This window comes from Halopenitus sp. POP-27 (genome assembly GCF_029889855.1).
Lineage (GTDB): Archaea > Halobacteriota > Halobacteria > Halobacteriales > Haloferacaceae > Halopenitus > Halopenitus malekzadehii.
On record NZ_JARANU010000009.1, the window covers coordinates 55,120 to 112,160 of the forward strand.

The 57,041-nt window shown below is 65.9% G+C and carries 53 protein-coding genes and 1 tRNA gene (2 of these 54 only partly in view); 26 read left to right on the forward strand and 28 right to left on the reverse strand.

The features are described from left to right. The 4 genes from OQF70_RS07230 to OQF70_RS07245 all read right to left on the reverse strand — a co-directional run. A protein-coding gene (locus tag OQF70_RS07230; protein WP_280536783.1) for an aldo/keto reductase crosses the window boundary here: on the reverse strand, positions 1–682 show its 5' portion. It extends 104 nt beyond the left edge of the window; the window shows 682 of its 786 coding nt (coding positions 1–682); the start codon lies at positions 680–682; the stop codon falls past the left edge of the window. Positions 683–867: 185 nt separating this feature from the next. Then, on the reverse strand, positions 868–2,127 hold the full coding sequence (locus OQF70_RS07235) for a digeranylgeranylglycerophospholipid reductase (protein WP_280536722.1): 1,260 nt from the start codon (positions 2,125–2,127) through the stop codon (positions 868–870). A gap of 155 nt (positions 2,128–2,282) precedes the next feature. Continuing rightward, a complete protein-coding gene (locus OQF70_RS07240) occupies positions 2,283–3,146 on the reverse strand; it encodes a 2-oxoacid:ferredoxin oxidoreductase subunit beta (protein ID WP_280536724.1) in 864 nt (287 codons plus the stop codon). Positions 3,147–3,149: 3 nt separating this feature from the next. Further along, positions 3,150–4,895, reverse strand: a complete 1,746-nt coding sequence (locus OQF70_RS07245) for a 2-oxoacid:acceptor oxidoreductase subunit alpha (RefSeq protein ID WP_280536725.1) — start codon at positions 4,893–4,895, stop codon at positions 3,150–3,152. A gap of 338 nt (positions 4,896–5,233) precedes the next feature. Between OQF70_RS07245 and OQF70_RS07250 the strand changes: the two genes are divergently transcribed. Then, complete coding sequence (locus tag OQF70_RS07250; RefSeq protein WP_280536726.1) at positions 5,234–5,881, forward strand: FAD-dependent oxidoreductase; 648 nt, start codon at positions 5,234–5,236, stop codon at positions 5,879–5,881. Positions 5,882–6,004: 123 nt separating this feature from the next. Continuing rightward, positions 6,005–8,005 (forward strand): acetate--CoA ligase, encoded by a 2,001-nt coding sequence (gene acs / locus OQF70_RS07255; RefSeq protein ID WP_280536728.1) that lies wholly within the window; start codon positions 6,005–6,007, stop codon positions 8,003–8,005. Between the two features lie 235 nt (positions 8,006–8,240). Here the strand turns inward: acs and OQF70_RS07260 are convergent. The 7 genes from OQF70_RS07260 to OQF70_RS07290 all read right to left on the reverse strand — a co-directional run bounded on the left by OQF70_RS07260 (position 8,241) and on the right by OQF70_RS07290 (position 18,588). Then, positions 8,241–8,314 (reverse strand) — tRNA-Gln (locus tag OQF70_RS07260). A 64-nt stretch (positions 8,315–8,378) separates the two neighbouring features. After that, entirely contained in the window at positions 8,379–8,810 is a 432-nt protein-coding gene (locus OQF70_RS07265; RefSeq protein ID WP_280536729.1) for a metal-dependent transcriptional regulator, read from the reverse strand. A 58-nt stretch (positions 8,811–8,868) separates the two neighbouring features. After that, on the reverse strand, positions 8,869–9,354 hold the full coding sequence (locus tag OQF70_RS07270; RefSeq protein ID WP_280536730.1) for a ferritin family protein: 486 nt from the start codon (positions 9,352–9,354) through the stop codon (positions 8,869–8,871). A gap of 125 nt (positions 9,355–9,479) precedes the next feature. Continuing rightward, positions 9,480–10,709, reverse strand: coding sequence for a Fe-S cluster assembly protein SufD (gene sufD / locus OQF70_RS07275; protein ID WP_280536731.1), 1,230 nt, complete (start codon positions 10,707–10,709; stop codon positions 9,480–9,482). Position 10,710: 1 nt separating this feature from the next. Further along, positions 10,711–12,135, reverse strand: a complete 1,425-nt coding sequence (gene sufB, locus OQF70_RS07280) for a Fe-S cluster assembly protein SufB (protein WP_280536732.1) — start codon at positions 12,133–12,135, stop codon at positions 10,711–10,713. A gap of 51 nt (positions 12,136–12,186) precedes the next feature. Then, entirely contained in the window at positions 12,187–13,110 is a 924-nt protein-coding gene (locus OQF70_RS07285; RefSeq protein WP_280536733.1) for an ABC transporter ATP-binding protein, read from the reverse strand. Between the two features lie 153 nt (positions 13,111–13,263). Then, complete coding sequence (locus tag OQF70_RS07290; RefSeq protein WP_280536734.1) at positions 13,264–18,588, reverse strand: DNA polymerase domain-containing protein; 5,325 nt, start codon at positions 18,586–18,588, stop codon at positions 13,264–13,266. Positions 18,589–18,725: 137 nt separating this feature from the next. Here OQF70_RS07290 and OQF70_RS07295 point away from each other — a divergent pair, with 137 nt between their 5' ends. The 3 genes from OQF70_RS07295 (at position 18,726) to OQF70_RS07305 (ending at position 19,978) form a co-directional block, all read left to right on the forward strand. Continuing rightward, positions 18,726–18,893 carry a hypothetical protein gene (locus tag OQF70_RS07295; RefSeq protein ID WP_280536735.1) on the forward strand — a complete coding sequence of 56 codons (168 nt, stop codon included), beginning with the start codon at positions 18,726–18,728 and terminating at the stop codon, positions 18,891–18,893. A 138-nt stretch (positions 18,894–19,031) separates the two neighbouring features. Continuing rightward, a complete protein-coding gene (locus tag OQF70_RS07300; protein WP_280536736.1) occupies positions 19,032–19,514 on the forward strand; it encodes a hypothetical protein in 483 nt (160 codons plus the stop codon). Between the two features lie 26 nt (positions 19,515–19,540). Further along, positions 19,541–19,978 carry a hypothetical protein gene (locus tag OQF70_RS07305; protein ID WP_280536737.1) on the forward strand — a complete coding sequence of 146 codons (438 nt, stop codon included), beginning with the start codon at positions 19,541–19,543 and terminating at the stop codon, positions 19,976–19,978. A 20-nt stretch (positions 19,979–19,998) separates the two neighbouring features. Here OQF70_RS07305 and rad50 read toward each other — a convergent pair whose 3' ends face one another. Genes rad50 through OQF70_RS07325 form a run of 4 tightly spaced genes read right to left on the reverse strand, consistent with a single transcriptional unit; the run spans position 19,999 to position 24,749 of the window. Next, the gene (rad50, locus tag OQF70_RS07310; protein WP_280536739.1) at positions 19,999–22,692 is read right to left on the reverse strand and encodes a DNA double-strand break repair ATPase Rad50; all 2,694 of its coding nucleotides are present in this window, start codon (positions 22,690–22,692) and stop codon (positions 19,999–20,001) included. Beyond that, positions 22,689–23,990 (reverse strand): DNA double-strand break repair protein Mre11, encoded by a 1,302-nt coding sequence (mre11, locus tag OQF70_RS07315; protein ID WP_280536740.1) that lies wholly within the window; start codon positions 23,988–23,990, stop codon positions 22,689–22,691. Before mre11 ends, rad50 begins: the two co-directional genes overlap by 4 nt. Positions 23,991–24,018: 28 nt before the next feature. Further along, positions 24,019–24,414 carry a hypothetical protein gene (locus OQF70_RS07320; RefSeq protein ID WP_280536741.1) on the reverse strand — a complete coding sequence of 132 codons (396 nt, stop codon included), beginning with the start codon at positions 24,412–24,414 and terminating at the stop codon, positions 24,019–24,021. 59 nt (positions 24,415–24,473) lie between these two features. Then, positions 24,474–24,749 carry a helix-turn-helix domain-containing protein gene (locus OQF70_RS07325; protein WP_280536742.1) on the reverse strand — a complete coding sequence of 92 codons (276 nt, stop codon included), beginning with the start codon at positions 24,747–24,749 and terminating at the stop codon, positions 24,474–24,476. Positions 24,750–24,952: 203 nt separating this feature from the next. Between OQF70_RS07325 and OQF70_RS07330 the strand changes: the two genes are divergently transcribed. After that, a complete protein-coding gene (locus OQF70_RS07330) occupies positions 24,953–26,170 on the forward strand; it encodes a proteasome-activating nucleotidase (protein WP_280536743.1) in 1,218 nt (405 codons plus the stop codon). Between the two features lie 60 nt (positions 26,171–26,230). On the opposite strand, the gene OQF70_RS07335 is transcribed toward OQF70_RS07330, so the two are convergent. Further along, positions 26,231–26,362 (reverse strand): hypothetical protein, encoded by a 132-nt coding sequence (locus tag OQF70_RS07335; protein ID WP_280536744.1) that lies wholly within the window; start codon positions 26,360–26,362, stop codon positions 26,231–26,233. A gap of 123 nt (positions 26,363–26,485) precedes the next feature. Beyond that, entirely contained in the window at positions 26,486–27,835 is a 1,350-nt protein-coding gene (locus tag OQF70_RS07340; protein ID WP_280536745.1) for an alkaline phosphatase family protein, read from the reverse strand. Positions 27,836–27,901: 66 nt separating this feature from the next. Here OQF70_RS07340 and OQF70_RS07345 point away from each other — a divergent pair, with 66 nt between their 5' ends. Continuing rightward, positions 27,902–28,834 (forward strand): PhzF family phenazine biosynthesis protein, encoded by a 933-nt coding sequence (locus OQF70_RS07345; protein WP_280536746.1) that lies wholly within the window; start codon positions 27,902–27,904, stop codon positions 28,832–28,834. 96 nt (positions 28,835–28,930) lie between these two features. Here the strand turns inward: OQF70_RS07345 and OQF70_RS07350 are convergent, their stop codons facing one another. From OQF70_RS07350 to OQF70_RS07360, 3 genes are all read right to left on the reverse strand, one after another. Further along, complete coding sequence (locus tag OQF70_RS07350; protein WP_280536747.1) at positions 28,931–30,070, reverse strand: DUF373 family protein; 1,140 nt, start codon at positions 30,068–30,070, stop codon at positions 28,931–28,933. A 78-nt stretch (positions 30,071–30,148) separates the two neighbouring features. Beyond that, entirely contained in the window at positions 30,149–31,171 is a 1,023-nt protein-coding gene (gene sppA / locus OQF70_RS07355; protein ID WP_280536748.1) for a signal peptide peptidase SppA, read from the reverse strand. A gap of 126 nt (positions 31,172–31,297) precedes the next feature. Then, the gene (locus OQF70_RS07360) at positions 31,298–32,221 is read right to left on the reverse strand and encodes a coiled-coil protein (protein WP_280536749.1); all 924 of its coding nucleotides are present in this window, start codon (positions 32,219–32,221) and stop codon (positions 31,298–31,300) included. A gap of 472 nt (positions 32,222–32,693) precedes the next feature. Here OQF70_RS07360 and OQF70_RS07365 point away from each other — a divergent pair, with 472 nt between their 5' ends. The 3 genes from OQF70_RS07365 (at position 32,694) to OQF70_RS07375 (ending at position 34,730) form a co-directional block, all read left to right on the forward strand. Further along, on the forward strand, positions 32,694–33,131 hold the full coding sequence (locus OQF70_RS07365) for a DUF371 domain-containing protein (RefSeq protein ID WP_280536750.1): 438 nt from the start codon (positions 32,694–32,696) through the stop codon (positions 33,129–33,131). 103 nt (positions 33,132–33,234) lie between these two features. Continuing rightward, the gene (nth, locus tag OQF70_RS07370) at positions 33,235–34,041 is read left to right on the forward strand and encodes an endonuclease III (protein ID WP_280536751.1); all 807 of its coding nucleotides are present in this window, start codon (positions 33,235–33,237) and stop codon (positions 34,039–34,041) included. A gap of 92 nt (positions 34,042–34,133) precedes the next feature. Then, entirely contained in the window at positions 34,134–34,730 is a 597-nt protein-coding gene (locus OQF70_RS07375) for a CoA pyrophosphatase (protein ID WP_280536752.1), read from the forward strand. Between the two features lie 63 nt (positions 34,731–34,793). On the opposite strand, the gene OQF70_RS07380 is transcribed toward OQF70_RS07375, so the two are convergent. Continuing rightward, positions 34,794–35,381 carry a hypothetical protein gene (locus tag OQF70_RS07380; protein WP_280536753.1) on the reverse strand — a complete coding sequence of 196 codons (588 nt, stop codon included), beginning with the start codon at positions 35,379–35,381 and terminating at the stop codon, positions 34,794–34,796. Further along, the gene (locus OQF70_RS07385) at positions 35,378–36,475 is read right to left on the reverse strand and encodes a glycosyl transferase family 2 (protein WP_280536754.1); all 1,098 of its coding nucleotides are present in this window, start codon (positions 36,473–36,475) and stop codon (positions 35,378–35,380) included. The genes OQF70_RS07380 and OQF70_RS07385 overlap by 4 nt, the downstream gene beginning before the upstream one ends. Before the next feature lie 186 nt (positions 36,476–36,661). On the opposite strand from OQF70_RS07385, the gene OQF70_RS07390 reads away from it, so the two are divergent. Next, the gene (locus OQF70_RS07390; protein ID WP_021074843.1) at positions 36,662–36,832 is read left to right on the forward strand and encodes an HVO_0758 family zinc finger protein; all 171 of its coding nucleotides are present in this window, start codon (positions 36,662–36,664) and stop codon (positions 36,830–36,832) included. Between the two features lie 30 nt (positions 36,833–36,862). Here the strand turns inward: OQF70_RS07390 and OQF70_RS07395 are convergent, their stop codons facing one another. Beyond that, positions 36,863–37,966 (reverse strand): aldo/keto reductase, encoded by a 1,104-nt coding sequence (locus tag OQF70_RS07395; protein WP_280536784.1) that lies wholly within the window; start codon positions 37,964–37,966, stop codon positions 36,863–36,865. Positions 37,967–38,192: 226 nt separating this feature from the next. On the opposite strand from OQF70_RS07395, the gene polX reads away from it, so the two are divergent. Both polX and OQF70_RS07405 read left to right on the forward strand, forming a co-directional pair. Continuing rightward, on the forward strand, positions 38,193–39,941 hold the full coding sequence (gene polX / locus OQF70_RS07400) for a DNA polymerase/3'-5' exonuclease PolX (protein WP_280536755.1): 1,749 nt from the start codon (positions 38,193–38,195) through the stop codon (positions 39,939–39,941). Further along, positions 39,938–40,534: a Mut7-C RNAse domain-containing protein gene (locus tag OQF70_RS07405; RefSeq protein WP_303651039.1), complete on the forward strand. Its 597-nt coding sequence runs from the start codon at positions 39,938–39,940 to the stop codon at positions 40,532–40,534. Before polX ends, OQF70_RS07405 begins: the two co-directional genes overlap by 4 nt. A gap of 58 nt (positions 40,535–40,592) precedes the next feature. On the opposite strand, the gene OQF70_RS07410 is transcribed toward OQF70_RS07405, so the two are convergent. Then, complete coding sequence (locus tag OQF70_RS07410; protein ID WP_280536757.1) at positions 40,593–41,759, reverse strand: hypothetical protein; 1,167 nt, start codon at positions 41,757–41,759, stop codon at positions 40,593–40,595. A gap of 180 nt (positions 41,760–41,939) precedes the next feature. On the opposite strand from OQF70_RS07410, the gene OQF70_RS07415 reads away from it, so the two are divergent. Then, positions 41,940–42,233 (forward strand): DUF5789 family protein, encoded by a 294-nt coding sequence (locus tag OQF70_RS07415; protein ID WP_280536758.1) that lies wholly within the window; start codon positions 41,940–41,942, stop codon positions 42,231–42,233. Between the two features lie 349 nt (positions 42,234–42,582). On the opposite strand, the gene nreA is transcribed toward OQF70_RS07415, so the two are convergent. Further along, entirely contained in the window at positions 42,583–43,866 is a 1,284-nt protein-coding gene (gene nreA / locus OQF70_RS07420) for a DNA repair protein NreA (RefSeq protein WP_280536759.1), read from the reverse strand. Between the two features lie 147 nt (positions 43,867–44,013). Next, the gene (locus OQF70_RS07425; RefSeq protein ID WP_280536760.1) at positions 44,014–45,042 is read right to left on the reverse strand and encodes a transcription initiation factor IIB; all 1,029 of its coding nucleotides are present in this window, start codon (positions 45,040–45,042) and stop codon (positions 44,014–44,016) included. A gap of 143 nt (positions 45,043–45,185) precedes the next feature. Here OQF70_RS07425 and rnhA point away from each other — a divergent pair, with 143 nt between their 5' ends. Both rnhA and OQF70_RS07435 read left to right on the forward strand, forming a co-directional pair. Further along, a complete protein-coding gene (gene rnhA / locus OQF70_RS07430; RefSeq protein ID WP_280536762.1) occupies positions 45,186–45,776 on the forward strand; it encodes a ribonuclease HI in 591 nt (196 codons plus the stop codon). A 141-nt stretch (positions 45,777–45,917) separates the two neighbouring features. Next, a complete protein-coding gene (locus OQF70_RS07435; RefSeq protein ID WP_280536763.1) occupies positions 45,918–46,532 on the forward strand; it encodes a rnhA operon protein in 615 nt (204 codons plus the stop codon). 166 nt (positions 46,533–46,698) lie between these two features. On the opposite strand, the gene OQF70_RS07440 is transcribed toward OQF70_RS07435, so the two are convergent. Next, positions 46,699–47,058, reverse strand: coding sequence for a PadR family transcriptional regulator (locus OQF70_RS07440; RefSeq protein ID WP_280536764.1), 360 nt, complete (start codon positions 47,056–47,058; stop codon positions 46,699–46,701). A 348-nt stretch (positions 47,059–47,406) separates the two neighbouring features. On the opposite strand from OQF70_RS07440, the gene OQF70_RS07445 reads away from it, so the two are divergent. From OQF70_RS07445 to OQF70_RS07480, 8 genes are all read left to right on the forward strand, one after another. Then, positions 47,407–47,940 (forward strand): inorganic diphosphatase, encoded by a 534-nt coding sequence (locus tag OQF70_RS07445; protein ID WP_280536765.1) that lies wholly within the window; start codon positions 47,407–47,409, stop codon positions 47,938–47,940. A 437-nt stretch (positions 47,941–48,377) separates the two neighbouring features. Next, the gene (ppsA, locus tag OQF70_RS07450; protein ID WP_280536766.1) at positions 48,378–50,708 is read left to right on the forward strand and encodes a phosphoenolpyruvate synthase; all 2,331 of its coding nucleotides are present in this window, start codon (positions 48,378–48,380) and stop codon (positions 50,706–50,708) included. Between the two features lie 93 nt (positions 50,709–50,801). Further along, entirely contained in the window at positions 50,802–51,902 is a 1,101-nt protein-coding gene (mfnA, locus tag OQF70_RS07455) for a tyrosine decarboxylase MfnA (RefSeq protein WP_280536768.1), read from the forward strand. A gap of 75 nt (positions 51,903–51,977) precedes the next feature. Next, positions 51,978–52,259 (forward strand): 50S ribosomal protein L44e, encoded by a 282-nt coding sequence (locus tag OQF70_RS07460; protein ID WP_092813620.1) that lies wholly within the window; start codon positions 51,978–51,980, stop codon positions 52,257–52,259. Positions 52,260–52,261: 2 nt separating this feature from the next. After that, positions 52,262–52,435: a 30S ribosomal protein S27e gene (locus tag OQF70_RS07465; protein WP_280536770.1), complete on the forward strand. Its 174-nt coding sequence runs from the start codon at positions 52,262–52,264 to the stop codon at positions 52,433–52,435. Between the two features lie 17 nt (positions 52,436–52,452). Next, positions 52,453–53,253: a translation initiation factor IF-2 subunit alpha gene (locus OQF70_RS07470; protein WP_280536771.1), complete on the forward strand. Its 801-nt coding sequence runs from the start codon at positions 52,453–52,455 to the stop codon at positions 53,251–53,253. Between the two features lie 73 nt (positions 53,254–53,326). Next, a complete protein-coding gene (locus OQF70_RS07475; RefSeq protein WP_280536772.1) occupies positions 53,327–53,542 on the forward strand; it encodes an RNA-protein complex protein Nop10 in 216 nt (71 codons plus the stop codon). Positions 53,543–53,578: 36 nt separating this feature from the next. Next, positions 53,579–54,331 (forward strand): proteasome assembly chaperone family protein, encoded by a 753-nt coding sequence (locus OQF70_RS07480; RefSeq protein ID WP_092813606.1) that lies wholly within the window; start codon positions 53,579–53,581, stop codon positions 54,329–54,331. An 11-nt stretch (positions 54,332–54,342) separates the two neighbouring features. Here OQF70_RS07480 and OQF70_RS07485 read toward each other — a convergent pair whose 3' ends face one another. Next, a complete protein-coding gene (locus OQF70_RS07485) occupies positions 54,343–55,272 on the reverse strand; it encodes an alpha/beta fold hydrolase (protein WP_280536773.1) in 930 nt (309 codons plus the stop codon). Positions 55,273–55,398: 126 nt separating this feature from the next. On the opposite strand from OQF70_RS07485, the gene OQF70_RS07490 reads away from it, so the two are divergent. Together OQF70_RS07490 and OQF70_RS07495 are read left to right on the forward strand one after the other, a co-directional pair. Beyond that, entirely contained in the window at positions 55,399–56,349 is a 951-nt protein-coding gene (locus OQF70_RS07490; RefSeq protein ID WP_280536775.1) for a hypothetical protein, read from the forward strand. 227 nt (positions 56,350–56,576) lie between these two features. After that, on the forward strand, positions 56,577–57,041 hold the beginning of the coding sequence (locus OQF70_RS07495) for a type II/IV secretion system ATPase subunit (protein WP_280536777.1). It continues 1,902 nt past the right edge of the window; only the first 465 of its 2,367 coding nucleotides appear in the window; the start codon lies at positions 56,577–56,579; its stop codon lies off the right edge, out of view.

The following is a 57,041-nucleotide window of genomic DNA, read 5'->3' on the forward strand; positions in this document are numbered from 1 at the left end:
AGTTGTCACGGATGTGGTCCACGCTTGCGGCCTTCGGGATCGCGGTCACGTCGTGCTGGCGGAGCCAGGCGAGCGAGACCTGTGCCGGCGAGACGTCGTGTGCGTCGGCGATCTCAGCGATCGTTTCGACCTCGAAGACCTCCTGGCGCGCGATCGGGGCGTACGCCACCGGCTGGACGTCGTGTTCGGCACACGCATCACGCCACCCTTGACGGGGAAGCAGGGGATGACACTCGAACTGGTTCGCAAAGATCGGCGCCGTGGTCCGATCGCAAGCGTCCGCGAGCAGCTCGGGAGTGAAGTTCGAGACGCCGATCCGGTCGGTGACGCCCTCCTCGACGAGCCGGTCGAAGGCATCGAGCGTCTCCGCCGGGTCGTACGCCCTCGCCGGCCAGTGAACGTACAGGAGGTCGAGATGGTCGGTGTTCAGCCGGTCGAGGCTGTCGTAGGCGGCGTCGATCGCGTCGTCGTACGCGAGGTCGTCCGGCCAGATCTTGGTCGCGAGGAAGACCTCATCGCGGTCGACGCCGGCGTTCGCGATCGCCTCCCCGACGTAGGTCTCGTTGTCGTACATCCGCGCCGTGTCGATGTGGCGGTAGCCGGTCTCGAGTGCGGTCGTGATCGCGTCGATACAGGTGTCCCGGTCGGCCAGCTTCCAGGTACCGTATCCGAGCATCGCCATCCCGTCGTGGGTCGGCATCGCCTCCGGGTCGCCACCGTGCTGCGGTGTGTCCGTCATAGCCGATCCGAGGCGCGCGCGTGAGAAAGAGGTTGTGGGACGAGTGACGGCGGGACTGCGGTTGTGGGACGAGTGACGGCGGGATGGAACGATCGCCGTCGATCGACGACGGAACGCGCCGGAACCGATCAGTCGTCGCCGAGCCAGCGGGGTGACCCCTCGAGGAACCGCTCCTTGCCGAAGGCGGCAAGCAGCGAGAGGTCATCGAGGTGAAGCAGTTTCGGGAATGCGGCGAGAGAACCGCCGTTGATCTGTGCCAACGTGTTCTCCCCGGTTCCACGGAGATCACGCATCAAGCGGTCGTACCGGTCGTTGGAGGCGAGATAGAGGAGTTCGGTCATCAACAGTCGCTGGCGGGCCTTCGGCGCGACCTCGCGGTGCCAGAGGTCGTCGTAGGTCGACAGCTGTGCGGCGGAGGTGTCCGGCTCGGCGGGGCTCAGACAGCGGTCGATCGCCGCCGCCGCCGCGCGGGCGGACTTCATCCCCTTGTGGATCCCCTCCCCCCAGAGGGGGTCGATCGAGGGGACCGTATCGCCGATCGCGACGAAGCCGTCCGTGCTCATCTCGGTCGGCTGCTGAATGTGGGCGGATCCACGGTGGACCTTCCCCTCCATCTTCTCGGCGTCGGCGAACCGCGGGTCCGACTCGAGCCAGCGCTCGAGGTACCCGTCGATCGTGAGGTCCTCGTCGGCGTGCTCACGGTGGCGGTCGTTCTGGATGTAACAGACGCCGACCTTGGCGGTATCCCCGCCGGTGTGGAATATCCACGAGTAGCCGCCCGGGGCGACGTCGTGATCGAGCCGCAGCATCATCGCGTCGTGAAGGTCGGCGTAGCCCGGATGATCCACGTCGATGCCCTCGAGTTCCCACTCGATGCCGATCGCCTGGTTCTCGCGGTGCAGGTCACAGACGTCCAGCGCCTTCGCCAGCGGCGCGGCGGGGCCGGTCGCGTCGACGACCACGTCGGCATACACCTCCTCGGACCCGTCGTACCGGACCCCGACGACCGACCCGTCCGACTCGATCGGCGCGGTCGCCCGGGAATCGAAGCGGTACTCGGCGCCCTGCTCGCGTCCGTCGGCGACGAGCCACCGTTTGAACTCCGCGAACTCGAGGACCGCACCCGGCTGGTTCTGGACGTAGAAATCGTTGGGCGACTCGAGAACCACCGAGTCGGTGAACTGCATCACGACGTCGTCGGGGATCCCGAAGGCGGCCATCATCGACGGGAACGTGCCCGCGGTGGATTTGTTGCTCTGGCGCGGGAACTCCGCCTCAGGTTCCGTCTCGAGAACGAGGACGTCGTAGTCCCGCGCGGCGAGATCACGGGCACACTGGGCGCCCGCTGGGCCGGCCCCGGCGATGACCACGTCGAAGCGATCGCTCATACCCGAACGTGTCGCGTGTCGCTAATGAGTGTTGTTGATACGTCCCGCCCGTCTCGGGGTTTTCGTCCCCTGCAAAGGGTCGAAAACGGCACTGAGGACTCCGATCACGCGCCGCTTGTGAGAGGGGATCGACGGCGGCCGAACGTCGCCGTCGTTCAGTAGAACTCGCGGACGAGATCCGTCGCGTTCTCCGGTGCGCCGTCCGGGATGTCGGACATGTCCGCGCCGATCCCGTGCTGTTCGGCGTAGGGAACCGAGTCCTCGTCCTGGTAGATGATGCCCTGATACTCCTTGTCGGCGTCGAGGATGACCTCCTTGGCGTCCTCGTAGTCGTGACGGTCGTGATCGGTCTCCTGGAGGTCGACCAGCGAGTCGCGGAAGTAGTCGTAGGTGTCGACGTCGTTGAACGTGACACACGGCGAGTAGACGTTGACGAACCCGAACCCGTCGTGTTCGATCGCCTCCTGGATGATCTCCTGGTGACGCAGCGCGTCCGAGGAGAACGACTGGGCGATGAAACTCGCTCCGGAGGCCAACGCGAGCGCGTGCGGGTTGACCGGCGGCTGTTTCGACCCCTCGGGCGTCGTCGACGTCTCGAAGTCGGACCGGGAGGTCGGAGAGGCCTGTCCTTTGGTCAATCCGTAGATCCGGTTGTCCATCACGACGTAGGTCATGTCCACGTTCCGGCGGACGGCGTGGACGAAGTGGCCGGCACCGATGGAGTAGCCGTCGCCGTCACCGCCGGCGACCATCACCTCGATGTCGGGTCGGGCGAGCTTGACGCCGGTCCCGACCGGGAGCGCGCGGCCGTGGACGCCGTGGAGCGCGTAGCTTCGCATGTACGTCCCGATCTTGCCCGAACAGCCGATCCCGGCGACGACGAAGGTGTTGTCGGGATCGTTGCCCGTCTCCGCGAGGGCCTTCATCATCCCGTTCATCGTCCCGAAGTCGCCACATCCTGGACACCACGTCGGCTGCTTGTCGGATTTGAAGTCGGTGAATCGAACGTCTGAACTCATTGGTTACGCCTCCAGGGTCGCCTTGATGTCGCGTGCGAGCTCGTCGGCCTTGAACCGCACGCCCGTGTACTTGTTTATCCGCTCGACGCGTTCGAGGACGTCGTGTTCGACGAGGTCGGCGAACTGCCCGGTCGCGTTACACTCGACGACGATCGTCTCCTCGGCGGCCTCGACCGCCTCGGTGAGGTCCGGTCGGGGGAAGATGTAGGGAACCGAGATCACGCGGACGTCGATGTCGTCCTCCTCGAGATACTCGAGCGCCTCGATGAGCGCACCCTCGTTCGAACCCCACGAAACGACGAGCGTGTCGGCCTCGGCGTCGCCGAACTCGCGCGGGCTCCAGTTCTCGCGGTCCTCGGCGGTCTCGACCTTCCGATTGCGCTTGTCGACCTGCTCGACGCGCATCTCCTGCTCCTCGGTCCGGCGTCCGAGCTCATCGTGTTCGAGCCCCGTCGACATGTGGGCGCCGCCGCTCGTGCCGGGGAACGCACGCGGGGAGATTCCGTCGTCGGTGATCTCGTGCGGCTTGAACTGCTCGGCGTCGGTCTGGTGGTCGCCGATCGTCTCCTCGTCGACCACGAATCCGCGGTCGATCTCGACGGCATCCATATCGAACGCGTCGGGCTCGTAGGTCTGTTCGGTGACCGCAAGCGAGAGATCCGCGGTGAGATAGACCGGCGTCTGATACTTCTCTGCGAGGTTGAACGCCTCGACGGTCTTCCAGAAGCACTCGTCGATCGTCGTCGGCGCGAGGACGAACCGCGGGATCTCCCCGTGGCCGCCGTAGAGCATTCCGTTCAGGTCGCCCTGTTCCTGCTTCGTCGGCATCCCGGTGGAGGGCCCCGAGCGCATCACGTTACAGATGACGAGTGGGGTCTCGGAGGTCGCCACGAGGCCGAACGTCTCCGTCATCAGGTCGATACCCGGGCCGGAGGTCGCGGTCATCGATCGGGCACCGCCGCGGGCGGCGCCGAGGGCCATATTGATCGCCGACAGCTCGTCCTCCGCCTGCACGACGTGGCCGCCATACCGTTCGATCCGGCCGGTGAGGTACTCCATCACGTCCGTCGCGGGCGTGATCGGGTAGCCGGAGTAGAACCGGCAGCCGGCCGCGATGGCGCCCATACCGATCGCCTCGTCGCCGTTCAACAGGACGTAGTCGTTGTCGGTCGTCTCGAGCTCGTAATCGAACTCGTGGTCGAACTCCTCAGCGACGTAGGACTGCCCGGCGCGGGCGGCCTCCTGGTTGTTGTCGACCAGCTTCTGACCTTTGTCCTTGAACCGCTTCTCCAGGGCCGAATCGAGGTTCTCGATCGGGAAGTCGGTGACCTCACAGGCGGCGCCGAGGGCGACCACGTTGCGCATAATGGCGCCACCGGCTTCCTCCGCGAGGCGCTTGAGCGGAACGTCGAGACCCACCATCTCCTCGGGGATCTCGGCGTTCTCCATCGTGGTTCGTTCGCCGTCGTAGATGATGACCGACCCCTCGTGAAGCTCCGGAAGGTTCTCCTCGATCGTCCGTGGCGTCAACGCGATCAGGACGTCGAGTCGGTCGACGACGCTTTGTACTCTGTCGACGGACGTCCGCACCTTATAGGCGGTGTACCCGCCCCGGATCCGGGAGGCGAAATCCTTGGAGGTGAAGACGTGCCGACCCGAGCGAGACAGCGCCTGGGCGAAGATCTTGCCCGTCGAGTCGATGCCATCGCCGGCTTCCCCGCCGATGGCCCAGTTGAAGTCCGCGACCATACTATTTCGGTTCTTCTGTTGCACCAATCAAAAGACTTCTGAAAGGCGCCCTACCGCCATATTTCACGTTTGGTCAGTGAAGACGGCATATGAGCACTAATGTTGTTTTATTTCTTCATATTCGAGTCCATTATACCCAAACGTCAACGTTTCGTGGCGGATCGACGAGTTCCGGACCGCACCGTATTCGACGATCGTCGAACCAGTTTGGTCCGGCAAGCGTGCCGGTGGATCGTGCTCGCTGACCGTCCGAATGCGTCCGCGATCGATCCGTCATCGATGTCCGCAGCCTCGGCCGGGACGGGAACTGGTTTGTGTCTCAACCCACAACCGGACGTATGGACGCACACGTAGTCATCGCGTCGATCGACGACGTCGGCACGGACACGATCGCCCTCGAACTCGAGACGCCGGACGGGTTCTCGGCGGAACCCGGGCAGTTCATCAAACTCACCGGAACCGTCGACGACGAGGAGTATTCACGGTTCTATACGCTCTCCTCGCCGGACACCGACGAAACCTTCGAGACGACGATCGAGATCGACCACGAGGAGGGGGGCCCGTTCTCGGCATACCTCGCCGCGCTCGAACCCGGCGACGAGATCGAGATGAGCGGCCCATACGGTAGCGATCACTACGAGGGCGAACCGCGAGTCGTGGTGATCGCCGGTGGACCCGGCATCGGCCCCGCCGTCGGGATCGGCGAGCGCGCGCTCGCTGACGGGAACGAGGCGGCGATCGTGTACCGGGACGAGGCGCTCGCGCATCGCGCGCGGCTCGAAACACTTGCGGACCGCGGCGCAACGGTGCAGCTCCTCGAGGACGAGACCGCCGACCTCGCCGACGCGGTTGACGACGTCGTCACCGACGATCCTGAGGAACAGGTATTCGTGTACGGCTTCGCCTCCTTCATTGAAGACGTCGAGGACGCACTCGAAGCGATCGGATCGAGTACCGACGGCGCGAAGATAGAGAACTTCGGGTAGCGAGCTTCCACATCGATCGGTAGCGTTCGTGGACTGAATATAAACGATTTTCGTATATGTGAGTGCGCATCACGAGCGAGAGTACCACACGTTTATAGCGGACGATGCGAATCATCGACATGTATGTCAGACTCGGACGAGGGACCGGAACTGGAAGCGCGGCTCGCCGAACAGGACGTCTTCGAACCGCCGGCATCGTTCACCGACCAGGCCAACGTGACCGACCCGGCGATCTACGAGGAGTTCGAGGAGAACTGGCCCGACTGTTGGGAGGCCGCGGCCGACCTCCTCGAGTGGGAGGACCCATACGATCAGGTACTCGACGACGAAAACCCACCCTTCTACGAATGGTTCACCGGCGGCACGCTGAACGCCTCGGCCAACTGCATCGACCGTCATCTCGCGGAGCGCGGCGACGAGGCCGCCATCGAATGGGTCGGCGAACCGGTCGACGAGGCGAACCGAACCTACACCTACGAGGAACTCCATCGCGAGGTCAACGAGGCCGCCGCAGCACTCCGGGAGCTGGGCGTCGGCGAGGACGACGTCGTCACGCTGTACATGCCGATGATCCCCGAGTTGCCGATCGTGATGTTGGCCTGTGCCCGGATCGGCGCCCCACACAGCGTCGTCTTCGCGGGGTTCTCCGCGGACGCGCTCGCGACCCGGATGAACGCCGCCGACTCCGAGTACCTCGTCACCTGTGACGGCTACTACCGGCGCGGTGATGCCCTCGACCACCTCGAGAAGGCCACCGAGGGACTCGATGGGGTCGAACACGACACCGAAACCGTGGTCGTCGAACGGCTCGCGGCCAACGGCGACGGCGTCGACCACGACCTCGGACCCGACCAGCGGACCTACGACGACCTGCTTGCGGGCCACGAGGGCGCCACCGTCGAGCCCGTCAGCCGCGACGCCGAGGACATGCTGTTCCTGATGTACACCTCCGGAACGACCGGCAAGCCGAAGGGGGTCAAGCACACGACCGGCGGCTACCTCGCGTGGGCGAGCTGGACCTCCCAATCCGTCCTCGACGTCAAACCGGAGGACACCTACTTCTGTTCGGCCGACATCGGCTGGATCACGGGCCACTCCTACATCGTCTATGGACCCCTCGCGCTCGGAACGACGACGATGATGTACGAGGGTGCCCCCGACCAGCCCGACCGGGATCGACTCTGGGAGATCGTCGAGGAGTACGAGGCGACCCAGCTGTACACCGCCCCGACCGCGATCCGGGCGTTCATGAAGTGGGGCGAGGAGTACCCGGCCGAGCACGACCTCTCGAGCCTCCGGCTGCTCGGGACCGTCGGCGAACCGATCAACCCGCGCGCGTGGAAGTGGTACTACAAACACATCGGCGGCGAGAACTGTCCGATCGTCGACACCTGGTGGCAAACCGAGACGGGCGGGATGATGATCACCACGCTGCCCGGGATCGGGGACATGAAGCCCGGGTCGGCCGGCCCGCCGCTGCCGGGACTCGACGTCCGGATCGTCGACACCGCTGGCGAGGAGATCGGCCCCGGCGAGGCGGGCTACCTCACCGTTCAAAAGCCCTGGCCGGGAATGCTGCGAACTCTCTACAACAACGACGAACGCTACATCGAGGAGTACTGGGCCGAGTACTCCGACGTCGACAGCGACGATCCCGACGACTGGGTCTACTTCCCCGAGGACGGCGCGAAGATCGACGACGACGGCTACATCACCGTCCTCGGCCGCGTCGACGACGTGATCAACGTCTCCGGCCACCGGCTGGGCACGATGGAGATCGAGTCGGCGATCGTCGGCGTCGAGGGCGTCGCCGAGGCCGCCGTGGTCGGCGGCGACCACGAGATCAAGGGCGAGGCCGTCTACGCCTACGTCATCACCGAGGAGGGCTATGCGGAGACCGACGACCTTCGCCAGCGAATCATCGACGGCGTCAACGAGGCGATCGGCCCGATCGCCAAGCCCGAGCAGGTGATCTTCACGCCCGAGCTCCCCAAGACGCGCTCCGGGAAGATCATGCGCCGCCTCCTCGAGAACATCGCGAACGACGAGGAACTCGGCAACACCAGCACCCTGCGCAACCCCGACGTCGTCGAGGACATCCAGCGGACGGTCCGCGGCGACTGAGGCGGTAGCGGCGGTTGTGACGGCTTCAGTAGTTGCGGCAGTCGCGGTGACCGACAGGGGACGTTCGGCGATCCGGGGAACCGAACGCCATCGCTTGGCGAGGAAATTGTTACGTATCAGTTCGCCGCAGGATAGTCCCGGGCGGATTCGAACCACGAGGACGTCGCTTCGCTCGTCCTCTGGGCGTCGAATCCTCGACGATACCTGCCGCTCGCGACACTGCTCGCGGCAAAAGTAGTCCCGGGCGGATTCGAACCGCCGTCATGGGCTCCAAAGGCCCATATGATTGGCCAGCTACACCACGGGACTGCAGTTCGTATCGAGGGACGTGCCCCTTGTGAGTATTTCGTTTCGATCGACCGGAGCGCCGGCGTCAGTCCGCGCCCTCGAAGGCGACCTCGAGACAGGCGCAGGCGTCGGCCTCGGCGTCGAAGCAGTCGGGACATTCGGGTTCCCGGTCGATGATGGTGTCGAGGCGGTCGGCGACCGTGTCGTCGATCACGGCCTCGAGCTGGCGCGCCTCGGCGCGGAACTCCTCGACGCCGAGCACGTTCGCGAGGAAGCGCTCGATGATGCAGTAGGTCTGGAGCGCGTCCCGCGCCCGGACGATCCCCTCCTCGGAGAGCTTGACGCCCTTGTACTTCTCGTGGTCGGCCAGGCCGCGCTCCTCGAGTTTGCCGATCATCTCGTTAGCGCTGGCGGGACTGACGTCGAGCGCGTCGGCGATCGATCCCGTCGAGGCGGGACCGTCCTCCTGGTTCTGGATCAGATAGATCGTCTTGAGATACTGGTCGGCGGTGTTCACGGCTGACCCTCCTGAGTCGTCCCGGTCGGTCGGTCGTCGCTGTGGGCTCTCGGCTGCCTCATCGTTTCTCCATGATCGCCGTGACCTCCTCGACGCCCTCGGCCTCCTCCTCGCGGATCGCCGACAGCGTCGCGATCAACTCCTCGCGGTTGACCGAGAATTCGGCGTCCGAGGCCTCGATCGCCTCGAGGAGGTCGTCGTAGAACTTGTAGGCCGTCTCCTCGTTACACAGGGCGTCGTAGAGCACGCCGTCGAAGTCGTCGGGCTGGGTCCGCCCGTAGCGGGCCTCCACGAGCCCCTCGATCTCGTCGAAGGGAACGCTCTCGACGTCGAGGTCCTCGATGAGGTCCTCGAGCCGCCGACGATGGTCGGCCGACTCCTCGGCGGCGTGTTCCAGCAGGTCCTCGACCGCCGCGTCGAGCTCGGCGTCCAGGCTGGAGTAGTGGTGATACGCGCGCGCCTCGACGACTTCCTCAAGGACGATTCCGATCTGCAGGAGGCGCGCGAGTTGGTCGTCGGAGGTGATCCGGTTTCCGACGCTCATCGAACACCCCCGATCGGCGATACCGGTCGCATACACGGTTCTCAGGCAGTGATCGACTTAAGGAGTTCCCCTCGGGCCGGAGCTACCCGGTCCGATACCGTAACGCAGGCCGGGTCGAGCCGCGGCTACTCCAGCCGTGCCTGCACGAGCTCCTCGAGATCGTCGCGGAACTCGTCAACGCGAATCTCCTCGAGAACCGGCACGAAGAAGCCCTCGACGAGCATGTTCCGCGCGGTCTCGGGATCGATCGAGCGGCTCTTCATGTAGAACATCTCCTCGGCGTCCACCTGTCCCACGGTCGCCGAGTGGGACGCCTCGGTGTCGTGGTTGTGGATGATGAGCTTCGGCGACGCGTCCGCCTCGGCGTCGTCGGAGAGCATCAGCGTGTTCTCCCGCTGGTAGGAGGAGGTGTTCCAGGCGTCACGACCGACGTCCTGAACGCCTTCGTAGACCGACCGGGCCTCCTCGTCGAGCACGCCGCGCGTGACGAGGTCGGCGGTCGTGTTCTCGGCGTTGTGCCAGACGCGCGCGTTGAGATCGAGGTGCTGGTCGTCGTGACCGAAGAAGGCGCCGACGATCTGGGTCTCCGAGCCGTCGCCGTCGAGTTCCGTCTCGACGTCCGACCGGGTGAGCGCGGATCCGAGGTTCCCCTCGATCCAGTTGATCGTTGCGTACGTGTCCGTCGACCCACGCTTGAGCGTGTAGGTGTAGGTGTCCTCCGCGAGGTTCTGCAGCGACCCGTACTGGACGTAGGAGTTCTCACCGGCAGCGACCTCGACGAGGTTCGAGAAGTACCGGTCGGCATCGGCCGGACTCACGTCCGCCGCCGCGTCCGCGCCGGATTTGATCCCCTCGAGGATCGTAACCGACGAGGACTCCTCGGTGACGACGAGCGTCTGGCTGAACAGCGACCGGGAGTTCATCTCCGCGCGGATCGTCACGTCCTCGGCGTCGACGCCGGCGGGGACGTAGACGAACGTTCCGGTCGTAAAGAGCGCGACCGAGAGCGCGGTGAGGTAGTTCTCCTGGGGATCCAGGACGGAGCCGAAGTTCGCCTCGATGACGTCCCCGTACTCCGCGAACGCCTCCGTGAAGGGGAGGACGACGACGTCGTCCTCGCCGTCGCGCTCGGTGACGTCGGCCTGGTTGAGCGGGTCGACGAGCGACTCGAAGTCGAGCCCCTCGAGGTTCGTCCAGCGGCGGCCGGGCGTCTGGATAACGTCCGGCAGATCGAGCTCGTCGAGCTCGTCGAACGCGTCCAGTCGCGTTTCGAGGAGCCAGTCGGGCTCGTCGCGTTCCTCGGCGATACGTCGGACCGTGTCCTCTGAGAGGCTATCGAGTACCTGCGTGCTCATATTATCCGAGTGAACCCTCCATCTCGAGTTCGACCAGTCGGTTCAACTCGACGGCGTACTCGATGGGCAGTTCCTCCGTGATCGGCTCGATGAAGCCCGAGACGATCATCTGCTTGGCGTCGTCGTCGTCGAGACCGCGTGACTGGAGGTAGAAGATGTCCTCGTCGCCGATCTTCCCGACGGTCGCCTCGTGGGCGACGTCGACGTTCGATTCGTTGATCTCCATATACGGCATCGTGTCGGAGATGGACTCGTTGTCGAACATCAACGCGTCACACTCGACGGCCGTCGAGGAGCCCTCAGCCCCGTCGGCGATGTGGACGAGCCCGCGGTAGTTGGTGCGGCCGCCGTCCTTGGAGACCGACTTCGATTCGATCGTGGATTTGGTGTTCGGCGCGTTGTGGTAGACCTTCGCGCCGGTGTCGATGTCCTGTCCCTCGCCCGCGAAGGCGATCGTGATGTGGTTGTCGGAGGCGCCACGGCCCTTCAGGATCGTCGAGGGGTACAGCATCGTCGCCTTCGACCCCATCGAACCGGAGATCCACTCCATCCGGCCGTTCTCCTCGACGATCGCGCGCTTCGTGTTGAGGTTGTAGGTGTTCCTCGACCAGTTCTGCACGGTCGAGTACTGGACGTGGGCATCCTCGCCGACGAACACCTCGACGCCGCCCGAGTGGAGGTTGAACGCCGAGTACTTCGGCGCCGAACAGCCCTCGATGTAGTGCACCTCGGAGTTCTCCTCCGCGATGATGAGCGTGTGCTCGAACTGGCCCATCCCCTCGGAGTTCATCCGGAAGTACGCCTGGACGGGCATGTCGACGGTCGTGTCCTCGGGGACGTAGACGAAGGACCCGCCGGACCAGATCGCGCCGTGAAGCGCCGCGAATTTGTTGTCGCTCGGCGGGACGCACTTCGTCATGAAGTGCTCGCGAACGATCTCCTCGTGTTCCTGGACCGCCTCGTCCATGTTGCAGAAGATGACGCCCTTCTCCTCCCATCGGTCGCGCATGTTCTGATAGACGACCTCGGATTCGTACTGGGCGCCGACGCCCGAGAGGGCGTTCTTCTCGGCTTCGGGGATGCCCAGCTTGTCGAAGGTGTCCTTGATGTCGTCCGGGAGCTCCGTCCAGTCGTCCACGCCGGCGCGGACGTCCACGTCGGGGCGGATGTACGGAACGATCTCGTCGACGTCGACCTCCGAAAGGTCGGGCTGGCCGGGCCAATCGGTCGGCATCGGCATCTCCTGGAACTGCTTGAGGGCGCGAAGGCGCCGCTCGAGCATCCACTCCGGTTCGTCCTTGTCATCCGAGATGAGGCGGATGGTCTCCTCGGTAAGGCCCTTGTCCGCTTTTAACGCCGACTTCTGTTCCTTCTTGAACTCGAAGCGGGCCTCGGTATCGGTGTCTTGCAGGTCTTCTGAACTCATATGTAGTAGTTACGTCTCCTGTCGGATAGCTCTATGTGTAACCACGAGTGATTACGCCGCCTCGTAGGCTTCCTCGCGGACCCAGTCATACCCCTCGTCCTCGAGTTCGGTCGCCAACTCCGCGCCGCCGCTTTTGGCGATCTTCCCGTCGAGCATCACGTGCACGTGGTCGGGCTCGACGTAGTCGAGGATGCGCTGATAGTGGGTGATCTGGAGGATTCCGGTACCCTGCTCGTCACGAAGCGCGTTGATTCCCTCCGAGACGTCCTGGAGGCGATCGATGTCGAGCCCCGAGTCGATCTCGTCAAGGACGGCGATCGCCGGCTCGAGCAGCGCGGCCTGCAGGACCTCGTTCTGCTTCTTCTCGCCGCCGGAGAATCCGGCGTTGAGGTATCGCTGCATGAACTTCTCATCCATATCGAGCAGCTCCATCTTCGCCGTGAGCAGCTCCTGGAACTCGGCGACGCCGATCTCGCCGTCGTCGGCGGGGCCCTCCATCGGGGAGGTCTCATAGCCCGCGTCCTCGTCTGCGGCCTCGTCGCCGTCGGCCTCGGCCTCGTCCGTGAAGAGCTCCTGACGCTCGTCGTGTTTCGCGTTGATCGCCTGTCGGAGGAAGTTCGTCATCGTGACGCCCTCGATCTCCGCCGGATACTGGAAGCCGAGGAAGATGCCGAGCGCTGCGCGCTCGTTCGGCTCCATATCGAGGAGGTTCCACCGGTAATCCGCCTCGGAGAGCTCGACGTCGACGTCGTCGACGTCCTCCTCGTCGAGTTCGAGCACGATCTCGCCGTCGGTGACCTCGTAGGCCGGGTGGCCGGCGATGACCTTCGCGGTCGTCGACTTGCCGGAGCCGTTCGGGCCCATCAGTGCGTGGATCTCCCCGGAGGCGACCTCCAGGTCGACGCCACGGAGTATCTGTTCTCCGCCCTCTTCTGCCACTTCGGCGTGGAGGTTATTGATCTCAAGAGTTGCCATAGCTGTGATTCCTCGTATCCGAATAGTGGTCGCTACCGCGGTTAATGGTTACGGATTACCCCGTGCAAATGGGTGTCAAAAGAAAATTTTCTTTCCGAAACGAAAAACCGTGTGAATCACGGTCCCGAATCGGCCCCGTATCGGTACCGGAACTCACATGAACTGTCCGAGACCGCTTTGCTCTTGACCGGTCTTGATCTCGTCCCAACTCATTCCGAGGGCCTCGATCACCCGGGATATCGGCCCCTTCAGCGTCTTCTCGAGCATCAGCTCCCAGTCGATGGTGAACTCCTCGGGGATCTCGTCGGCGTACTCATAGCAGATCACGTCCGGATCGCGTTTGAACTCCCCATAGAGCGGATCCGTGTGTGGATCGAGCCCCCGTTCGTCCTCCATCCGCCGCCAGAAGTCGGGATGGACCGTCTCGAGGTAGAGCCGCTTCGGCTTCGAGCCGCGATCGAAGTTCGTGTCGAGCAGCAGGTTGGCGTATTTCGCCCCGCGAACCTGCGCCGTGTCGGTCTCGTAGGCGTCGAGTCGCTTCCCGATCCCGCCCGGAATGCCGATCTCGTCGGGATCCACCTCCCCGGAGAGGAAGTCGTCGATGACGTCCGAGAGGTACGTCTTGATGTCGGCGATGTCCTCGTCGATGTCGTCCCCGGTGACGATCGTCTCGATGACGTGCTTTTGCACCTCCTTCGTGATCGGCGCGATGTCCGAGCGCTTGTACTCGAAGCCGGTGATGTCGATGTCGTCGACGTCCTTCCCCTCCTTCCAGACGATGTGGCCGGCGTATCGCTTCTTGCGTCCCGCCTGGAAGAAGCGCCGGTAGAGCTTCTCGAACTCGATCTGGAAACGGTGCATCTCGGCGTTCAACTCCTCGCGCGCGAAGTCGTCGTATCGTTCGTTGATGTGGTCCTCGATCGAGAAGGAGGTCTCGATCGCGTCCTGCTTGCCGACGTCCTTCCCGAGAGACAGCATAACGGAGTCGGTGTTGTGGAGCACTATCCCACCGACCCCGTCGACGAAGTTCTCGTTCTCGGCAACGCTGAGATCGTAGACGTAGCCATCGTGATCGACCTCTTCGATGACCGGGTCTCGACCGCTTCGATAGTAGTCGCACGTTCGAACCGTGTAACTTCCCTTGCTGTCTCTGTACTTGAGCGAGTACTTTTTGCCGCGCTGTGTGAGTAACGTTGAGAGTCCGGCAGCGAGTTCACGGCTCGTCGTCTCGAAGTCGAAGTTACGTTCGCAGTACTCCGCAGAGTATCTCGGGAACTCGCGTGATCCGTCACCCTCGACGAGCACGTCGAGGAAGAGCTCCTGCAGATCCTCCGATAGGTTGAACACGAACCCTGGGACGCGTTTTCCGTGTGAGGTCTGCCCGGCGAACTGGCGGAAAAACACCGCGGACAGTTCGTTCATCATCTGGAGCTTGTGCGTGGCGTCGTCGTACGTCACCGAGTTGGTTCCGTCCGCCGTCTCGTACTCGATGGTCCGATCGTCCGCGGTGTCCGAGGAGATAACGGTGGCCGTCGTCCCCTCGAACAGACGGAGGTAGTCCTCGCGAAGTCCCTCCAACCACTCCGTCCGTGATTCGGCGATACTCGCACCGAACCTGGTCTCCGTGGTCTCGATCGTTGATGCACTTCCCTCAGTCACGTACGCCGCGAGCAACCGTACGAGAGATCGGCCGTCTTCGGAGTCGATATCCACGTATCGCTGTACCTTGATCGCCCTCTCGATGGTATCGTGGTGTTTGTGTCCGAACCAGACCCAGTCGTCGTTCGCGTGGACCCGCTTGACCTTCGTCTCCGCGTTCTCACTTCCGACGCTCCGGCCGTCCTCGTACTCGCGTGTGTACCCGCTCAACACCTCGTACACGTCGATCGTCTCGACCGTTTCGACCTCGGGAAGCCCGGGTACCCGAAGCGGCTCCTCGACGTCCTCCGGCGGTGATTCGACCAGTTCGCCGTCCTTCTCGACGACGTACGAGTGATCACGAGTCGTCGTCGACTCGCCGAATTTGTGCTGGAGGTTGACGACGGACTTGTCCGTCCGGTGACGAATCGCCTGCTCGATCGGCTGCCACTCCGGCTCACCGTTTTCGGCCAGCGACAGCGCTTCCCACCCGTCTACGGAACGTCTCTCCTTACCGACTGAGGCGGAAGCGATCGATCCGCCGTCGGCAGTGATGACCACGTTCGCCTCCGGGGCCGCGTCCGCACGCTCGAAGATATCGGCGATCGGGAGGACTCGAACGATCCCGTCAGGATCACGCACGACGACGGGTCGGTCTCCGGTGACGCTGTCCCCGTACGCCACGTCGTGGCCCAGCTCGTTCGCGGCGGTCTCAGTGAAGTCGATGACTTCACGTCCCGTCGCGGTCACGGCGGCTGCCCCCTCCTTGTCGTACAGACGGAACCGATCCCATCCCGTGACGCCGTACAACGACTGACCGACGAACTGGAACGTTCCATTCCGCCCGGCAAGCAGCGTGTGGTTGTCGGCAACGGTGACGCAGTAGACGCCCTCCTCGGCCCGGCTCGTCGACCCGCTCCGGTGCATCCGGAGCGTGTTCTTCGTGTCTTCGCCCACGTAGATCCGCCAACTCCCGCTGTCGCGGGCGTACTTCGCGGTCAGCCCCAGGTGCGCACAGAGCCGAAGCACGTCGTCCCGAAGCCGGTCGCTCGAGGTCGTATAGCGCCACGAGTTGGGTTGTCGATCCCCGTCGCCGTCGATGAGCGTCTCGAGGAACCGCCGCTTCTGCTCCGTACTTACCTCGAAGACGAACTCGGGGATCCGCTTGAGGAAGCTGTCACTGCCACAGCGTTCCCGAAGCAGTTCCCCGAGGAGCATTGACGTGAACTGATGTGCGCGGTCGTCGACGTAGCAGTCGAGCCCCATCCCGTCGAGGAGGTCGCCGATCCCTGCGTGATGACCGCCGCCGTCGGGGATCGCGTTCTGGGCGATCTTCACGGTCGTCGCGGATCCGCGGTGGTGGTCCCCGAACGTCTTCTCCGTGGACGTGTAGACGTTCCCCTCCGTGATGTACCACGCCAACAGGTCGAGGAAGTCGTCGCCGTCGTAGGTCCGTGGGATCCACTTCCGGCCGGATTCGCGATGGATGAAGCTCGTCTCACAGACCGACTCGACGTACTCACGGTGTTCCTCGAACTCCTCGGCAGTAAAGACGTAGCCGACCTGCCCAAGATCGGCCTTCGGGACGCGCCGGGGCGTCCAACCGAGCTCGGCGGTAAAGGTGTGTCCGTGTACGTCCGGCCGGACCCACACCTCGTACTCGCCGTTGATCAGTTCAGTGAGGTCCACCTCATCGATCCGATCGCCGTCAGGCCCGTCCCAGTCGTGCGGAAGTTCGTAGTTCGTCGCTCGATCGAGGTCGCCGGCCTCGACGAACTCGTAGCCGTCTTCGGTGATCCCGTTCGTCTCGTTCTTCCGGACGAGCATCCGGTGGTTCGGGGTGACCCGAAAGTCGATATTGGACGTCTCGATGTCCACGAGATCGCCGCGGTACTCCGGATACGCGTGGGTATCCTCGACCTGCTTGACCGCCATTTCCTCCGTCTCCGGATCCAGCGAGTACACCTCGTCGCCGACCTCGAGGTCCGTGATCGACCGCACGCCGTCCGGCGTGAGGACGTCGGTGTCCGGCGTGAAGCAGTTCATAATGACCTTGACAGCTGCCTGCTGTCGGTCGTACTGCGCGTACGGTTGCGAGCCCGGATCGTGTTCGTTGCGCATCTCCTTCTTCCGTTCGCGCTCGGAGAGGAGCTCGTCGACCATCTCGCGCATGATGCCGTCCGGCTCCTTGCGGAAGTGGGTCCCGTTGGGCGCGTGATACGTCTCCCCGCCGTACTCGTCGGGATCGACTTTGGTCTCAGGGCCCGCGTTGATCGTCACCATACACATGGGGTAGAGTGACTTCAGATCGAGTACCGTAACCATCTCCTTGACGCCGGAGATCGGGTCGAAGACGGCGCCGCCCTCGAACTCCTCGGACTCCTGTTGGCCCTTCGTCGGGAGCGCGAACTTGCCGTGGGCCTTGTGCAGGACGTAGACGTCGACCGCGTCGCCGGGCGTCGGCGCGTCCTCGAGCTTGCAGCCGACGAACTTCTTCACCTCGTTCCAGAAGTCGATCAGGTTCTGTTTGCGGTCGATCTCCACGCAGAGCTCGACGTCGCGCAGGTTGTACTCGAGGAGGCGTTCCGGGTCCTGTTCCCAGAGGTCGCCGATGTCGCCGGCGTACCGTTCCTTGCCGACGTCGAGTTCCGTCTCCCCGACGGCGTCGAGCCGGTAGGACTCGAGTTCGGTGAACTGCGTGCGCTTGTAGGCGTACAGCAGGTCGAAGACGACCCGGCCCTTGATGTCCGGACCGCCCCATCCGGATCGCCAGACCTCGCCGATACGCGAGAGCCGATCGACCGAGAGGTCGTGGTCGGTTCGGGAGTCGAGCCGTTCGAGACGGTCAAGGAGGTAGGGCGCGTCGAAGTCCTCGAAGTTCCACCCGCAGAGAACGTCGGGGTCGGTCTCGCGGAGATAGTCGATGAACGCCGCCAGCATCGCCTCCTCGGTCTCGAAGGACTCGACGCGGGCGTCGATGCCGCCCTCCTCGATCCCCTCGTACCCCGGCAGGTCCTCGGGTGGGATCGCCTCGCCCTCCGGGGCCTCGTAGAGCCAGACGACGTACTCGTCGTCGTAGGAGTCGTGGCTGGTCAGACAGACGATCGGCTCCTCGCCGTCCTCCGGGAACCCTCGCCGGTCGTCGACCTCGATGTCGAAGGTGCTCACTCGAACGTCGGCCTCGACGTCGGCCGGCTCGAGATGCTCCTCGGCGACCTGGATCCGGCCGTCCTCGAGCCGTCGCTCCTCGACACGGAGTCCGCCGGCGATCCCGTTGTCGATCAGGAAGCGGTTGGGGAACAGGATGTCGGCCTCGAAGGTCGTCTCGAAGTCGTCACGGATGTTCCCGACGTCACGCGGCGTCCGGGTCACGATCCGGGTGAGCGGCTCGCCCCGGATGCTCTCGTAGGCGACGTCGTTGGCGTCCGACTCCCGGGTGCCGATCACGACGTCGTACTCGTCGACGGGATCGCGATCGAGGTCTGCCGTCGGCACGTAGAAGTAAGGTTCGACGCCGAGCACGCGGAGGTGTTCGCGGACGTCCTCGCCGTCGGAATTCGGCCGCCGTCCGAACACGTGGACGACGGGATACTCGTCGCTACCGCGCCCCTCGACGGCGTAATCGACCTGTGTGACCGCCAGCTCCACGGTCCCGGTCGAGTCGGGGAATTTCGCGTCGTCGACGTCGATCACGTCGTTGACGTGGCCGCCGCCACCGCCGGCCACGGCGCGCGCCTCCTCGCGAACGATGTCGGCCGATCGGCCGTCGCCGTCCCCGCCGGTCGCGTCGGTGGCGGCGTCCCCGTCGGATGAGAACTCGGAGAGCCCCGTCTGCGTCATACGCCGCCTTTGTCGCACCCGGCTAAAAAGGTCGACCATTCGGTGGGGCACCCCTCGCTCGCCGCGGCCGGGATCGCCCGGTTTCGACCACCCCGCCGACGGAAAGGCATATATCCTGGTACACCATACCACGCCCTATGACGTCCACCCCCAACACGGACGAGAGGCAGCGCTCGGGCGGTCAAGCAGCCGTGGCCGACGTCGAGGCCTATGAGGACGGGGGCAACGTCGTGCTCTTCGATCCGGACAACCCGCTTGCGTGGGTCGAAGCGAGCAGCACGGTTCGGCTTCGAGACGTCGCCTGAACCAGCTGGCTCGCACCTAACCGGATCGGCTCGCGTCGTTTCGACGCTCACTCACTCCGGTTCCGCTGCTGGTCCTCCAGCGATCCGTCCATCGATCCGACCGGAACGCCTTTGCGTGCCTCGAACGGACCGAAAGACGTGCTTTCGAGCGAGGGTGACGACGACGTCGAGTTCGCGTTCGACGAGGCGAGCCCCGCGGAGGAGGATCTCGCGCCTGACCCGCCCTCGGTCGAGAACTACGAGAACCGGTTTCCGGAGCCGGACGTCGACGACCTCGGTGCCGGTTCCGACCTCGATCCGCGGACCCACCGAACGTTCATCGTCTGCGTCCTGTTGAGCAACGTCGCGCTGTTCTGTGTCAGCCTCGGTGTGATGCTCGTCTACTTCCGGGGACAGTGGTCGATCGGCCTCGGCGTCGCCGGCGTGGGGGCGCTCGCGGGCATCCGGACGGTCCAACACTACCGATCGTGGCAGCAGTATCGCCGGGAGCGTGATGCGAGGGATGAGAATGGCGTCGATGGAAACGAGACCGGTCCGGAGTCGACCAGCCCGGAGGCAACCAGCCCGGAGGCAACCAGCCCGGAGGCAACCAGCCCGGAATCGGACGGGTCGCAACGCTAATCCTCACTGCGTCCCAGTCGTAACCCGTGCAACCCGTCCGTGATGCGTCCGGAAACCGCTACCTGCTCGTGAAACGGTCGACGGACTCGAGCCGCGTTCGTGACCCCGAAACGGGTGAGGAACGGTACGTTCCGACCGCCGACCTGGAACCGATCGCCGACGAATCCGGTCTCGAAACCGCCGCGGCCGCGGTCGCGTCGGCGTCGGTTCGCCGCGTTCTCACTGCGGTCCACAACGACCGATCCCTCGGCCTGCTCGTCGTCCTCGTCGACCGTGGCCCGCTGTCCGTCCGTGAGCTGCTCGACGGGACCGACTACTGTGAATCCGACCTCCACGGACTGCTCGCGGAGCTCCGCGCCGCCGGACTGATCGCTGAGGCCGAGGTCGCCGGGCACCGTGGCTACGGCGCGACCGACGTCGCCGAGACGGCGGTTGCGGACCTCCGGTCGATCGAGAGCGAGTGAGCGGGAGCGATGACGGCCAGCTACTCGCCCGACTCAGCGGCGAGCGTCGCCGCCGTGGCGCCGTCGGTCCGTGAGACTGTCGACCGATTTGACCGGGGATCCTTCTCGACCGTGACGAGTTCGTCGGCGGCGCCGATCAGCTCCTCGTCGTGGCTCACGATGACGATCTGCCGGACGCCGAACCCACGCATCTCCTCGACGAGATCGACCAGCCGGGCGACGTGGCCCGAGTCCAGAAAGACCGTCGGCTCGTCAAGGATGAGCGGCGGCGTCGGCGTCGCGCCCTCGATCCCTTCGGCCAGCAGCCGGTAGATCGCACAGCGCAACGAGAGGTTGAACAGCGCCCGTTCCCCGCCCGAGAGCTGCTCGGGCTCGAGCGGCTCGCCGTCCTTCTGGTAGACGGTGAGCTCGTAGTCGCCGTTGAGGTCGATATGTGAGTACGCGTCGTTCCCGTAGACCAGCTCGAAGGTCTCGTTGAGCATTCGCTCGAGGGTTCGGACGTTTCGTTGCCGGAGTTCCGCACGGAGGTCACCGTACATCGACTCGAGTTCCCGAGTCTCCTCGTGGATCGCATCGAGGTTCGCGACCGTCTCCGCCAGCTCGTCCCGCTCCGAACGGAGGGACTCGAGCGTCTCGATGTCGCCGGTGACGCTGCCGATCCGCGTCTGGATCTCGTCGCGACGGTCCGCGAGTTCCTCCAGCGTCTCCGCGACGTTCTCGAGGTAGTTCTCGGCCTTCCGTTTGCGGGATCTGGCGTCCTCGATCGCGTCCTCGTCGACCGCCTCCCGGAGGTCGTCACGTCGCTCGCGCTTCTCGGCGAGCCGATCGCGTCGTTCGTCCGCGAGTTCGGCCAGCGACTCGCGTTTCTCCTCGAGCCGCTCGATCCGGTCCTCAAGGTCGTCGATCGACGCCAGCTGCGACTCGATCGTCTCGAGGCGGTCCCGCAGTTCGGCGATCGCCTCGAGACGCTCCTCGAGCGTGTCGACCCGGTCATCCGCCTCCTCGGCGGCCGCGCGTTTCTCGGTAGCGACCTCCCGGGTCGACGCCGCCTCCTCGCGGAGCTCGTCTGCATCCTCGCGTTTCGCGGTCGCCTCCTCACGGCGGTCCGCAGCCTCCTCGCGGCGCGTTTCGAGCCGATCGGCGAGCCGGTCACGCTCGGCCTCCAGCTCGTCGATCCGGTCGTCCGCATCGGCAAGGGCCTCGAGCGTCTCGATCTCGTCATCGATCGCCGAGAGCCGGGTCCGTGCCGTCTCGAGGTTGGCGTCGAGTTCCGCGACCCGTTCGCGGTCCTCCTCGAGCCGGTCCGTGTGGGGAGAATCCGCGACCGGTTGTCCACACTCCGGGCACTTGCCCGCCGCGAGCAGGTCCTCCGCCTCCGACACCCGGTTGCGTACGTTCTGCAGTTGGGTTTCCAACTCGGCGATCCGCTCGCGGCAGTCCGCACGGTCGTCGGTTCGCGTCGCCAGCCGGTCGGCCGCCTCGCCGCGATCGATGCCGTCGGCGTCGTCGAACCGCGCCGTCAACTCGTCGATCTTGGCGTCGATCTCCGCGATCCGCGTCTCGTGGTTCTCGGTCGCGGACTCAGCCTCCGCGGCACGGTCCTCGAGACTCTCGGCTTTCTCTAGGGCCTCGCCGGCCCGGTCCTCGAGATCGTCGGCCTTCTCGACCAGGTTCCGCGCCTGGTTCCGATAGCCGGTCGCGTCCGTCTTCGCGTCCGTTCGATCCTCCCGGAGGGCTGCCTCGCGCTCGTCCAGTTCGGCACGTCGCCGGTCGATCGCGTCCGCGTCGGCCGCCTCGATCTCGGTCTCGACGAGCAGGTCGTCGATCGACGACCGGTGCTCGGCGATCCGTTCGCGAGCCGTCGCGATGGAGTCGCGGTGGTCCTCGCGCTCGGCTTCGGCCTCGCGGATCGTCTCCGCGAGCGAGTCGATGTCGTCCTCGATCGCCGCGAGCGTCTCGCGTTTCTCCTCGTACTCCTCCAGGACGGTCGTCGCCTCCTCGCGCGTCCGCTCGGCGTCCTCGCGCTGGCTCTCGTAGTGGTCGATCTTCTCGGCGACGTCCTCGAGTTCGGTCTCGAGTTCCGACAGCGTCGCGTGGAGGTCCCGGTCCTCGAGCCGCTCGATCCGCGATTCGGTCTCCTCGAGGACGGCGCGCTTTGCGGTCCGAACGTCCTCGACGCCGAGGCGTGCCTCCCCGGCCCGCTCGCGGTATTCCTCGAGAACGCCGAGCTGGAGCAGGTCGTCGATCGTGTCCTGGCGCTGGCTCGGCGTCGCGTTGATCAACTTGTTGACCTCGCCCTGCCGGACGTACGCGCAGTTGACGAAGGCGTCCGCGTCCATCCGGAGCAGCTCGGTGACGAACTCCCGGACCGCACGTGCACCCTCGCGGGCCGGCCCGTCCTCCGCCTCGGCCTCGAGGGTACAGCGGTGGTCGACGCGGTCGTCGTACACGCGAAGCTCGCGGTCGATCCGATAGGTCGTTTCCTCGTGTGTGAACTCGAGCGAGATCGACGCCTCCTCCGTCCCGTTCGTGACGACGTCCTCGAGGGTCCCCTCGAGCGCCCTCGAGCCGTAGAGCGCGAAGAAACACGCCTCGAGCAGCGAGGACTTCCCGCTGCCGTTGACGCCGTGGATGACGGTGACGCCCTCCGTAAGGGACAGGTCCGCGTCGCCGTACGGCTTGAAGTTTTTGAGGCGGATCCGGTCGAACCTCATCGGAACTCCCCCATCGATGCCTGTCCGTCCCCGGCGGCGTCGCCCTCTCCGGAGGCATCGCCATCCCCAGCGTCCACAGCATCGCCGTCTCCGGGGTCTTCGGCGTCGGCGTCCTTGGCGTCGACATCCTCGGGGTCATCGACGTCCTCGAGGCCTTCAGCGTCGACGTCCGCGGGATCGATGCTCAGCGACGTCGCCGATCCCAGATCGCCGGCATCGAGCCGGTCCTCTATCCGCTCCGTCACGGCCGACCGAACTGCGCTGTCGGCGACCGTCTCGGATCGTACCGTGTCGTCGATGTCCATCGCGGCCGGCGACGGATCGAGATCGGCGAGCCGCTCGCGGACCGCTTCGTCGGGGTCCGCGAAGCTGACGTCCAGATCGGCCTCCGTCTCGATCTCCCGCCGATCGGTGACGCGAGCGATGAGGGCGCCGTTCTCGGTCGCCGCTTCCTCGATCGCCGCGGGCGTCACCGGCTCACCCGATCCGGTTATCTCGACGATCACGACTGCGTCGGTCAGATCGTGTTGCCCGAGCTGTTCCCGGACCCGCCGTGCCCCCTCGCCGTCGCGAAGCTCGACGTCGACGTACACGAACGGGCGGGTCTCGATGGCGCGGCGCCGAACGTCGACCTCGTCGGCGAAGGTTATCAGGTTGTAGCCCCGTCCCTCGCGTTCGCTCGCGCTTGCGCGCTCGGTCGATCCCGGATAGGTGACCCATGTGTCCCGAACCGTCGTCTGCCCCGGCTCGTGGTTGTCCCCGAGCAGCATCGCGTCGAAGTCGACGTCGCTCTCGGCGAGAACGGTTTCGGTGTCCCAATCGGCGTACGCGAACGGTTCGAAGAGGCCGTGTGCGACCAGCGCTGCGTGTTCCGCCCCGTGCGAGTCGAAGGCGTACTCGAGGTCGTCACGCTGTGAGGGCGGAACGTGATCGAGCCCGTAGAAGGCGACGTCGCCGACGACGGTCGGCGAGTCGTCGAGCCGGGTGGCGAGGCCGAGCCGTTCGAAGAGGTCGAGCCACTGCCCGTGGCGGGTCGATTCGTGGTTCCCGACGATCGCGAGGAAGGGGATCCCCGCGTCCTCGAGGCGCCGAAGGGCGGACAGCGTCCCGAGCAGGTCCGGGAGGTCCGGTCGACGGTCGTGAAAGAGGTCGCCAGCATGCACCACGGCCGCGACGTCCGACTCGATCGCATCCGAGACGACGGCCTCGAAGGCCTCGAGGAAGTCCTGCCGGCGGGCCGAGGAGTGGTACTGCCGGTAGCCGATGTGGGTGTCGCCGGTGTGGATCACCCGCGTCATCGCCGTCTCACCCGCAAGCGCCGCGTCATTACTGCGACCCTTGAGCCGTCCGCCTTTTAGCCGTTCCGCCGGCGGAGTGAAACTGATCCGTCTCCCGGTCCGCGCTCCCATCGGAACCGTCGTCGCCGAGGCCGGCGTCGTCCAGGGATTCACCGGCGGCAGCGCGACGGAAGCGCCGATACGCCGATCGTGTGCGTCGACCACGCGCTGCCGGTTCGGGTGCGTCATCGTCGATCGCGGATTCGATCGCCGTGTCGAGCCGCTCCAGTCCGTCGGCATCGACGAAGCCGGCAGCACGCTCGAGGTCCGCACACGCCGCGGCCGCCTCGTCGATGATCGTGACGTATGGCGGGCGATCGGTGTCGGTCCGGGCGGCAAGCTCTTCGAGGGTTCGCTTGATGCGGCGGGTTCCCGGTGAGTCCATAGCGGCCGCTGTGGCGGCTTCAAATATAAACGGACGGGTGGCCACGCGACCGAGATGCCTCAGATCGACAGCGAGTAGAGCCGCTTTCGCGCGTCGGCAAAGGAGAATCGAGAGTTGACGACGTCCGCGTCCTCGAGCCGTGAGAGGGCATAGCGAACGGTTCGCGGGGGGAGCAGCGTTTCCTCGGCGAGCTCGCTCTGTGTGAGGGTCTCGTTGTAATCGAGGACCTTCGCGACGAGTTTGGCGCTCGGGGGAAGATCGCGAACGGGCTCCCATCGGTCGGCGAGATCGTCGGTCTCGGCGTTGTCGGCGTGAACGGCCTCTGGTGCACTCATGTGTGTTTCAACGTGAGTAATGCTAGTAAATAATATTTACTATCGCCGTATATTACCATAGGGAATTCTCCGGCAATATCGGGCGGGGCCTCGAAGGATCCACCGACGTGGCCGGAGCCGGGCGGCGTCGACGAGTCACGACGGTTCACACGGCGGGTGGTGCACCCGAAGCCTCTTAGTGACGACCGGCGTAACAGGGTTCGATGACCGATACTGTGGACGACGTCGAGATGCCTTATGACGAGGATTCGACGTCGCAACAGGAGAAGATCGAGGTGCTCGAGGACAGACTCGAGATCCTCGAGTCGCAAAACGAGGAGATGCGCGACCGTCTCCTCGACGCGAACGCCGAGAACAACAAGTATCAACAGAAGCTCGAACGGCTCACCCACGAGAACAAGAAGCTGAAGCAGTCGCCGCTGTTCGTCGCCACCGTCCAGGAGCTGACCGACGACGGCGTCGTGATCAAACAGCACGGCAACAATCAGGAGGCGCTCACCGAGGTCACCGAGGAGATGCGCGAGGACCTGACTCCCGACGACCGCGTCGCGGTCAACAACTCCCTGTCCGTGGTCAAACGGCTCGAGAAGGAGACCGACGTCCGCGCCCGCGTGATGCAGGTCGACCACTCGCCGGACGTCACCTACGAGGACATCGGCGGCCTGGACGACCAGCTCACCGAGGTTCGTGAAACCGTCGAGATGCCCCTCGAACGACCCGAAGCGTTCGATGACGTCGGGATCCAGCCGCCGAGCGGCGTTCTGTTGCACGGGCCGCCGGGCACCGGCAAGACGATGCTCGCGAAGGCCGTCGCCAACCAGACCGACGCCTCCTTCATCAAGATGGCCGGATCCGAGCTGGTCCACAAGTTCATCGGCGAGGGTGCCAAGCTCGTCCGCGATCTCTTCGAGGTCGCCCGCGAGAACGAGCCCGCGGTGATCTTCATCGACGAGATCGACGCCATCGCCTCCAAGCGCACCGACTCGAAGACCTCCGGCGACGCCGAGGTCCAGCGGACGATGATGCAGTTGCTCTCCGAGATGGACGGCTTCGAGGATCGCGGGGAGGTCCGCATCATCGCCGCGACCAACCGGTTCGATATGCTCGACGAGGCGATCCTCCGGCCGGGCCGCTTCGACCGGCTCATCGAGGTTCCCAAGCCCGACGCCGAGGGTCGAGAGATCATCTTCCGTATCCACACCCGCAAGATGAACGTCGCCGCCGACGTCGACTTCGACGAGCTCGCGGAGACCATCTCCGACGCGTCCGGCGCCGACATCAAGGCGATCTGTACCGAGGCCGGGATGTTCGCGATCCGCGACGACCGGACCGAGGTGACGATGGCCGACTTCGAGGACGCCCACGAGAAGCTCGAGCAGACCGACGAGGCCGACGTCGGCGACTCGGTCGCGTTCGCCTAACCGGCGTTTCCGACCGTTCCTCTCACGTTCCGACTTCTCTCTCGCGACGTCGCGTCCCGCTCAGAGCCCGACGAAGACCGCGTACGGCACGAGGAACAGCGCGATAAGGATGAGTGCAAGCAGCGCGCCGTATCCCAATCCGACGCCGAGGAGTGCGCGGAACCCGGGGTGTGACAGCGTATCGATGTCCATACCGGCGTATCGAACTCCCGTCTCTTAAAGCGGTCGGCTGATCGCGGCAGCGGCGAGTCGCCGCGACGACCCGATCGGTGTGCCAGTCGAAGCCCCGTACCGACCACCCCCTCGTGCCGATCGTCACTGCACCAGGCTCGCGCCGTCGAAGGCGGTCCGCTCGAACTGTATGTCCAACAGCTGGAGGATCGTGGGTGCGATGTCGAGGATGTCGGCGTCGTCGATCGTGACGCCGGGCTCATCGATCAGCAGCGCGGCGTCGTCGAAGCTGTGCATCCCGGTTCGCGGGCCCGGGTCCTCGAAGACCGCCTCGTGGCCGGTGAAGTCGGCCTTGAGGTCGAACCCGTCGTGGGGGATCGCCACGAGGTCGGGAGCGATCTCGTCGTGATCGCCACGGAAGGCGGTCTCGGTCTCGACGACGCGACGAACGACGGGTTCGCCGGCCGGGGATTCGAGGGCCTCGAGGTCCCGTTTCAGTGCCGCTCGGGTCTCTTCGTACTCCTCACGCGGAACCGACCCGCGGGGTTCACGCCCCTCGAGATTCAGGTAGAATCGTCCGGGGCCGAGCGAGTAGGCCCGCGTCTCGTCGGCGATATCGCCCAGGTTCGCGTGATCGCGGTCCGTGAAGGACAGCCAGTCGGTCCGTTCGAGCCACTCGTTGCAGTTGACGACGCGGTCGATCGGCGCGAATCCGTGATCCGAGGCGACGACGAGGGTCGTATCGCGACCGAGGGCGTCGCGAATGGCGCCGATGTGCTCGTCGAGCCGTTCATAGAACGCGAGGAACGCCTCGCGGTCGGGTCCGTCGGAGACGTACTGGTCAAACAGGAAGTGGTTGATGCGGTCGGGAGTGAGGTAGACGCCGACGAACAGGTCCCAGTCGTCGCGATCGACGTACTCACGGAACGCCTGCTGCCGGCGGTCGAGCGTCCGTCGGGCGTGGTCAAGGAAGTCGGTCTTGTCCGCGTGGTGGCCGAGCTTGGCGTTGACGTCGATCAGGTAGTCGATCGAGTCCAGATACGACCGCAGCTCCTCGGGCGTCGCGGCCGCGTCGACGTCGGGCGCAAGGAAGCCGGACACCATCCGCTGGACGGTCCGCTGTGGCGGGAAGGTCACGGGAACGTTGAACACGCTCGCGTCGCGACCCGCTTCCGTGACGCGATCCCAGATCCGCTCACGCTGGACGTCACGACCCATCGGGACGTAGGTGTCGTAGGACCCAACCTCCCGGTCTTGATAGCCGTAGACGCCGGTTTCACCGGGGTTCGACCCCGTGGTGATGGCCGGCCAGCAGGCGGTCGTCTCCGGCGGGTAGATGCTCTCGATCGACCCGGAAGACCCCGACTCGATCATCGCCGTCAGGTTCGGGAACGTCTCGGGCTCGGAGGCGATGAGCCGATACGGCACGCCGTCGATCCCGAGGAACACCACACGGGGATCGTCCGTCCCTCGTAACCGGTCGATCAACCCCATACGACACATACCACCCAGCGCGGTAAAAAGCGTGGAGGTTTTCACCGCCCCGCGAGACCGTGAGGTATGGAAACACGACGGGCCCTCCTCGTCGACGCGTTTACCGCGGAGCCGTTCACGGGGAACGCCGCCGGCGTGGTCCCGGACGCGACCGATCTGTCGGACAACCAGGCGCAGGCGATCGCCGCCGAACTCGGCGTCAGCGAGACGGCGTTCCTCTCCGAGCCGACCGACCCCGAAGCCGACCGCCGAATCAGATATTTCACCCCGACACAGGAGGTCGACCTCTGTGGGCACGCGACGGTCGCCAGCCACGCACACCTGTTCGAAGCCGGAACCATCGAGGCGGGGTCCCATCACCTCGAGACGAACGTCGGCGTGTTGCCGATCGAGGTGACCGACGACGGAGTGGTCCGGATGACCCAGTCGACGCCGACCGTCGAGCCAGTCGAGGTGACCTACGATCGGATCGGGGAGGCGATCGGGGTCGACCCGGCCGCGCTCGCCGACGTTGGCGCCGACCTCCCAAGCGCGCGCGCCTCGACGGGAGTGCCGTTCCTAATGGTTCCCGTCAACTTTCTCGAGCGACTCCTCGAGGCCACTCCGTCGATGGCCTCGGTCGAGGCGCTGACCGACGAGCTCGACGTCGCCGGCGTCTTCGCGTTCACCTTCGATACGGTCGCGGCCGACGCGACGATTCACGCACGAGCGTGGGTGCCCGGCGTCGGCGTTCCTGAGGATCCAGTAACCGGCACCGCAAGCGGTGCGTGCGGAGCCTACCTCCACCGGCAGGCGGCCTTCGACGGCGACCCGCCGGCGGAGATCGTGGTCGAACAGGGACACGCTCTCGACCGTCCCGGACGCGTTCACGTGCGCGTCCGTGACGCCGAAACGGACGCCGCTACCGCGAGCGTCTCGGTCGCGGGGCGGGCCGTGCAGGCCCTCGATGGCGAGATCGTCGTTCCGGAGCCGGACGACGACGACATCCTTGAAGCGTGAGGCCGTCAGGCGGAGTCGATCCAGACGTTGGACACACAGCACGAGTTCCACGCGGTCCACCCCACGCATTCAGCGCGTCCACACACTCCGCGTGGGTCATCGAGACTGACGACCGCGATCGTCCTCCTCGGCGTCGATAACGTCCTCAAGCCGGTCACCGCCCATATCCGACGCGAGGGCGACCCCGAGCAGGGAGACCACGATCCCGCCGACGATGAACAGCGCCAACCGCTGAGTCGGGGAGATGACGATCCCACCGGCTGAAAGCGGAGGCAGCAGCCGTTCCTGTTCGAGGAAGTACCCGGCGAACCCGCGGACCACGAGCCCCACCGCGACGGCGACGAATGGGAGGTTCAAAAAGTGGCTCCGGATCCCCTCATCCCGGATGAGTTCGTCGAGAAGTCGCCCGGTCGCAGCGGTCAGCGCCGCGCCGGCGAGCCACGGGACCGCGGCGTAGACGAGCTGTATGGCCTCGACGACGAGCGGTTGCGAGCCCGGCAGCTCCGAGATCGAGAGCGCGCCGAGAAAGATCCCGACGAGCGAGAGCCCCGCCGCGACGACGTAGGTGACGATCGACACCTTGCCGGCGTACAGTGCCGCCCGAACGCGATCCGGAACGTCGGCGAGGTATTCGTCGATCGCGAGCCCCTTATACAGCAACACGGTCCCGAGCAGCCCGGAGAGTCCGGCGATCGCGACCTCCGGGGAGAACCAGAACAACAATGACGGGACGACGAGCAGCCCGATCCCGACCGGAACCAGAACCGTCGATCGGAGCTCCTCGTCCGCGAGGAACTGTTTGAGGAGGTAGTACGACGACTCCAGGTCGTGTGCCTGTCGAACGACGACGCGGTCGACGGAATCGACCGGAAGTCGCGATTCGACGATCGGGAGGACGCGCTCGTCCTCCGCGGAGTCGACGACGACGATGGCCGACGTCGGGTCGTGGCGGTCCACCAGCTCGTCGAGTTGGGCGGCGATCGACCGGTCGGCGCCGACCCGTGAGTCGGATCCGCCTGAGACCACGGCGACGACCGCCTCCTCGCGGCCGTCCCGGAGGTCTCGGGCCACGCGGAGCGCCTCGAGGATGCAGTTGACGCTTGCGTCCTCGGGGTCCGCGAGGCCGATCTCCGTCACGAGCGATCTGACGGCTTCCCACCCCGAGACCGGCATCGGCACGCTCGTCTTCCGGGCCACCTCTCCCGAGCGGTCGACACAACACACCAACGACGTCACGGTCGTACCCAGGCACGGGTACGGTAAAAACCCTCATCCTCGACGGAACGATCACCCTCGGCGGAACGATCACCACACTCACCGCGTCCGGAGATCCACCTCGGCGGTGTCGTCGGCGGCCAGCACGCCGGCGATCCCGGAGCCGAAGGCGTAGGCGACGGCGCGGACGCCGACGCCGAGTCGATCCGTGAGGTCCCGCTGTGGCTCGAACTCCCGTATCTCGACCGGCTGCTCGCGGCCGAGTCGCTCGGTGAGTCGCGATTCGACGTCCTCGCTCGTCCCGAGGTCGTCGACGAGTCCCCGATCGACGGCGTCAGGTCCGAGGAAGACGCGGGCCTCGGTCTCCCGGACGTCCTCGGGATCGAGGTCACGCCCCTCGCTCACCGTCGCGACGAACTGGGCGTAGAGGTCGTCGACGATCCCCTGGAGGTACTCACGGTCGGCATCGTCGATCTCCGAAAGCGGATTGCCAGCTTCCTTGAACCGCCCGGCCGCGAACTCCTCATAGCGGATCCCGAGTTTGTCGGCCAACTCGGAGGCATTGGGGCGTGACCCGCGAACGCCGATTGATCCCACGAGACTCGCCTCGTGGGCCCACACCTCCTCACAGCCGGCAGCGATCCAGTAGCCGCCGGAGGCACAGACGTCGCTCGCGTGAGCGATGGTGACCCCGTCGAACCGATCGACGGCACGGCGGATGTCGTCGCTCGGCAGCACCTCGCCGCCCGGCGTGTTGAGCGTGAGCAACAGCGCGTCGACGGACGGGTCGTCGTCGGCGCGATCGATCGTCTCGACGATCTCGTCGGCGGTCGCCCCGGTCGAGGCGGCGATCGGCGAGGGTCGCCCGCCGTCACGGGTGATCGGTCCCTCGACGGCGACCTCGGCGACGTCGTAGTCCGCGAGGGCGTTCGCGACGGCCGCGGCGCCGAACCGGCCGGCCACGCCGGCGAGACCGATCGTCAAGAGCACTCCGACGAGCTCCGGTCCGGTCGTCGGTATCTCGAGAAAGACGATCCACCCGACTGTGACGCCGACCGCGGCCGCAAGCACCGCGGCGAGGAGGCCGAGGCCGCCGCGAAGCGTCTCGTTGCGGATATTCATGTCTATGAGGTCGATCCGCAGCGAAGTAAAGCCCCCCGACGGCATCGCTGTGTGAGTGAGGGTGTCAAAACGAAAGAACCGATCGAGAACGAGAAAACGCGCAGGTGACCGGGATCCGGCGCCGGCTTACAGCAGCCCCGTCTTCTGGAGCTTCATCAGGTCCTCGGTGTCGAGGGTCTCGCCCTCCTTGAACTTCTGATAGATCTCCTCGGCTTCCTCCTTCTCCTCTTCGCGCTTTTCGGCGCGCTCGTCCTTGCGCTCCTCCTCCTCCTGCTTGTCGAGTTCGCGCAGGCGCTTCTGGACGCGGACGAAGTCCTCGTGGTGCTGGTCGGCGGCTTCCTGGGCCTCCACGAAGAGTTCGTGCACCTCGTCGGCCTCGTCACGGATGTCGTCGGCCTCACGGTAGGCCTCGATCATCTGGTTGTGATGTTCCTGGGCCTTGTCCGCGAGTTCCGTGACCTTCTGGTGGTGTTTGGACGCCTCCGAGCGGACCTCCTCGGCCTCCTCGATGAGGTCCTCGAGCTCGCCGGTGTCCTGGACCTTGTCCTTCTTCTCGGCGAGCTGTTCGCGCTTGTCCTCGATCTTCTCGATGAGTTCGCGCTCGTCCTCCGCCGAGAGCACTTCCGTCTGCTGGCGGAACTCGAGGTCCTCGATCTCCTCTTCGAGCTCCTCGATCGACTTGCCCTCGTCGAGTTCGAGGTCCTCCTTGAGCTCCTCGACCTCGTCGAACAGCTCGTTGGCCTCGGCGTTGAGCTCGTTGCGGCTCTCCTTGTGCTCTTGGACCTGCTCGTTGAGCTCGTCGCGCTTTTCGCGGTGTGTCTGGGCCTCGTCGACCTTCTCACGCGTCTTCGCGTTGAGGTCGTCGCGCTTCGAGGCGCGCTCGGAGGCCATCTGGTTCAGCTCGTTTCGCCGGTCGCGCAGCTGTCCTGCGCGTTTGATGAGCTGACCCTTCGAGCCGTTCTCGAGTTCGTCCTCCGAAAGGTCGACGTTGTCTGATTCTTCAAGCGCTTCGATTTCGTACTGTTCGATGACTTCCTGTTTCGTTACCATTTTTTATCACTCCATCACCGCTCCGGATATGGCAGACGCTCGCCCCGATGCGTCCGACCGTGGATAAGAATTCCCGATCATTCGTCGTGCGGTTCCACCAGCGCCGGATGCGTTCTGGTACTTACCCATAGCCCCGTATGATATATAAATACTTCGGTGGCTAGAAGTGTGAAAGGAGGTACCATACCCCCAGAATTCGGCGGTTTCACTCGATCTCGGTCGGTCTACAGGGGTATATAAATGACAACAATTCACACGGGAGAGGATGGGAGCCGGAGCGACGGCGCCACACGGACGCCGTCTCTCGCCCGCACCACACGCACCCGCTCGGACACGGGATCGCCCAACGTACAGATCGCCCACGTACACGGCGTCGATCGGCGGACGTGAGTCGATCGGCCGGGATCCGAACGACTTTCGGCGGGGACCGCCGATGCGGCGGTATGATCGAACGCGTGGAGGGGCCGGCGCGATGACCGAACTCGTCGAGACGATCACGGCACGGGGACACGAGAACGTCCGCGCCGAACACGCGAGTACCTTCGAGGTGACCACCGACGACTGGCTCACTCCGGCCGGAGACTGCATCCTCGCCGTTGAGGCTGACGCGACCCCCCGGACGTTCGATCGGGACTTCAAGGAGGCCTGCCGGAGCCACGACGCCACGATCACGGCGACGCTGACCGTTGAGGGCCCCAGCCGGGCCCACGAGGAGACCATCGTCGGGTCGGGCCATCCGGACCTCACCCTGATCGACGACCGATCCGCCGTCGCGCGGACGAGCACGTACGTGGACGATCGGACGGTGATGGTCGACGCCGATGGCGCCGCCGCGGATCTCGATCGCGATCTCGTCGACGCACTCGCCGATGGAGCGCCGTGTACGCTGCGGCTCGCCGTCGACGCCTGACTGGCTGGCGTCTGGTGCACAGCACCGAGACGGCGAACGGCAATAGGGCGGCGAACAGCACCGGGAGGAACATCTTAACGGGAGGGCGACGAACTCGATCGTGATGGCCGAGGAACCCGATCGAAACATCAGCGGCGGCACCTCCGGCGGCGGGACGCCGGCGCAGTTCGAACCGGGCGATGGAACGTCCCGCACGGAGGCGATCGTGGACGAGCTGGGTGAGTTGTACTGGCAGAAGGAGTACGGCGGTCGGGACGGCTTCGAGTGTCTCGTCCGGACGATCCTCTCACAGAACACCGCCGACGTCGCGAGCCAGCCGGCCCACAACGACCTGCTGAACAGGTACGGTCCGCCCGCTGAACTCGCCGAGACGCTGGCCGAGGCCGACCACGACGAGCTTGCCGAAACGATCGCGGCTGCGGGCCTGTACAATCGGAAGTCGGAGGTCATCCGGAACGCGGCGCGCTGGGCACTCGAGGAGTTCGGATCAACCGCCGCCTTCGACGCGTTCGTCGCGGAGGGAGACCCCGACGAGGTCCGGGAGACGCTGTTGGGGGTGTCCGGGGTCGGCCCGAAGACTGCCGACTGCGTCCTGCTGTTCGCCGGCGGTCGCGGCGGTGTCTTTCCGGTGGACACCCACGTCCACCGGATCGCGCGCCGAACGGGGATCGCGCCGCCCGACGCTGACCACGAGGCGGTCCGAGAGGCGATCGAGGCCGCAGTGCCGGCCGAAAAGTGTGGGTTCGGCCACACTGCGATGATCCAGTTCGGACGGGACTACTGTACCGCACGCAAACCGGCGTGTCTGGATGGCCCGGAGGCGTGTCCCCTGTATGACCGCTGTGACCGCGTCGGGATCGACGAGATCGACGGCAACGTTCGCGACCCGGCCTCGGTCGTCGACGAATGACCGTCGATCGACCGCCGCGAGGAGGTCGGTTGCCGTGGAGAGATCGATCGCCGAGAGGTAAGACTAAGGCGCATCGCACCCCTCCGGTCGATATGGACCTGTCGGGGATCGACCGACACACGCCGCGGGGCGTCACGGGCGCGCCGCGTGAGGCGGCCGTCCTCGCCCCGGTGATCCACCGGGACGAGGGCCCCCACCTCCTGTTCACCAAGCGGGCCGACCACCTCGGGGAACATCCCGGCCAGATGAGCTTCCCGGGCGGCGGTCGCGAGCCCGTGGATGCGACGCTTCGGGAGACGGCGCTCCGGGAGGCCGACGAGGAGATCGGCGTCGCCGCCGAGGAGGTCGACGTCGTCGGCCGCCTCGACGACATCACGACGATCACCGACTACGCGGTCCGCCCCTTCGTCGCGACCGTGGTCGATCGGGAGTACGTTCCCGACGAACGCGAGGTGGCAGAGATCGCGATCCTCGCGGTCGAGGATCTGATCGATCCGGCCAACTACGAGTCGGAACGCCGCGAGACCGACTACGGAAGCCTCCGGATCCACTACTTCCACGTCGACGGCTACACGGTTTGGGGGGCGACCGGTCGGATCGTCGCGCAACTGCTCGAACTCACGACCGACTGGCGGATCCCGGAGGAGCCGGACCGCGTCGTGGGCCCGGACGCGGACGTCTCCGGCTGACCCTCCGGAATGACGTGCGTCACCGGGTCAGTCCTCGGCTCACTCCTCGACTCACTCCTCGACTCACTCCTCGACATCGCTGTCGCCGCCAGTTGTCCCCGCTGAATCGCCGTCGTCCCGGGCCTCGATCGTCTCGACGGCCTCGAGGATCCGCTCACGGAGGTCGGTGGCGTCCACCGATCCCCACGCCTCGAGGTCGTAGGTCACCTCGAGCAGTGTCTCCAGTCGCGACCGGTCCGCCGACGCGGCGGCATCCGCGACGTCCGCCGCCAGGCGGTCCCGCACGGTTCGGCCCAGCGTGTCTCGGTCGAGGTGGCGATCGGGAACGTCGAGAATGTGTGGGAGATCCTCCGCGTTCGGCGGCACCGAGGGAAACGCCGCCGGTCCGACCACGAGGAGCGGCTCGTCTGCCGGGCCCAGGTCGGCGTCGGCACCGTCGATCGGCACCAGGTAATAGTCGCGAACGGCCGCGTCGATCGTCGTCTGGAGCGCCGCGTCGTCGACGTCGGCACCCCGTTTGAACGCGAGCTCGGACAGTCCACGCCGCAGCTCCGACCGGGTCATCGCGCCGAACAGGTCCACGATTCCGGCGAGATCGTCGTGTGCGGCGACGCTGGACTCGATCCCGTCCGCTTCCGGGTCGTCCGTCATTCGTCGACCGCCTCCCGGAGATCGGCCGCCGCGGCCTCCCGAAGGTCGGCGACCGTGATCGGCGACTCCCGCCACGGGGGCAGCCGGTCGTCGCTCGCCGGTGGGCCGATCGCCTCGGCGTAGGTCTCGACCTGGTCGAGTTCCGCCTCGCGGTCGAAGGTAAGCCCGTTAAACGAGGCGTCGGTCGCGTACGATCCGACGAGCGTCCGCGCGGCGGTTCGATACCGATCGACGAGTGCGTCGTGATCCACCGTGATCCCTCGGTCGCGGAGGACGCGGAGCGTGGCGTCGACGACGGCGTCGCTCATATCGGCCAGGCCGGTCGGGCCCCGAACCGACCGGTGGTCGTGTTCGTAGCGGCCGAGATCGACCTGCGCCGACCCCTCGAACCCGCCGTGTTCGAAGGCGTCGCCGAGGGTCCCGATCTCGAGGCCCCAGCCGCGTTGGACCCGCAGCTCCGCGACGAGCTCGCTCGTGGCCGCGAACTCGCCCGCGAGGGCGTATCGAAACGACTCGAGGTAGTCGATCACCGGATCGTCGTGACCCTCCGCGAGGGCGCGGACGAGCGGACGGAACAGCAACCGGAAGAGCCGGCCGTAGAGGCGGTCATCCTCGACGCGGGCGTAGTACCCCTTCGAGAACGCGTACCCGTGTGCAAGCGGGAACAGCAATCGGGCGACGTAGGCGGGCGAGTAGCTCCGCGTGTCCGCGTCGTGAACGACGACGTACTGTTCGGACAGCGCCGGACCGAGCCCGACCCAGACGTCCCGACCCTTCCCACGTTGGCCGTCGAGCCCGTGGTCGGACAGCAGTCGTTCCAACCGCGGGCCGTCACACCACAGGATCTCGATCGGCAGGTCGAACCCCCGAAGCCACTCCCGGGCGGGACCGACGCAACCGGGCGAGGCGCGAAGCGGAACCACGACCCGGGCGGGATCGACGGCCGCGAGAGTGTCGAGCACGCGTTCGGCCGCCAGGCCCCCGAACTCCCGTTCGGTCATCGGGACGACGACGGCGGCCCGACCCGTCGGCGCCTCGGGCGTCCGATCGCGCAGGGCGTGCAGCGTGGTCACGCGCTCCTGGACGTACTCCATCGGCGGATCGGTGGGGTGGACGGGGGAAAAACGACCCGTTTCCGGCGACGTCGATGACGACCGGTCGCCGGCACGAGCGTGGACCGATCGTCGGCGTGCACGCGAACCGTTCGTTCACGTTCGTGTCGCTGAATCGAAACGACCTCGGGCACGGTATTTAACACGTCCGGCGACATACGGTGGCGTATGAAATCGACTCGGAAGGGCCTGCGCGACGGCGACCTAAAGAAGGACACCTACGAGCGGCTCACATGTGCGGAGTGTGACAAGCCGCTCAAAAAGGAGAACGACCCCGACGAGGTGTTCTCCGTCAGGGCCTGTCCCGAGTGCGGCGCCACGTACAAGGAACTCCGTTAACCGCCGATAGCACCCGATCGGAGACGACGCTCACTCGAAGACGGCATCGAACGCGTTCGCCCCGAGCGGGTCGAACGTGCCCGCGGCAACGTTCTCTCTCACGTGGTCCGGATCGCGCGCGCCGACGAGCGCACTCGTTACGCCCGGCGCGCTACGCGCGAAGTTGATCGCCCGCTGCGCAGGGGTCTCGCCCGCGAGCTGGTCGGCGATCGGCTCCGGGATCGCTCCGGGCTCGGCCAGCGCTCCCTGGCCGAGACTCGCGCTCGTCACGACGTCGACGCCGGCCTCGTGGGCGCGCTCCAGCAGCGAACACCGGTCGGCGTCGGCCGCCGACGTCGGCTGCGTCGCCCGCGTGAACGCGTCCGCCATCCGGACGTTGAACGGAACCTGCACTGCCCGAAAGCCGTGGTCGTCGGCGCCGGCGGTCGCGGCCGCCCGCTCGGCACGTTCGAGGATCGCCGGCAACGAGAGCGCCGACTCGTGGTCCGGCGGCACGCGGAAGGCGTCCCAGGTCGCGACGCCGTAACCGCCGATGTCGCCCGCGAGCCGGCGCCGTTCGAGGCGCTCGAAGGCGACCTCGAGGGCGTCATAGACCGCCTCGGTCGACCGTTCGGCCAGTTGAGTCTCCGGGTTGTGGACGTAGTAGACGTCGATCGTCTCCACGCCGAGCGCGTCGAGAGACCGGTCGAGCATCGCCTCGATGAACCCCGGCGCGATCGCGTGGCTCCCGTGGACGAGGTCGTCCGCCGAGAGGATACCGGTCTCCAGGAACGCCTCGTGGACGTAGGCGGCCGGATCGTCGGGGCGATCGCCGTCGAACGGGACGAATCCGGCCTTCGAGGCCACGACGATCGACTCCCGGTCGACGGCGGCCTCCGACAACGCCTCGCCGACCACGCGCTCGGAGCGCCCACAGCGATAGTTGCTCGCGGTGTCGACGTGGTTCACGCCGGACTCGAGCGCGAGCCGGATCGACTCACGATACCGGTCGTCGACCGCATCGGTCGGATCGCCGAGATAGGTCCCGATCCCGACGCTGGAGGCGACACCGGGCCCGAACCGTCGGAAGTAGGTCCGTCCGAAGGCGTCGCCGAACTGCTCCCGATAGCGCCAGGTACCCGCTCGTGTTGCCATCGCCGCCCGTAGGGGTGCGTGCCGGATAACGGCCGCGACTCGGGGGAAACCGTCATAGACGTCGTCGCCGCCACCGGCGCCGACGCCGCCACCGACGCCGACGCCGCCACCGACGCCGCCACCGACGTCACCGATGCCGCCGTGACCGCGGCATTCCGACCGCTCACGGGTCATCGTCGATCGCCCACGGTTTATAAGTGAATACGCGAGAAATCCCCGACATCGAATGAGTCGCAACGACGAGGTCGCGAGCGTCCTCGAGGAGTTCGCCGATCGCCTCGAGGCGACCGACGTCGAGTACAAACCCACCGCCTACCGGCGGGCCGCCGAGAACGTTCGCGACCATCCGACCCCGATCGAGACCCTCGTCGCGGAGGGCGAGGAGGCGGTCCGGGAGATCGACCGAGTCGGGGACGCGATCGCGGCCAAGATCGTGGAGTACGTTCGAACCGGCGAGATCGGGGAACTCGAGGAGCTTCGATCGGAACTGCCGGTGGAGATCGACGCGCTCACCCGGGTCGAAGGGGTCGGCCCGAAGACGGTGGGGACCCTCTATGAGGAGCTCGGGATCACCACCCTCGACGAGCTGGCCGCCGCCGCCGAGGCCGGCGAGATCCGCGAGGTATCGGGATTCGGCGAGACGACCGAGGAGAACATCCGCGAGAACGTTCCGTTCGCTCGCGAGGCGCAAAAGCGGGAGCGGCTCGGGGACGCCCGCCCGGTGGCGGACGCCGCGGTGGCGTACCTGGCCGACGCCGACCCGGTCGCAACGCTCGAGGTCTGTGGATCGATCCGGCGGTGGCGTGACACGATCGGCGACGTCGACCTCCTCGTCGGGAGCGACGACCGCGAGGCGACGGTCGAGGCGTTCACGGGCTGGTCAGAGGCGGACACGATCATCGAAGCCGGGACGAACAAGGCGAGCGTCCGGGCCGACGACCTCCGCATCGACCTCCGCGTGGTCGCCGTCGCGGAGTTCGGCGCGGCGCTCCAGTACTTCACCGGCTCGCGGGACCACAACATCGCGGTCCGGAACCGTGCGCTCGACCGCGGGCTGAAGGTGAACGAGTACGGCGTCTTCGACGTGAGCGACGTCGCTGACCCCGAGGTGGGCCAGCGCGTCGGCGACCGGATCGCCGGCGAGACCGAAGCAGGGGTCTACGAGGCGCTCGAGATGGCGTGGATCCCGCCGGAGCTGCGGGAGAACACGGGTGAGGTCGACGCGGCGGCAGCCGACGATCTACCGACGCTGATCGAGGAGGGTGACGTCCGCGGCGACCTCCACACACACACCGACTGGTCCGACGGCGACGCGTCGATCGAGGGGATGGTCGCTGCGGCCGCCGATAGGGGCTACGACTACCACGCGATCACCGACCACGCGACCGGCCCCGGCGTGTTCGGAAACACCGGCCTCGATCCGGCGGATCTGGCCGATCAGGCGGCAGCAGTCGACGCGGTCCGGGAGGAGGCATCGATCCCCGTCTTCCACGGGGTCGAGGCGAACATCACCGCCGACGGCGAGCTTGCGACCGACGACGACACGCTCGCCGATCTCGACGTCGTCGTGGCCTCGCCACACGCCGCGCTCGGGACGAGCGACGACGCAACCGACCGGCTCGTCCGAGCGATCGAACACCCTGCAGTCGACGTCCTCGGCCACCCAACCGGCCGGATGATCAACAGCCGCGAGGGACTGACGGTCGACTTCGAGCGGCTCGCCACCGTCGCCGCCCGCGAGGGCGTGGCGATCGAGGTGAACGCGAACCCGGCACGGTTGGACGCCAACGGCGAGGCGGTCCACGCCGCGATCGACGCCGGAGCGACGATCGTGATCAACACGGACGCCCACACGCCAGGGGAGTTCGAACACGTCCGGTACGGGATCCACACGGCCCGACGCGGCTGGGCCGAGCGTGCCGACGTACTGAACACGCGATCAGCCGATGGCGTCCGGTCGTTCCTCGAGGGATGAGCCGCGAGGGCGGCGGTAGCGGGACCGTCGACGGCGACGAGACGATCGACGATGATGGGACGACCGACGACGATGGGTCGACGGATGATGACGGGACGACGAACGGCAGCCGGACGGCCGACGACGAAACCCGACGAACGAGGACCGAACGGTTCCTCGTCGACGTGATGTGCGGAACGCTCGCCACCTACCTCCGGTTCTGTGGCTACGACGCGGCCTACGCGCTCGACCGCGGCGTCGAGGACGACGACCGGATCGCGTCGATCGCCGCAGCCGAGGATCGGACGCTTCTCACACGGGATCGCGAGCTTGCGGAGCGCGTCGACGGCGCGCTGCTCCTCGAGAGTCGGGACCCAGCCGACCAGCTCGCGGAGCTTGCGGACGCCGGCGTCGCCATCGAGATCGCGGAGACGCCGAGACGCTGTGGTCGATGCAACGGTCGACTCGATCGCGTCTCGGACACGCCGAACCGACCGGCGTACGTTCCGTCGGAGGGGTCCGTGTGGCGGTGTCGCGACTGTGGGCAGTGGTTCTGGAAGGGGAGCCATTGGCGTGACGTCCGTGCACGCATCGGGGCGGCACGATCGACGTGACGGGCATCGACCGATCGCGGATCGTGTGATACTCGATGAGCTGCTACTCGATGAGCTGCTACTCGATGAACTCGACGTCCTCGTCGTCGTCGGTGGTCGGGGTCAGTTCGGAGGACCCGCTCGATCCCGAGGACCGTGTCGAGCCGTTCGACGGCTGGTCCCCGGTCGCGGTCCGATTCCGCTCCCGGGACCGATCGGGGGACCGATCTCGGCTCGAGTCACCGGATCGGTGACGGCCCGAGCCATCGGTTCGATTCCGTCCGGGGTCGGGCCACTCGGTCGAAAAGCCGGAGCCGCCGTCCGCGTCGGTGTCGGTGCCCGTCGACGATCGGTCCGATCCGGTCGGGGTTCGGATCGATTCGGGGTCAGAGCCGCCGTCGCTAACGCTTGCAGCCCCGGATCCGAGCGTTCCGCCGGCTCCGGATGAACGGTTCGTACTGCCGGAACTGCCGGAACTGCCGGATCCCCCGAAGAGACCACCACCTGCAGTCGTGGAGCTGGCCGTATCGGGGGCAGCCGAATCGGGATCGGCCGTATCGAGGTCGTTCGTATCGGAGTCGGTCGCGTCGGCGTGTGACACGTCGGCGTCGCTGCCGCCGAGCGTGTTCGCGTCCGGGTCGTTGGTCTGTGTCTCGACGGACCCATCGGGCGTGCCGCCGAGGAGCCCGACGCCGCCGAACTCGTCGAGCTGGCGGCGATCGACCTCGACGACCTTCGTCTCGCCCTTGTGGGTCACCTCAAGCGTGACCGATCCGCCGGGGTCGTTTCGTGTCTTGAAGTTGGCGACGCCGACGAACAGACACCAGAAGGTCGTCGCCCCACCCAGAAAGTAGATGCCGGCGGTCGGCAGCGTGAGGTCGACGAGCGCCGGACGGGGGCTGTTGACCCAGTGGTAGGGGTACGCGTACGAGAACACCACGACGCCGAGCGCCATGATGGAGGCACCCACGAGGGCTGCCGCGCGCATCCGCCGATCGGCGGGGAGGACGCTCATTACGCCCAACATCGCCAGGGGAAGCCCGACACCACCGACGATCCCGCCATACCAGCGCGCGTCCGCGAGGCTGTACGCCTCCATCGACGGAATGATGTCGGTCCCGGCAGCGAGGATGCCGGCGACGATGAAGAGGATCCCCACCGCGAACAGTCCGACACCGAGGTATAGTCGTCGGAGGCTCGTGGTCGATCGACCACGCCCCCCATAGACCTCCGAAAGACTCGTCATATGCGCCCTTTATCCCGCATCCCCAAAACACTACGTCAGACGAGCGCGTGACGAAGCGGTCGGTGGGTCCATCCGACCCGTGCGGGAAAGAAACGGCCGGTCGAGAACGAACGGCCGGTCGAGAACGGGGATCGACCACCTTCGAAAGAATTACCGTCGTGCCCGCGGAACCAGCGCGGTATGAGCGAGGACGCAAACGAGGACGAGGCGACCGACGCGCCCGCGGTCGAGCTCGGGTCCGGCGCTTCGATCGAGGGACAGCCGGTGACGCGCGTCGCCTCACGGCTTGTGTGGCCGAAATCGAAAAGCGACGTCATCGATCAGGAAGGCGACGCGACGATCCGGACGCCCGACGGCGGGCGCGAGTTGGCCAGCGTGCTCGAGGAGACCGACGAGACGCTGTTCGACTCCCGCGGCGCGTTCGTCGAGACGGTCGCGGAGACCGTCGGACGCGATCCGGTCGCCACCGAGTAGCACGCACGAGATCGGAAAACCCGGAACTCGGTTCTCGAGCAGCCTCCGCCGTCCCGGATCCCCCGGCCCGATGGCGTCCCGGACTCATCGCTCCCTTTTACGACGCATCGCACTAATGAGGAAGTATGACGCTCCTGTTCGACCCGGCCGCGATCGACGGCGAGGACTTCGGCGAGGAGGAACAGCTGCTGGCGATGGACCACGAGGAGGCGATCGACGCATAGGTCGGAACCGGAGGCGGTGCGCGTCGGCGACGGTATACCGGCGGCGACGTTCTGTGGCGACGTTCTATGGCGACGTTCGGCGGCGGCACGGTTCCGTCACGACGGCGAACACAGCCCGAGGACGCTCAGGAGGGCGTATCCGAGCCACCGAGGAACGAGCTGAGGTCGGTCTGCAACCCGGCCGCCATCGTGGACTTACGGTGAAGGTCGCCCAGCGAGATCGGGAGATGCTCAGTCACGCCGCGGACGGCGTCGCCGAAGGCCTCCGCGGTGCCGTGTTCGCCGTCGAAGGCATCGCGAACCGTCTCACGGACCTGCCAGACGCCGACGGGCCCCCAGTACTCATCGGAGACGTGCCGCAGGACGAGTACCTTCGCCTGCCGGCCGCGGTCCGAGAGGTGTTCGAGGGCGCCGAGGCGGGCCGCGTAGTACGCGCCGGCCGTCTCCTCGACGTAGCCGCTTCGACCCTCCCGGCCCTCGTGGGCCGCCGCGAGGTACGTGCCGGCCTCCGGGTCGGGATTCCAGACGCTGCCGGGTGCCTTCATCTCGACGAGCTCGTACTCCCATCGGCCCGGCGCGAGGATCACCCAGAAGGCGTTCCCGAGATACTCGTTTCGGTGAACCTCCACGCGATCGACGCTCGGGGCGTCCCGGATCGTTCCGCGGAGGTATTGGCCGATCGTGTCGTCGACGGCGGTGATCGACCATCGTGTCGGCACGAGTCGCCGGTTGTCCCCGCGCCCGAGCGCGCCGGCCGAGAGGATCGAGTTGATGTCGTAGACGTCGAACCCACGGCGGTACAGGTAGGTCATCGCCCCCTGTGCCTGCCAATCGTCGTCCTCGAGGGTCTTCTTCACCGGTCGTGGAACGTGTGGGTTCTCACCGAGGGATGCCTCACGGGCGCGAGCACTCGGTCCGACCGGAGCGCCGAGGTCGCCACGGTCGACGTCGAGATCGAGATCCGGCGCCGAGTCGAGGCCGATCTCCACGTCGACGGGACGGTCCGCGATCGCGACCTCGCGTTGAGTCCCGAGCCAGCCGTCCCACGCATCGTGAACGGAGTCAGCCGTCGTCGTTCGGGTGGAGTTGAGCAGGCTCGTCCGGCGCTCGAAGACGTCGGCGATCGAAACGCCCTCCTCGTACCACGCGCCGGAGGTCCGGAAGCTGTCGGCCTGGTCCTCGCGGCCGACCGGCGAGAGAATGCCCGTGGAGACGTTCGGGTAGTCAGATCGGCCGACGAAGATCGACGGCGAGACGGACCCGACGAGCGAATCGCCCGAGAGCGACTCCTCGAACCGGTCCTGAAAGGTCTCGACGTGGTCGAGGATCGCGTAGTCCTTCCGCTCCGCGAGGCGCCGCCGCTCGGCGCGCTCGTTCCGTTCGAGTTCCACGAACTCGTCGAGCCGCATTCGATCGCGGCTTGGGGTGCGACCGGCTTGAAGGTTGCCCGCTGGGTCGCGTCGCGTCAGTTGGACGCGTCTCGTCCGATCAGTGAATCGGCGGCGACACGGAATCCGCCGTGCGATTCGGGTCCTTCGGGATCCGCTCTGCCGCGATCAACTCGGAATCCCCATCGCCTCGATCTGCTCTTGATACCGGTTTCTGATGGTGACTTCGGTTACCTGCGCGACGCCGGCGACCTCCCGTTGGGTCTTCTTCTCGTTGCACAAAAGCGAGGCCGCATAGATCGCCGCCGCAGCATACCCCGTCGGGGATTTACCGGACAGCAGCCCCTTTTCCGCCGTGGTTTCGATGATCTCGTTGGCCTTCGACTGGACCTCCTCCGACAGTTCGAGTTCCGAACAGAACCGCGGGACGTACTTTTTCGGATCGACCGGCTTCATCTCGAGGCCAAGCTCCTGGGAGATGTAGCGATAGGTTCGGCCGATCTCCTTGCGCTCGACGCGGGAGACGTCCGAAATCTCTTCGAGCGAGCGGGGGATCCCTTCCTTCCGACAGGCGGCATACAGCGTGGAGGTGGCGACGCCCTCGATCGACCGGCCCCGGATGAGGTCCTCCTTCAGCGCACGCCGATACATCACCGAGGCGACCTCCCGAACCGAGCGGGGGACGCCCAGCGCGGAGGCCATCCGGTCGATCTCCGAGAGCGCGAACTGGAGGTTGCGCTCGCCCGCGTCCTTCGTCCGAATGCGCTCCTGCCACTTGCGCAGCCGATGCATCTGGGAGCGTTTCTTCGAGGAGATCGACCGACCATAGGCGTCCTTGTCCTTCCAGTCGATCGTCGTCGTCAGCCCCTTATCGTGCATCGTCTTCGTCGTGGGGGCGCCGACGCGCGATTTTTCCTGTCGCTCGGAGTGGTTGAACGCCCGCCATTCCGGACCGGGATCGATCTGTTCCTCCTCGATGATGAGTCCGGTCTCCTCGTGAATCAGCTCGCCATCAGCAGTCCGGGTGAGATCCTCAGGATCGAGGTCGTCGACGTCGAGGTCGTCGACGTCGATATCCGTCGCGATCGATTCGTCCGCGTCCCCGCTCCCTTCCGCTTCGTCCTCGTCGGCCGTTCGTTCATCGCCATGTCGCGTGCGCTGCCGGTCGTGCTCCCGCTGGCGGGTTGGCCGTGTCATCGCATTTATATAGTATCCTTTCCGAGAGTGTTAAATGTTCGCCTGGGGCAGGGTATTCGCCTGGAGCAAGGAATGGGAGTTTCCGAGCACCCGCGCCCGACCGATCGGGACCCCTTTATTCGGCACCGGTCGACGGTCGAGTGATGCCGACCATCGACTGCGACCCGTCGGAGGCACGGACGCGACTCGCCGACGCCGGCGTCGAGATCGAGCCCGGAAACACGCCCCACGAGCGCTGGCGCGCTGAACGGGACGGCGCGGTCGCCGTCGCCTACGACGACAAAGTGGTCGTGCAAGGCGCCTCGACGACGCCGCTCACCGCCCTGTTACGGGACACTGGCCAGCGCGCCCACGTGTATTTCGACGGCGCGTCCCGTGGAAACCCCGGACCGGCTGCAGTCGGATGGTGTCTCGTGACGAGCGACGGGATCGTGGCTGAGGGCGGCGATCGGATCGGGCGGGCGACGAACAACCAGGCGGAATACGAAGCGCTCGTCGCCGCGCTGGAGGCCGCCACCGAGTTCGAGTTCGACGCGATCGACGTCCGAGGGGACTCGGAACTGATCGTCAAGCAGGTCCGCGGCGAGTGGAACACCAACGACCCGACGCTTCGTGAGCATCGCGTCGACGTGCGCGAACTCCTCGAGGAATTCGACCGATGGTCGATCGCCCACGTCCCCCGGTCGGTGAACGAACGCGCCGACACGCTCGCCAACGAGGCGCTGGACGCATAGGACAGCATCGGTAGACCACAGGGCCGGTATCCGATACGCAGCGGCGTACTCCCCGCTCCGTCACGTCGCTGCGCCCGGGGTTCCCTCACGATACCGAAACCGACGAGTAAAAACGACGTGACGCCGTTCGATCGATCCGAGATGACCGATCCCTCGCCGACCGACCGGGCGATCGACTCGACCCCCACGGACGAGCCGACCGATGACGCCGACATCCCGTCGGACGCCGTCGAGGAAGCGGAGCGACTGACCCGGCTCGCTCGAAACGCGAACGAGTCCGAGGCAGTCGACCTGTACCGACGCCGGCGTGCGGAGCTGGTTGCGGATCACGACTACACGCCACGAGTGCGCGAGGAGGACGACACTCTCGTGTTGTACCCGAGCGAGTGGATGGCCGACGGAACGGTGCAGCTGGACCGCATCGAGGACACCGACCGGGCGGTCGAGGTATCCCTGTCGGGGCCGGGCGACGCCGATCAGTTCGACGAGGTCGATGCGGCAAACGCCGCGATCGTCGATCGGATCGCGGCCGAACACGGTCCCGAGCACGCTGCCAACGTCCGTGCGTTCGCGGACTTTATGAGCAATCACTACGTCCGGCGCGTAACCGAGGCGACCGCCGCCGAACGCGAGGAGTTTCGGACCGAGTATTACCCGCGGAACGTCTGGCCCAGTGACGAACAGCGGGACCGACTCGATCGATCGCTATCGCTGCTCGACGAGCTGGACGTCGACGCCATCGATCCGAAACCGTAGCCTCGACGACCCGCAGCCGACGATCGTGGTCAGGAGTCGTGGACGGGAGTCGTGAACGGTCGTCGTCGGCAGTCGCCGTGGACGGAAGTCGTGAACGGTCGTCGTCGGCAGTCGCCGTGGACGGAAGTCGTGAACGGTCGTCGTCGGCAGTCGCCGTGGACGACCGTCACCGACAGTCGTCGACCAACTGACGGAGTTCGCCGGCCCGTTCGGCATCGGTGACGTACTTCGAGAACACCCACTCCAAGCGGGAGAGGACGACGTCCCGTCCCGTCTCGGTCAGCTCGTACTGGTTCGTCCGCTTGTCGAGTTCGCTCTTCTCGATCAGTCCCTCGTCGACGAGCTCATCCAGGTTCGGGTAGAGCCGGCCGTGGTTGACCTCGGTGCCGTAATACTCCTCGAGTTTCCGCTTGATCGCGAGGCCGTACATCGGCTCCGTGGTGAGGATGACGAGGATGTTCTGTTGAAACGCGGTCAGCTCGCTGACGATGTCCCCCTCACTTCGAACAGCTTGCGCCTCTGACATACTGCCAGCCATGGCATCCGCATATATAACGCTTCGCAACCCTTCACCGGTTTCTCCATACGTCGGCGGGAAAAACGCATATATGGCGGGTTTGGATAGTAAGATTCGTATCAAAAAACGTGGATAAATCTGTAGGGAGTTGTTTCGATCATCCGGGATCGGACTCCCGATCAGCGATCGACGTCAGCAGTGGGGGAATCAGCCACCGATTCCGACCCACACCGGCCGATTCCGATCCGTCATCGAGTCGGGACCGTCGATCCGCCGCAACCCCACACAACTCGCGAATCGGCCGACTCGTCTCGAACCCGAAAGGGCTTTGCCGTCGTTCCCCGGACGGGCGGATGCATGACGAACCTCTGGGAAGACCTCGAGACGGGACCGAACCCACCGGAAACGATCTACGCCGTCGTGGAGTGTCTCAAGGGAGAGCGCAACAAGTACGAGTACGACAAGGACGTTCCCGGCGTCGTTCTCGACCGCGTGCTCCACTCGAACGTACATTACCCGTCGGATTACGGGTTCATCCCACAGACCTACTACGACGACGACGACCCCTTCGACGTCCTCGTGCTCGTCGAGGACCAGACGTTCCCTGGCTGTGTCATCGAGGCACGCCCCGTCGCGCTGATGAAGATGGATGACGACGGCGAGCAGGACGACAAGGTCATCGCGGTCCCGAGCGAGGACCCCCGCTACGATCACATCGAGGACCTCGAGGACGTGCCTCAGCAGACGCTCGACGAGATCGACGAGTTCTTCGCGACCTACAAGAACCTCGAGGAAGGCAAAGAGGTCGAAACCCTCGGCTGGGAGGATCGCGAGGCCGCCGTCGACGCGATCGAACACGCACAGGACCTCTACGACGAACACTTCGCGTAGCGGCGACGAGCGCGTCACGTGGTGGATCGACGAGCACGTTCGACGCAGCGGGCGGGTTCGACGTGACGATTCGACGTGGCGATTCGACGTGGCGAGGACTTCACGGCGGGCGGCACCACGCGATCACGGCGGTATGTTCGGGACGAATACCGCGTCGATCGCAGATGCGTTATACCTATGGGTAATTACTTGTTCGGCGAGGGCCATCCATCAAGCACGATGGCTGCACGATCATCGACCCTCGGTATGGACCACCCGACCGTCATCCCGACGAACGCGATGGACGCCGATCCGGCCGCCGAGTGTACCGGCTCGGCAGCCGATCGCGACGGGACGGCCAACGAGTGAGAGAGCGCGACCGCTGACCGATCGGTTTCGGAAGCGTTGTCCGGTTCGGAAGTTTCTTGAGTTGGCTTGCAGACACCCGCATATAGGCAATGGCTGTACTCTGGCTGGACGACGTAAACGCTGGCGACATCGATCTCGTCGGCGGCAAGGCGGCCTCGCTCGGTGAACTTACCGGTGCCGGATTACCAGTCCCGCCGGGGTTCACCGTCACCGCCGAGACGTATCGAACCTTCATCGAGGAGGCCGGAATCGACGAGGAACTCTTCGCGGCCGTCGACGTCGATCCGGAGGACTCGGCTGCCCTTCGTGCAGCCGAGGAACGGGCAGCCGATCTGATCCTCGGGACCGACATTCCCGACGCGGTCCGCGAGGAGATCATCGAGAGCTACCGACAGCTCGGCCCCGACGGCGAGGAGGCTTTCGTCGCGGTCAGATCCTCGGCAACGGCCGAGGACCTCCCTGACGCGTCCTTCGCCGGGCAGCAGGAAACGTACCTCAACGTCCGGGAGGAACACCTCCTCGAACGCGTCAAGGAATGTTGGGCCTCGCTGTTCACCCAACGAGCGATCTACTACCGCCAGCAGCAGGGATTCCCCCACGAGGACGTCGATATCGCGGTCGTCGTACAGCGGATGGTCGACGCCGAGAAGTCCGGCGTGATGTTCACGAGTCATCCGTCGACGGGCGACCCACAGATCATCATCGAGGCCGCCTGGGGCCTCGGCGAAGCGGTCGTCTCGGGCTCCGTCTCCCCCGATAACTACGTGTATGATCGTGCCAAAGGCGCCGTCGCCGACGTGACGGTGGCCGACAAGAAGACGTTGATGGAGAAGGACTCCGAAACGGGCGAAACCGTGGAACGCGAAGTCGCCGAAGACCGCCGAAACGAGCGCGTCTTGAGCGACGCGGAGATCGAGTCGCTCGTCGAGCTCGGCGAGCGCGTCGAAGACCACTACGGCGAGCCGCAGGACGTCGAGTGGGCGATCGTCGACGGGGAGGTGTTCATGCTCCAGTCGCGGCCGATCACGACGATCGCCGAGTCGGCATCCGACGCCGAAACGGACACGACGGACGGCGACGACGGATCGGATGGCGGAGCGACCTCCTCCGGCGGTGGAGGAGGGACCGACGACGAGAACGAGGACGTTCTGGTCCAGGGACTCGGGTCGAGTCCCGGGGTCGTTTCGGGGGCAGTCCGGATCGTCACCAAGCTCGATCACCTCGATCAGGTCCAGGAGGGCGACATCCTCGTGACCGAGATGACGATGCCGGATATGGTGCCGGCAATGAAGCGGGCGGCCGGAATCGTCACCGACGAGGGCGGGATGACGAGCCACGCCGCGATCGTCTCGCGGGAGCTCGGCGTTCCGGCGGTCGTCGGGACGCGGACCGGAACCAAACAGCTCGAGAACGGACGGCAGATCACGATCGACGGGGACAAGGGGACGGTCCGGGCTGGAGCGGACAGCGAGGCGGAACCGGCCGAGGAGTTCGAACCCGTCGAAGCCGCACGACCGCAGACACCGGTCAAACCGATGACCGCGACCGAGGTCAAGGTCAACGTGTCCATTCCCGAGGCGGCCGAACGCGCCGCCGCCACGGGCGCCGACGGCGTCGGACTCCTCCGGATCGAGCACATGGTGCTCACGCTCGGCAAGACGCCCGAGCGCTACATCGCCGAACACGGCGCGCGTGCCTACCAGGACGAGCTCATCGAGGGGATCCGAACCGTCGCCGACGAGTTCTACCCACGACCCGTCCGCGTTCGAACCATCGATGCCCCGACCGACGAGTTCCGCGACCTGGAGGGCGGCGACGACGAACCCGCCGAACACAACCCGATGCTCGGCTGGCGCGGGATCCGTCGAAGTCTCGACAAGCCGGACGTGTTCCAGCAGGAGCTTGCGGCCTTCGACCGGATCTACGAGATGGGCTACGACAACGTGGAGTTGATGTTGCCGCTGGTCAACGACAGCGACGACATCGAGGGGGCGAAACGCCAGATGCGTGAAGCCGGGATCGACCCCGAGGAGCGCCGGTGGGGCGTGATGATCGAGACGCCGGCCGCGGCGCTACAGATCGAGGACCTCGCGTCCGCGGGGATCGACTTCGCCTCGTTCGGAACGAACGACCTCACCCAGTACACGCTCGCGGTCGATCGGAACAACGAGAACGTGGCCGATCGGTTCGACGAGACCCACCCGGCGGTGCTCGAACTCATCGGGCAGACGATCGAGACGTGTCGGGAGCTGGGCGTCGACACGAGCATCTGTGGACAGGCCGGATCGAAGACGGAGATGGTGAACTTCCTCGTCGAGGAGGGCATTTCCTCCATCTCGGCGAACATCGACGCCGTCCGCGACGTCCAACACGAGGTCAAACGCAAGGAACAGCGGATCCTGCTCGATTCGGTCAGGTGATCGAAGCGACCGATCACGTGACCGGGGATCGAAGCGGACGGACGTTTGGGCGATGAGCAGTCACCACCCCGATATCAGTCACGACCACGACGAATGAACGGACAGCACGCACCACAGTCGTTCGACCGCGTTCTCTCCTCGATGTGCACGGAACCGCATCCGGCCGCTCGGACGGCCGCCGAACGGTTTCTGGCGACCAACCCCGGCGATCCAGCGACCTACGGGACGATCGCGGAGTTGGAGTCGAGAGCGGTCGAACTCCTCTGCACCGTCGTCGATCATCCCCGCAGTGGCCCCGACCTGGGCTATCTCACCTCCGGCGGGACGGAGGCGAACCTCCAGGCGGTCCGAGCGGCCCGAAACCTGGCGGCGGGTGGCGACGTCAACGTGGTCGCACCGGAGAGCGCACACTTCTCGTTCCGAAAGGCGGCCGCAATACTCGACGTTGAACTCCGAACGGTCCCGCTCGACCGGGACCACAGAGCCGACATCGAGGCGGCGTCCGCAGCGGTGGACGAGAACACGGCGCTCGTCGTCGGAGTGGCGGGCTCGACGGAGTACGGACGGGTCGACCCGATCCCGGACCTGTGCGCGATCGCCCACGAGACGGGCGCACGAATGCACGTCGACGCGGCCTGGGGCGGGTTCGTCCTGCCGTTCCACGACGTGCCGTGGACGTTTGCGGACGCGCCGATCGACACGATGACCATCGACCCCCACAAGCTCGGTCGCGCAGTGGTCCCGGCCGGCGGGCTCGTGGTCCGGGATCCCGCGACGCTCGACGCGCTGGCGATCGAGACGCCGTACCTCGAGACGCACGCGCAGGCGACGGTGACGGGCACACGAAGCGGGGCCGGGGTGGCCGGAGCGGTCGCCGCGATGGAGGAGCTGTGGCCCGATGGCTACCGGGAGACTGCACGGCGGTGCCAGCGCAACGCCGAGTGGCTCGCGGCGGCGTTCGCGGACAGAGGCTACGCGGTCGTCGATCCGAGCCTCCCGATCGTTGCCGCCTCGATCCCGACGCCGATCTTCGAAGAGCTTCGGTCGGCGGGCTGGAAAATCGCGCGAACCGATCGCGGCGAGTTGCGGATCGTCTGTATGCCGCACGTGACACGGGACACGTTGCGGGCGTTCCTGTCGGACCTCGATCGGATCGCTGAATCCGATGGGTCACGGACGGCCGGAAGTCGATAGCAACCGACGCCGACCGCGTCGCAGACCAAACAGGTTTTAAGAGCCCGTATCCAACCCGCCGATAAGGTAGATACCATGGAGATGCCACGCCGCTTTAACACGTATTGTCCTCACTGCGACGCCCACCAGGAACACGAGGTGGAGAAGGTTCGATCCGGCCGACAGACCGGCCTGAAACGTGACGCGCGCCAGCAGCGCCGGGCGCTCGCGACGATCGGCAACGCCGGCGGATACTCGAAGGTGCCCGGTGGCGACAAGCCGACCAAGAAGACGCACCTGAAGTACCGCTGTTCGGACTGCGGCAAGGCCCACATGCGTGAGGGATGGCGCGCCGGCCGTCTCACGTTCCAGGAGTAACGATGGCGGGGAACTTCCTTCGCGTCGCCTGTGGGGACTGTGAGAACGAACAGACCGTCTTCGAGAAGGCGTCCGCGAGCGTTGCCTGTGCCGTCTGCGGCACGACGCTTGCCACGCCGACCGGCGGCAAGGCCGCGATCGAAGGCGAGATCGTCGAGACCGTTGAGGCACGGTAACCGCCTCCAATCCCAGAATGCAGTACAGTGGCTGGCCCGAACCAGGTGAACTCGTCGTCGGCGAGATCGACGAGATCGCCGACTTCGGCGTCTTCGTCGATCTCGACGAGTACGAGAACAAACGCGGCCTCTGTCACATCAGCGAGGTCGCCTCCGGCTGGATCAAGAACGTACGCGATCACGTCCGCGAGGGACAGACGGTCGTCGCGAAGGTACTCGACGTCGACGAGTCGTCCCAACAGATCGACCTCTCGATCAAGGACGTCAACGAGCACCAGCGCAAGGAAACGATCCAGGAATGGAAGAACGCACGAAAGGCCGACAACTGGATGCTGTTGGCCCTCGGCGAGGACGTCGACGACGACCGATATACGGCCGTCGCGAACGCCCTGCTCGCCGAGTTCGAGTCGCTGTATGACGCCTTCGAAACCGCCGCGATCCACGGTGAGGAGGCGCTTTCGGACGTCGAGTTGGACGACGACGTGCGTGCGACGATCGTCGAGACGGCGCGCGAAAACGTCTCCGTGCCGTACGTCAACGTGACCGGCTACGTCGACCTCGAGAGTCCGGATCCGGACGGCGTCGACCGTCTCAAGGAGGCGCTACAGGCCGCCGAGGGGAACGGGGAGGTTCCCGAGGAGGTCGAGCTGACCGTCTCATACGTCGGGTCACCCGAGTACCGCATCCAGGTCAAAGCGCCCGACTACAAGACGGCCGAGGACGCGCTCGAGGCGGCCGCCGAGCGCGCCCGCGAATCGATCGAGGCGACCGGCGGAAGCGGGCAGTTCCATCGCGATCGCAACGAGGACGACGAATAACCCATCGATCCGTGATCGCCGTGTTCCACCGGATACCCTGTAGCGATCACGCGCGGGGAACGGAGACCCGAACGTGAAATCACCGATCCGCCGCTGCAGCGAGTGGCGTGCGGCACACGACCGACCAGTCTATACTTTCGCGGAGCGCTGTCCCGACTGCGGAGCTCACACGGAGAACAGCGCGCCGCCGCCGTTTTCGCCGGAGGACCGGTACGGCGAGTATCGACGCCGAGCACGGCGCCGATCGGGGGACGTCGACGTCGGATCCGACGGATCCGAACCGGAATAGCCACGCACTTATGCGCCGCGGCCGGGAGTGTACGCTATGGACGACATCGAGATCGACGCGGTCGCGACGCCGGAACTCGACGACCCAGTTCTGATCGAGGGGCTTCCGGGCGTGGGCCACGTCGGGAAGCTGGCGGCCGAACAGCTCTTGGAGGAGTGTGATGGCACCCTCGTTCGACGGGTCTACACCACCGAGTTTCCGCCGCAGGTGACCGTCGACGACGACGGCGTCACCGAATTGACGTGTGCGGAGTTCCACGCGGTCGAAACCGAGGGTGCGGACCTGTTGGTGTTGACCGGGGACCACCAGGCGGCGACGAACGCGGGCCACTACCGGGTGACGTCGGCGTTTCTCGACGTCGCCGAGGAGTTCGGAGCGAGCCGAGCGTACGCGCTCGGCGGGGTCCCGACCGGCGAGCTCGTCGAGGAGTACACCGTCCTCGGTGCGGTCAGCGACGCCTCGCTGCGTGAGGAACTGGAAGCCGTCGACGTGCAGTTCCGGTCCGACGAGCCCGCGGGCGGGATCGTCGGCGTCTCGGGGCTCATCCTCGGGCTCGGCGAGCGTCGCGGGTTCGAGGCGGCCTGTCTGATGGGCGAAACGAGCGGGTACCTGGTCGATCCGAAAAGCGCGAGAGCGGTGCTCGAGGTGCTTCAGGAGCGGCTCGGATTCGAGGTCGCGTTCGACTCGCTGGAGGAGCGCGCCGAGGAGATGGAGGAGGTCGCGGGCAAGATCCAGGAGATGCAGGACGGGCCGGCGGTTGGCGACGACGAACTGCGGTACATCGGGTGACCGCCCGACCGTCACACGAGGTGGTCGGCGACGACGTCCAGGAACGCGTCGGGGTGTTCGACGTGCGGCAGCAGTTTCGCGCGATCGAACACGACGAGCGGGCACTCCGCCGTCGTCGCGAGGTCGCGACCGGCGGACAACGGCGTGAGTTCGGTCTCGCGACCCCACACGAGCGAGACCGGAACGTCGGCCGCCGTAAGCGCGTCGGCGAGTGACATGTCGGCGTTGAGGTGTCCGGACAGGAACGAGGCGGGCGCGAACCGGGCACCCGCGACGTGAGCGGTTCGCCACTCGTAGTCGATCCACTCATCGGCCACCGCATCGGGAGAGTAGTAGCCGTGATCGGCGTTGAAGTATCGGATCGATGGTTTCGAGGCGATCAGGCGGAAGAGCGTCTCGCCGAGGATCGGGGACCGAAGGAGCTCCCGAAGCCACGGCTTCGGTGGGTCGGGACCAGCCACGGTCGTCGGGACGACGAGCAGGAGGCTCCGAAGGTCGCCGTCCGGATCGGCGGCGACGTCGGCGACGTAGGCGGCCGACAACGAGGAGGCGATGACCCGGGGTCGATCGAACGCCGCGAGGAACTCCCGAAGGAAGTCGGTGTACAGGGCGGCCGAATAGCGCAACGCCGGGCGGTCGGATCGGCCGAATCCGGGCAGATCCGGCGCGATAACCCGGTAATCCTCGGCGAGACCCTCGAAGATGGCCCGCCACTCGCCGGATGATCCGGCGGCGTTGGCGCCGTGAACGAGGACCACCGGCGGGGCATCCGGATCGCCGGCGACGGTATAGGCGACGTCGATCCCCCGCCAGCGATACGTTTCCTGGGTGCCGTCCAACGCCGGGGCAAGCGCATCGGCCTCCAGTCGGGACCGCCGCGTCCACGCGGCGAGCGCGCCGGCACCGAGCGTGAGTCCGCCAAGCAACCGGGTTCGGTTCATACCGATCCTTGCGTCGGCGGCGGTTTATACCCGACGGCGGTGGGAGCTGACGTCGGCGATGGATCGAGCCGAGCGATGAGAACGGACGGAAAAGCTTTGCTGGTCGAGCGTATGAGTATATATACCATGTCAATTTCGTCCCCGGCGAGTGTCTCCTTCCGGATCGGCGCACGCGACCCGACGGCGACCGAGTGTACCGACCTGGCCTGTGAGGCGTCGGGTCTGCTTTCGGATCCGGCAGTCGTTTCGATGATCGTGTTCGTTTCCATCGCGGTTTTCGCCGCGTTCGCGTATATCGCGGATGCTCGTACCCATACCCGAGAGGAGCGACGCCGCGTCGTCGACGAACGCGATGCGTTCGAGGAATTCACGGATCGGCTGGGACACATCACACCACGTGAATCGGAGGTAGCAGCCGAACCGGCGGGACGGAGTGGAGCTCGACTTGCCAGGTTCCCGACCGATCCCGGCGGGACAGCGGACGATGAGTTAGAACGGGCACGCGAGGCGTACCGCGAGACGGTGATGGCGGTTCCACACTACACCGAGGAGTACGATGATTCGTACCTCGAAAGCGTCACCGAGGAGCTCGGAGACGATGTCGCCACGGCGATCTGGACTGAGGACCGGCTCTCGCCGGCGCTTCGAACGACGCTTTTGAACCGGGCGCAGGGCGCCCGTGAGGCACGGGAACGACTGCTGTCGGCGGTCGACTCCGAACTGTCAGAACTCGACAGCGCGGAGGCCCGTCTGGCACGCATCGATCGGACCCGGCGGAACCTCGACGCCCACCTCTCGGAGGGACGGTCGGAACCGACCTTCGACGCGTTGGTGGACGTGTGGGGAACGCTTGAGGACCTCGAGACAACATGTGGGGAGATCGCAATGGACCGGCAAGAACGGCTCCGAGATCCACCGTTTACCCGGCGAACCGAACGTGATCCCGCCTTCTACGACTACCTCTATGCTGATCTCGAGGCGGCTCGATACCCGGTACTGGCCGCGATCGCCGAGGCCGTCGATCGCGTCCGAGCGGATCGTCACGCCCTCGAGTCCCGGATCGCACAGGTCGACTGAGGCGGCCACCTCGGTCGACTGAGGCGGCCATCTCGGTCGACGGTAACCGGCCGGACTGCACCGTTTCTCACCACCGAGACCGAAACGCGAGGCGGAATTCGTCGGGGCTGGACGAGGATCGGTGAGCCGGAAAACTTCGAGGAAACACCAATCTATACTTAAATATATTTCTGCGAAATAAACTCTTAAATATATAACCCGGGAACGGACAACGGTGTGGTAGTGACGTGAGTGCGGAGTCGACGATGGAGGCGGAACGACACGAAACTACGGATGACGACGCCGAACCCGAGGGAGCGCCGTCGTGGCCCGTTGAACCGATCCCAGCACCGTGTCCACCCGACGACCCGGATGCGTGGTACGCGTCGACGGTCCGTGCACAGTACGAACCGGTATCGGGGATCGTTACCACGATACACGAACGCGACGATGGGTTCGTCTACGAGAGCCGCGGTCCGCCGCTTTCCCCGACTGACGAGGCTGCGTTGGCAACGGTCCGGGACCACTTCTCGGCGGCCCGTCATCGACGACCGCTCACCCGACAGGGTGTGCTCGAGCGAGCAACGCGCGGGTTCGAACCGAAATACGCGCGGGCGATCGACCGACTGCTCGAGACCACGCCCGCGGCTCGGCGGCGGATCGATCACCACGCGTTGAACGACCTTCGACTGCTTGGAGATCTCACGCCGCTC

Coding starts and splice junctions, on each gene's coding strand:
- OQF70_RS07235 (WP_280536722.1), bottom strand. CDS start 2,127: ATGAGCGATCGCTTCGACGTGGTCATCGCCGGGGCCGGCCCAGCGGGC.
- OQF70_RS07240 (WP_280536724.1), bottom strand. CDS start 3,146: ATGAGTTCAGACGTTCGATTCACCGACTTCAAATCCGACAAGCAGCCG.
- OQF70_RS07245 (WP_280536725.1), bottom strand. CDS start 4,895: ATGGTCGCGGACTTCAACTGGGCCATCGGCGGGGAAGCCGGCGATGGC.
- OQF70_RS07250 (WP_280536726.1), top strand. CDS start 5,234: ATGGACGCACACGTAGTCATCGCGTCGATCGACGACGTCGGCACGGAC.
- acs (WP_280536728.1), top strand. CDS start 6,005: ATGTCAGACTCGGACGAGGGACCGGAACTGGAAGCGCGGCTCGCCGAA.
- OQF70_RS07270 (WP_280536730.1), bottom strand. CDS start 9,354: ATGAGCGTCGGAAACCGGATCACCTCCGACGACCAACTCGCGCGCCTC.
- sufD (WP_280536731.1), bottom strand. CDS start 10,709: ATGAGCACGCAGGTACTCGATAGCCTCTCAGAGGACACGGTCCGACGT.
- sufB (WP_280536732.1), bottom strand. CDS start 12,135: ATGAGTTCAGAAGACCTGCAAGACACCGATACCGAGGCCCGCTTCGAG.
- OQF70_RS07285 (WP_280536733.1), bottom strand. CDS start 13,110: ATGGCAACTCTTGAGATCAATAACCTCCACGCCGAAGTGGCAGAAGAG.
- OQF70_RS07290 (WP_280536734.1), bottom strand. CDS start 18,588: ATGACGCAGACGGGGCTCTCCGAGTTCTCATCCGACGGGGACGCCGCC.
- OQF70_RS07295 (WP_280536735.1), top strand. CDS start 18,726: ATGACGTCCACCCCCAACACGGACGAGAGGCAGCGCTCGGGCGGTCAA.
- rad50 (WP_280536739.1), bottom strand. CDS start 22,692: ATGAGGTTCGACCGGATCCGCCTCAAAAACTTCAAGCCGTACGGCGAC.
- mre11 (WP_280536740.1), bottom strand. CDS start 23,990: ATGACGCGGGTGATCCACACCGGCGACACCCACATCGGCTACCGGCAG.
- OQF70_RS07320 (WP_280536741.1), bottom strand. CDS start 24,414: ATGGACTCACCGGGAACCCGCCGCATCAAGCGAACCCTCGAAGAGCTT.
- OQF70_RS07325 (WP_280536742.1), bottom strand. CDS start 24,749: ATGAGTGCACCAGAGGCCGTTCACGCCGACAACGCCGAGACCGACGAT.
- OQF70_RS07330 (WP_280536743.1), top strand. CDS start 24,953: ATGACCGATACTGTGGACGACGTCGAGATGCCTTATGACGAGGATTCG.
- OQF70_RS07335 (WP_280536744.1), bottom strand. CDS start 26,362: ATGGACATCGATACGCTGTCACACCCCGGGTTCCGCGCACTCCTCGGC.
- OQF70_RS07340 (WP_280536745.1), bottom strand. CDS start 27,835: ATGGGGTTGATCGACCGGTTACGAGGGACGGACGATCCCCGTGTGGTG.
- OQF70_RS07345 (WP_280536746.1), top strand. CDS start 27,902: ATGGAAACACGACGGGCCCTCCTCGTCGACGCGTTTACCGCGGAGCCG.
- sppA (WP_280536748.1), bottom strand. CDS start 31,171: ATGAATATCCGCAACGAGACGCTTCGCGGCGGCCTCGGCCTCCTCGCC.
- OQF70_RS07360 (WP_280536749.1), bottom strand. CDS start 32,221: ATGGTAACGAAACAGGAAGTCATCGAACAGTACGAAATCGAAGCGCTT.
- OQF70_RS07365 (WP_280536750.1), top strand. CDS start 32,694: ATGACCGAACTCGTCGAGACGATCACGGCACGGGGACACGAGAACGTC.
- nth (WP_280536751.1), top strand. CDS start 33,235: ATGGCCGAGGAACCCGATCGAAACATCAGCGGCGGCACCTCCGGCGGC.
- OQF70_RS07375 (WP_280536752.1), top strand. CDS start 34,134: ATGGACCTGTCGGGGATCGACCGACACACGCCGCGGGGCGTCACGGGC.
- OQF70_RS07380 (WP_280536753.1), bottom strand. CDS start 35,381: ATGACGGACGACCCGGAAGCGGACGGGATCGAGTCCAGCGTCGCCGCA.
- OQF70_RS07385 (WP_280536754.1), bottom strand. CDS start 36,475: ATGGAGTACGTCCAGGAGCGCGTGACCACGCTGCACGCCCTGCGCGAT.
- OQF70_RS07390 (WP_021074843.1), top strand. CDS start 36,662: ATGAAATCGACTCGGAAGGGCCTGCGCGACGGCGACCTAAAGAAGGAC.
- OQF70_RS07395 (WP_280536784.1), bottom strand. CDS start 37,966: ATGGCAACACGAGCGGGTACCTGGCGCTATCGGGAGCAGTTCGGCGAC.
- polX (WP_280536755.1), top strand. CDS start 38,193: ATGAGTCGCAACGACGAGGTCGCGAGCGTCCTCGAGGAGTTCGCCGAT.
- OQF70_RS07405 (WP_303651039.1), top strand. CDS start 39,938: ATGAGCCGCGAGGGCGGCGGTAGCGGGACCGTCGACGGCGACGAGACG.
- OQF70_RS07410 (WP_280536757.1), bottom strand. CDS start 41,759: ATGACGAGTCTTTCGGAGGTCTATGGGGGGCGTGGTCGATCGACCACG.
- OQF70_RS07415 (WP_280536758.1), top strand. CDS start 41,940: ATGAGCGAGGACGCAAACGAGGACGAGGCGACCGACGCGCCCGCGGTC.
- nreA (WP_280536759.1), bottom strand. CDS start 43,866: ATGCGGCTCGACGAGTTCGTGGAACTCGAACGGAACGAGCGCGCCGAG.
- OQF70_RS07425 (WP_280536760.1), bottom strand. CDS start 45,042: ATGACACGGCCAACCCGCCAGCGGGAGCACGACCGGCAGCGCACGCGA.
- rnhA (WP_280536762.1), top strand. CDS start 45,186: ATGCCGACCATCGACTGCGACCCGTCGGAGGCACGGACGCGACTCGCC.
- OQF70_RS07435 (WP_280536763.1), top strand. CDS start 45,918: ATGACCGATCCCTCGCCGACCGACCGGGCGATCGACTCGACCCCCACG.
- OQF70_RS07440 (WP_280536764.1), bottom strand. CDS start 47,058: ATGTCAGAGGCGCAAGCTGTTCGAAGTGAGGGGGACATCGTCAGCGAG.
- OQF70_RS07445 (WP_280536765.1), top strand. CDS start 47,407: ATGACGAACCTCTGGGAAGACCTCGAGACGGGACCGAACCCACCGGAA.
- ppsA (WP_280536766.1), top strand. CDS start 48,378: ATGGCTGTACTCTGGCTGGACGACGTAAACGCTGGCGACATCGATCTC.
- mfnA (WP_280536768.1), top strand. CDS start 50,802: ATGAACGGACAGCACGCACCACAGTCGTTCGACCGCGTTCTCTCCTCG.
- OQF70_RS07460 (WP_092813620.1), top strand. CDS start 51,978: ATGGAGATGCCACGCCGCTTTAACACGTATTGTCCTCACTGCGACGCC.
- OQF70_RS07465 (WP_280536770.1), top strand. CDS start 52,262: ATGGCGGGGAACTTCCTTCGCGTCGCCTGTGGGGACTGTGAGAACGAA.
- OQF70_RS07470 (WP_280536771.1), top strand. CDS start 52,453: ATGCAGTACAGTGGCTGGCCCGAACCAGGTGAACTCGTCGTCGGCGAG.
- OQF70_RS07480 (WP_092813606.1), top strand. CDS start 53,579: ATGGACGACATCGAGATCGACGCGGTCGCGACGCCGGAACTCGACGAC.
- OQF70_RS07485 (WP_280536773.1), bottom strand. CDS start 55,272: ATGAACCGAACCCGGTTGCTTGGCGGACTCACGCTCGGTGCCGGCGCG.
- OQF70_RS07490 (WP_280536775.1), top strand. CDS start 55,399: ATGTCAATTTCGTCCCCGGCGAGTGTCTCCTTCCGGATCGGCGCACGC.